Annotated in this window: 42 protein-coding genes and 2 tRNA genes; 23 read left to right on the top strand and 21 right to left on the bottom strand. The window is 72.6% G+C overall.

Annotated features, from left to right (window positions below):
- Positions 1-878 precede the first annotated feature (878 nt).
- The 6 genes from ACFVX9_RS13275 to ACFVX9_RS13250 all read left to right on the top strand — a co-directional run bounded on the left by ACFVX9_RS13275 (position 879) and on the right by ACFVX9_RS13250 (position 7,077).
- Complete coding sequence (locus ACFVX9_RS13275; protein WP_387981650.1) at positions 879-2,495, top strand: type I-E CRISPR-associated protein Cse1/CasA; 1,617 nt, start codon at positions 879-881, stop codon at positions 2,493-2,495.
- Positions 2,488-3,054, top strand: a complete 567-nt coding sequence (gene casB, locus ACFVX9_RS13270; RefSeq protein WP_387981649.1) for a type I-E CRISPR-associated protein Cse2/CasB — start codon at positions 2,488-2,490, stop codon at positions 3,052-3,054. Before ACFVX9_RS13275 ends, casB begins: the two co-directional genes overlap by 8 nt.
- 96 nt (positions 3,055-3,150) lie before the next feature.
- Positions 3,151-4,497, top strand: coding sequence for a type I-E CRISPR-associated protein Cas7/Cse4/CasC (locus ACFVX9_RS13265; RefSeq protein WP_063352463.1), 1,347 nt, complete (start codon positions 3,151-3,153; stop codon positions 4,495-4,497).
- A complete protein-coding gene (gene cas5e / locus ACFVX9_RS13260; RefSeq protein ID WP_387981647.1) occupies positions 4,494-5,420 on the top strand; it encodes a type I-E CRISPR-associated protein Cas5/CasD in 927 nt (308 codons plus the stop codon). The genes ACFVX9_RS13265 and cas5e overlap by 4 nt, the downstream gene beginning before the upstream one ends.
- Positions 5,402-6,169, top strand: a complete 768-nt coding sequence (locus ACFVX9_RS13255) for a type I-E CRISPR-associated protein Cas6/Cse3/CasE (RefSeq protein WP_387981645.1) — start codon at positions 5,402-5,404, stop codon at positions 6,167-6,169. Before cas5e ends, ACFVX9_RS13255 begins: the two co-directional genes overlap by 19 nt.
- A gap of 407 nt (positions 6,170-6,576) precedes the next feature.
- The gene (locus ACFVX9_RS13250) at positions 6,577-7,077 is read left to right on the top strand and encodes a carboxymuconolactone decarboxylase family protein (RefSeq protein ID WP_380374012.1); all 501 of its coding nucleotides are present in this window, start codon (positions 6,577-6,579) and stop codon (positions 7,075-7,077) included.
- Here ACFVX9_RS13250 and ACFVX9_RS13245 read toward each other — a convergent pair.
- From ACFVX9_RS13245 to ACFVX9_RS13235, 3 genes are all read right to left on the bottom strand, one after another.
- A complete protein-coding gene (locus tag ACFVX9_RS13245; RefSeq protein WP_380478976.1) occupies positions 7,022-7,996 on the bottom strand; it encodes an alpha/beta fold hydrolase in 975 nt (324 codons plus the stop codon). The two genes, ACFVX9_RS13250 and ACFVX9_RS13245, sit on opposite strands and share 56 nt — an antisense overlap.
- A 47-nt stretch (positions 7,997-8,043) precedes the next feature.
- Positions 8,044-9,234 (bottom strand): glycosyltransferase family 4 protein, encoded by a 1,191-nt coding sequence (locus tag ACFVX9_RS13240; RefSeq protein ID WP_387981692.1) that lies wholly within the window; start codon positions 9,232-9,234, stop codon positions 8,044-8,046.
- Between the two features lie 71 nt (positions 9,235-9,305).
- Complete coding sequence (locus ACFVX9_RS13235; RefSeq protein WP_387981642.1) at positions 9,306-10,463, bottom strand: acyl-CoA desaturase; 1,158 nt, start codon at positions 10,461-10,463, stop codon at positions 9,306-9,308.
- Positions 10,464-10,939: 476 nt separating this feature from the next.
- On the opposite strand from ACFVX9_RS13235, the gene ACFVX9_RS13230 reads away from it, so the two are divergent.
- A complete protein-coding gene (locus tag ACFVX9_RS13230; protein ID WP_387981641.1) occupies positions 10,940-12,160 on the top strand; it encodes a ricin-type beta-trefoil lectin domain protein in 1,221 nt (406 codons plus the stop codon).
- Here ACFVX9_RS13230 and ACFVX9_RS13225 read toward each other — a convergent pair.
- Positions 12,157-12,309 carry a hypothetical protein gene (locus ACFVX9_RS13225; RefSeq protein ID WP_380374022.1) on the bottom strand — a complete coding sequence of 51 codons (153 nt, stop codon included), beginning with the start codon at positions 12,307-12,309 and terminating at the stop codon, positions 12,157-12,159. The genes ACFVX9_RS13230 and ACFVX9_RS13225 overlap by 4 nt on opposite strands.
- A 212-nt stretch (positions 12,310-12,521) precedes the next feature.
- Between ACFVX9_RS13225 and ACFVX9_RS13220 the strand changes: the two genes are divergently transcribed.
- Complete coding sequence (locus tag ACFVX9_RS13220) at positions 12,522-13,214, top strand: alpha/beta fold hydrolase (RefSeq protein WP_380374024.1); 693 nt, start codon at positions 12,522-12,524, stop codon at positions 13,212-13,214.
- Between the two features lie 194 nt (positions 13,215-13,408).
- A complete protein-coding gene (locus tag ACFVX9_RS13215; RefSeq protein ID WP_387981639.1) occupies positions 13,409-14,206 on the top strand; it encodes a DUF2785 domain-containing protein in 798 nt (265 codons plus the stop codon).
- Positions 14,207-14,280: 74 nt separating this feature from the next.
- Here the strand turns inward: ACFVX9_RS13215 and ACFVX9_RS13210 are convergent, their stop codons facing one another.
- Positions 14,281-15,396, bottom strand: a complete 1,116-nt coding sequence (locus ACFVX9_RS13210; protein WP_387981637.1) for a hypothetical protein — start codon at positions 15,394-15,396, stop codon at positions 14,281-14,283.
- A 115-nt stretch (positions 15,397-15,511) separates the two neighbouring features.
- Here ACFVX9_RS13210 and ACFVX9_RS13205 point away from each other — a divergent pair, with 115 nt between their 5' ends.
- From ACFVX9_RS13205 to ACFVX9_RS13190, 4 genes are all read left to right on the top strand, one after another.
- Complete coding sequence (locus tag ACFVX9_RS13205; protein ID WP_387981636.1) at positions 15,512-15,796, top strand: hypothetical protein; 285 nt, start codon at positions 15,512-15,514, stop codon at positions 15,794-15,796.
- A 1-nt stretch (position 15,797) separates the two neighbouring features.
- Complete coding sequence (locus ACFVX9_RS13200) at positions 15,798-16,235, top strand: DoxX family protein (RefSeq protein ID WP_380374031.1); 438 nt, start codon at positions 15,798-15,800, stop codon at positions 16,233-16,235.
- Positions 16,236-16,428: 193 nt separating this feature from the next.
- On the top strand, positions 16,429-17,352 hold the full coding sequence (locus ACFVX9_RS13195) for a hypothetical protein (RefSeq protein WP_387981634.1): 924 nt from the start codon (positions 16,429-16,431) through the stop codon (positions 17,350-17,352).
- A 290-nt stretch (positions 17,353-17,642) separates the two neighbouring features.
- A complete protein-coding gene (locus ACFVX9_RS13190; RefSeq protein WP_208869253.1) occupies positions 17,643-18,302 on the top strand; it encodes a polysaccharide deacetylase family protein in 660 nt (219 codons plus the stop codon).
- A 129-nt stretch (positions 18,303-18,431) separates the two neighbouring features.
- Here ACFVX9_RS13190 and ACFVX9_RS13185 read toward each other — a convergent pair whose 3' ends face one another.
- Positions 18,432-19,244, bottom strand: coding sequence for a hypothetical protein (locus tag ACFVX9_RS13185; protein WP_387981632.1), 813 nt, complete (start codon positions 19,242-19,244; stop codon positions 18,432-18,434).
- Between the two features lie 194 nt (positions 19,245-19,438).
- On the opposite strand from ACFVX9_RS13185, the gene ACFVX9_RS13180 reads away from it, so the two are divergent.
- Positions 19,439-19,509, top strand: a tRNA-Cys gene (locus ACFVX9_RS13180).
- Between the two features lie 146 nt (positions 19,510-19,655).
- Here the strand turns inward: ACFVX9_RS13180 and ACFVX9_RS13175 are convergent.
- The 3 genes from ACFVX9_RS13175 to ACFVX9_RS13165 form a co-directional block, all read right to left on the bottom strand.
- On the bottom strand, positions 19,656-20,372 hold the full coding sequence (locus ACFVX9_RS13175) for a hypothetical protein (protein ID WP_387981631.1): 717 nt from the start codon (positions 20,370-20,372) through the stop codon (positions 19,656-19,658).
- A 45-nt stretch (positions 20,373-20,417) separates the two neighbouring features.
- The gene (locus ACFVX9_RS13170) at positions 20,418-22,796 is read right to left on the bottom strand and encodes a hypothetical protein (RefSeq protein ID WP_387981629.1); all 2,379 of its coding nucleotides are present in this window, start codon (positions 22,794-22,796) and stop codon (positions 20,418-20,420) included.
- A gap of 2 nt (positions 22,797-22,798) precedes the next feature.
- A tRNA-Gln gene (locus tag ACFVX9_RS13165) sits at positions 22,799-22,870 on the bottom strand.
- A 110-nt stretch (positions 22,871-22,980) separates the two neighbouring features.
- Here ACFVX9_RS13165 and ACFVX9_RS13160 point away from each other — a divergent pair.
- Genes ACFVX9_RS13160 through ACFVX9_RS13150 form a run of 3 tightly spaced genes read left to right on the top strand, consistent with a single transcriptional unit; the run spans position 22,981 to position 25,685 of the window.
- Complete coding sequence (locus ACFVX9_RS13160; protein WP_387981628.1) at positions 22,981-23,340, top strand: hypothetical protein; 360 nt, start codon at positions 22,981-22,983, stop codon at positions 23,338-23,340.
- Positions 23,341-23,388: 48 nt separating this feature from the next.
- Positions 23,389-24,249, top strand: a complete 861-nt coding sequence (locus ACFVX9_RS13155; protein WP_387981626.1) for a glycerophosphodiester phosphodiesterase — start codon at positions 23,389-23,391, stop codon at positions 24,247-24,249.
- Positions 24,246-25,685 (top strand): MFS transporter, encoded by a 1,440-nt coding sequence (locus ACFVX9_RS13150; RefSeq protein WP_380479000.1) that lies wholly within the window; start codon positions 24,246-24,248, stop codon positions 25,683-25,685. Before ACFVX9_RS13155 ends, ACFVX9_RS13150 begins: the two co-directional genes overlap by 4 nt.
- Before the next feature lie 54 nt (positions 25,686-25,739).
- Here the strand turns inward: ACFVX9_RS13150 and ACFVX9_RS13145 are convergent, their stop codons facing one another.
- Positions 25,740-26,393, bottom strand: coding sequence for a TetR/AcrR family transcriptional regulator (locus ACFVX9_RS13145; RefSeq protein ID WP_380479002.1), 654 nt, complete (start codon positions 26,391-26,393; stop codon positions 25,740-25,742).
- Positions 26,394-26,475: 82 nt separating this feature from the next.
- Here ACFVX9_RS13145 and ACFVX9_RS13140 point away from each other — a divergent pair, with 82 nt between their 5' ends.
- Complete coding sequence (locus ACFVX9_RS13140; RefSeq protein ID WP_063352449.1) at positions 26,476-27,393, top strand: alpha/beta fold hydrolase; 918 nt, start codon at positions 26,476-26,478, stop codon at positions 27,391-27,393.
- Between the two features lie 129 nt (positions 27,394-27,522).
- On the opposite strand, the gene ACFVX9_RS13135 is transcribed toward ACFVX9_RS13140, so the two are convergent.
- Positions 27,523-28,848, bottom strand: a complete 1,326-nt coding sequence (locus tag ACFVX9_RS13135) for a helix-turn-helix transcriptional regulator (RefSeq protein ID WP_380479005.1) — start codon at positions 28,846-28,848, stop codon at positions 27,523-27,525.
- A 155-nt stretch (positions 28,849-29,003) separates the two neighbouring features.
- Here ACFVX9_RS13135 and ACFVX9_RS13130 point away from each other — a divergent pair, with 155 nt between their 5' ends.
- The 4 genes from ACFVX9_RS13130 (at position 29,004) to ACFVX9_RS13115 (ending at position 32,554) form a co-directional block, all read left to right on the top strand.
- Positions 29,004-29,996: a Gfo/Idh/MocA family protein gene (locus ACFVX9_RS13130; protein ID WP_380374061.1), complete on the top strand. Its 993-nt coding sequence runs from the start codon at positions 29,004-29,006 to the stop codon at positions 29,994-29,996.
- Complete coding sequence (locus ACFVX9_RS13125; protein ID WP_380374063.1) at positions 29,993-31,246, top strand: DegT/DnrJ/EryC1/StrS family aminotransferase; 1,254 nt, start codon at positions 29,993-29,995, stop codon at positions 31,244-31,246. Before ACFVX9_RS13130 ends, ACFVX9_RS13125 begins: the two co-directional genes overlap by 4 nt.
- Positions 31,243-31,701 carry an NUDIX hydrolase gene (locus tag ACFVX9_RS13120; RefSeq protein ID WP_380479007.1) on the top strand — a complete coding sequence of 153 codons (459 nt, stop codon included), beginning with the start codon at positions 31,243-31,245 and terminating at the stop codon, positions 31,699-31,701. Before ACFVX9_RS13125 ends, ACFVX9_RS13120 begins: the two co-directional genes overlap by 4 nt.
- Positions 31,702-31,915: 214 nt before the next feature.
- Positions 31,916-32,554, top strand: coding sequence for a flavin reductase family protein (locus ACFVX9_RS13115; protein ID WP_380479009.1), 639 nt, complete (start codon positions 31,916-31,918; stop codon positions 32,552-32,554).
- Positions 32,555-32,575: 21 nt separating this feature from the next.
- Here the strand turns inward: ACFVX9_RS13115 and ACFVX9_RS13110 are convergent, their stop codons facing one another.
- Both ACFVX9_RS13110 and ACFVX9_RS13105 read right to left on the bottom strand, forming a co-directional pair.
- Complete coding sequence (locus ACFVX9_RS13110) at positions 32,576-32,992, bottom strand: hypothetical protein (protein WP_387981623.1); 417 nt, start codon at positions 32,990-32,992, stop codon at positions 32,576-32,578.
- Positions 32,993-33,106: 114 nt separating this feature from the next.
- A complete protein-coding gene (locus ACFVX9_RS13105; RefSeq protein WP_387981621.1) occupies positions 33,107-33,820 on the bottom strand; it encodes a DUF6193 family natural product biosynthesis protein in 714 nt (237 codons plus the stop codon).
- A gap of 341 nt (positions 33,821-34,161) precedes the next feature.
- Between ACFVX9_RS13105 and ACFVX9_RS13100 the strand changes: the two genes are divergently transcribed.
- Positions 34,162-34,584 (top strand): hypothetical protein, encoded by a 423-nt coding sequence (locus ACFVX9_RS13100; protein ID WP_387981620.1) that lies wholly within the window; start codon positions 34,162-34,164, stop codon positions 34,582-34,584.
- Positions 34,585-34,819: 235 nt separating this feature from the next.
- On the opposite strand, the gene ACFVX9_RS13095 is transcribed toward ACFVX9_RS13100, so the two are convergent.
- The 8 genes from ACFVX9_RS13095 to ACFVX9_RS13060 all read right to left on the bottom strand — a co-directional run bounded on the left by ACFVX9_RS13095 (position 34,820) and on the right by ACFVX9_RS13060 (position 52,854).
- A complete protein-coding gene (locus tag ACFVX9_RS13095; RefSeq protein ID WP_387981619.1) occupies positions 34,820-36,562 on the bottom strand; it encodes an alanine--tRNA ligase-related protein in 1,743 nt (580 codons plus the stop codon).
- Between the two features lie 115 nt (positions 36,563-36,677).
- Positions 36,678-37,088 carry a hypothetical protein gene (locus ACFVX9_RS13090; protein WP_380479019.1) on the bottom strand — a complete coding sequence of 137 codons (411 nt, stop codon included), beginning with the start codon at positions 37,086-37,088 and terminating at the stop codon, positions 36,678-36,680.
- Between the two features lie 5 nt (positions 37,089-37,093).
- Positions 37,094-39,631: a penicillin acylase family protein gene (locus tag ACFVX9_RS13085; RefSeq protein ID WP_380479021.1), complete on the bottom strand. Its 2,538-nt coding sequence runs from the start codon at positions 39,629-39,631 to the stop codon at positions 37,094-37,096.
- A gap of 118 nt (positions 39,632-39,749) precedes the next feature.
- On the bottom strand, positions 39,750-41,045 hold the full coding sequence (locus ACFVX9_RS13080; protein ID WP_380479023.1) for an acetyl-CoA carboxylase biotin carboxylase subunit family protein: 1,296 nt from the start codon (positions 41,043-41,045) through the stop codon (positions 39,750-39,752).
- A gap of 1 nt (position 41,046) precedes the next feature.
- Positions 41,047-42,249 (bottom strand): argininosuccinate synthase-related protein, encoded by a 1,203-nt coding sequence (locus ACFVX9_RS13075; protein WP_363375589.1) that lies wholly within the window; start codon positions 42,247-42,249, stop codon positions 41,047-41,049.
- Positions 42,246-44,066, bottom strand: coding sequence for a non-ribosomal peptide synthetase (locus ACFVX9_RS13070; RefSeq protein ID WP_387981616.1), 1,821 nt, complete (start codon positions 44,064-44,066; stop codon positions 42,246-42,248). The genes ACFVX9_RS13075 and ACFVX9_RS13070 overlap by 4 nt, the downstream gene beginning before the upstream one ends.
- Before the next feature lie 74 nt (positions 44,067-44,140).
- Positions 44,141-47,332, bottom strand: coding sequence for an amino acid adenylation domain-containing protein (locus ACFVX9_RS13065; RefSeq protein ID WP_387981614.1), 3,192 nt, complete (start codon positions 47,330-47,332; stop codon positions 44,141-44,143).
- Positions 47,329-52,854 (bottom strand): SDR family NAD(P)-dependent oxidoreductase, encoded by a 5,526-nt coding sequence (locus ACFVX9_RS13060; RefSeq protein ID WP_387981613.1) that lies wholly within the window; start codon positions 52,852-52,854, stop codon positions 47,329-47,331. Before ACFVX9_RS13060 ends, ACFVX9_RS13065 begins: the two co-directional genes overlap by 4 nt.
- Positions 52,855-52,982 lie beyond the last annotated feature (128 nt).

The following is a 52,982-nucleotide window of genomic DNA, read 5'->3' as shown; positions in this document are numbered from 1 at the left end:
GCGGGACCACCGCAGTAGTCCCCGTTCCACTCGGTCCATTCCCCCCCGTGCCCACAATTCCCGTGGAGCGTGCGCCCGTAGCGCGCGGCGGGCGCCCGCCGCGCGCTACGTCCCGGCGAGGTGCCGACTGCGGTGGGCGGGCAACTCGACAGCAGCGAGACGCAACTCGACAGCAGCGAGACGTCTGCCGTCGAAGCGACACGCAGAGTGACTCCGTATGCGCTCCGAAGCAGTCAATCTCTGAGAAAATCGCTGGCGTACCAGGCGTGGGGCCGCCATCGCGGTGATGTCGGCCCCAGTCGCTGGGGCCGACATCACCGAGATGAAAGGACCTGAGATGCCTGTGGGGAAACGTGGTTGGTTGAGTGAGCTGGTGCTGCTTTGGCTCGCATCGGTTGCAGCGGCACTGACGGTCCAGTTGGTGGACTTCCTCCGAGCCGTTCTCGGAGCAGCTTAGGCTCCGAGAACGGCCCTTCCAGCCGGCTGTAGGGTCCCGCCTCGTTCGCGCGGAGCGGGACCCGGAACGGAGTGCAGCGATCTCCGGTCGTCGAGCAGGCTGGGCAGCCGAGAGAATCGGCGGCGCCTCAGTCTATGGCGCGTCTTCTGCCCCTTTCTCGGGGGTGGTGATGTGATGGAGCCCTGTCAGCATCACGGAAGAGATACCCCCGCGTGCAGCGGGCATGGACCGTCGACGGCAGCGAGCGTTTGCCGGGTCGCTTTCCCCGCGCGTGCGGGGCTGTCCGGTGCCCCGTCGTCCCGGACTGGGATGGCGGGGCAATCCGGTCGATCGAGCTACACGATCCGATCCCGGGTGCTAGCGTCGGGCTCTGCCTGGGAGTCCCAACTCCCTTGCCAGAAAACAGCGATCATATGAAGTGATGGGCAGGGCCTTGCCGCGAACACAGCCTTCGGCCCCGGTCGAGCAGCGCCTCAGCTGGGATCCGCGGCGAGAGCCGTGCATTCCCGTCGTGACTCCCGAAGGCTCCAGCGTTCCGCTCTCCTTGTGCGAACTCCTCGACCAGTCCAACAGTTTGACGACGATCGACTGCCCGACCCCGGGTGAGACCGTTGCCGTCATCGAGTTCGTCATGGCCATCTGCTTCGCTTCCGGTACCTGTCCGAGCACGCCCGAGCAGTGGCGGGAGTGGATCCGTGACGAACGCAGCCTCCGCTCCGCAGCCGAGTGGCTGGCCGGTGAGCCGGACGAGCACTGGGACCTGTTCCACCCCGAGACGCCCCTCGGCCAGAACTCCCTTCTGGACCCCTCTTTCGACGAGAGCGGCACGGGGACCGCGCAGTTGGTCATCGAGCGGGCCGGTGACTACAACCAGTTCTTCGACCACCACCACCTCGAGGACGGCGAGCCGCTGCCGGCGGCTGACGCGTTCCGGGCCATGCTCGCCCAGCACGTGTACGGCACGTACGGCAGGGCGAGGATCACCGGCAGGATTCTCGGACCCACCGTCACCAACTTGTCCACCGGGCGGTTGCAGGGACGGATTCGGGTCGTTCCCCTCGGCCGTACGTTCGGCGAGACCTTGCGGCTCAACCTCTATCCGCCCGAGGGAGACCCGGGCCGGCTCAACACCTCCTGGACCAGTGGTTCGGTGAGCCGCCGGAACTTCGCTGTGCGGGCCCGCCCGCGGGTGCCGGAGAGCCCTGCCGACCTGCACAGCGCGCTCGGCCGCTCCGTCCTGTTGCGACCGAAGCGCGATGCGGACGGTGCGATCGTCGTCGACCGCGTGTTGATCGGAGCCGGCGAGGTCCTCGAACTCGACCCGGAAAAGCACATGCAGGACGCTGTGTTCAGCCGGACCGCGGGCGGAGAGGTCAAGCCCCTGTGGCCGTCGCCCACGCGCGCGCTCTGGCAGGAGGCGCACGCCCTGTACAGCGCGGTGAAGGACGCGCAGCCCGGTCTCTACGCGCGACTGCGCTCGCTGCCGCACAAGCGGGATTGCCGGGGCGCGCCCTACCACTTGTGGGCTGTCGGCCTCGTCTCCAACAAGACGCTGCCGGTCTCCTGGACAGACGGCTACTTCCCTTACGCCCCAGCGATGGAGGTACAGCTCTACCGTGCGTCCCGGCGGGGCTCGCGCATCGCCGAGTACCTGGCGTGGAGTCTCAAACGGGCGGCGATCCTCGCCTCGGAGAAGGTCCACTCGGTGGCGCGGCCGGCCGACGAGGCCCGCCAGATGTCCCGGTTCGACGCGCGGTGGATGTTCTGGCCCGAGGCTGCCAAGCCCTTCGACCAGTTGCTGGAGGCAGTGATCGATGAGGGGTACGACAACCCGGGAGATCCGGTCGCGCCCCTGCTCCTGGAGTACACGCAGACCCTCACCGGTCTGGCCCGTACCCACCTCGTCTACCGCCTCGACACCCTCCCGCCCAACGAGCGGGGCTTCCAGGCCAGGGCGGACGCCCTGAAGCGTTTCGAGGACGACATCAGCCATCCGAAGGCCCCGGCCGAACTCCGGGGGGAGACCGCCCATGACTGAGGACAGCTCCCGAGACGGGTACCCCGTCGAGGACGCCTTCCCGCACGACAGCGCCGCACTGGTTGCCTGGCTCACCACCCTGGTGCGCAACCGCGAGTACGGCACCCTGGCCAACCTGCGCCGGGCCAGGGGCCGGACGAACGCGCACATCCGGGCCGGCTGGTACGGCGGCGAGAGCCACCGCGACCTGTTCGAGCGGATGGCCTTCCTCTTCGCGCTCTACCACCAGGGCCGTTCGACGCCCGCCTACGGCTACGGGAGTCTCGGTTCGGCGGCGGCGCGCATCGGTGACAGCGTGGGACGGGGCCCGGGCGACCCGGGCGCGCAGCGGCTCGTGGACCGGGTGGTCGTCAGCCGGAGGGTGCCGTGGCGGCACCTTCAGCACACCATCGTCCGGCTCCGGTCCTGTGACCAGCTCCCGCCCTCCTGGACCCGGCTCACCGAGGACCTGATCCTCTGGAACGACCGTAAGGCCCGCATCGCCTACCAGTGGTCGGTCGACTTCCATGCCCCGGTCCACCGGAGCCGGCCGTCCGGCAGTTCGCCGCAGAGCCGGTAGGCCGACGCCGAGCAGGACCAATAGGCCCGGTATGTCAGACCAGTAGGCCAAGCACGACACGTACACGATCCCGACCGACCATAAGGACGCGACCGCGTGACCGCAGACGCTCGAAGCCCGTTCCTCTCGCTCCACCTCCTGGAGACGCTCGTCGCCGTGCTCCCGGTCAGGGACGAGAACGGTCAGCCCAAGTCCCTCGTGTACGGCGGGTTCGAACGGCACATGATCACCAGCCAGGCCCGGCGACGCGCCGAGCGCGTCTACGCCCGCAACCGGGCCAATGCCGGCATCGGCGCCCTCAAGGGCCGGAGCATGGGCACCCGGACAAGGGAGTGGGCACTCCTCGCGGCGGCCGAACTGTCGTCCGGGAACGGCTGGGAGAAGGAGGAGGCCCTGATCACGGCGCGCGCGGTGATCGAGGCGAGCGGCTTGAAGTTCGGCGACCCGGCCAAGAAGACGGTGGCCAATCTGACCAAGGTGCTGGTCTTCGCGCCCGCCGACGCAGGCACCAGGATCGCCCGGCACATCGCCGAGAACGCCGACGAGATCCGGCCGTGGCGCGACAGCTACCTCGCCGGCCAGCAGAAGGCCTCGAAGAAACCCCGCCGCGGTGCGGCGAAGAACGCTGAGGAGCAGGAGAACGACGACGCGCAGGCAGCCACGGAGTCCGGTACCACAGGCCTCCCCCCTCTCCCCAAGAGCACGCGCAACGCCGTTCTGCTCGCCATCGCGCCCCGTGACGCTGTGGACATCGCCCTCTACGGGCGCTTCCTCGCCGAAATCGCCGACTCGCCCAATGTCGACGGGGCGGTGCAGACCGGCCATGCCTTCACCGTGCACGCCGCAGAGCAGATCGAGGACTTCTACGCGGCGGCCGACGACGCGAAGCTCGACCGTAAGCGCAACGCCCTCAGCTTCCTCGACACGGCGGACGACGCGGGCGCGGGCATGACCGGGTACCAGTCGCTGATCTCCGGGACCTTCTACCGGCACGCCGTCCTGGACCGCCGACAGCTTCGCGCCAACCTCCAGCAGGCCGGAATGGAGACGGAGGAAGCGGAGGAAGCGGCGACCGCCGCCGAGGCGGAGTTCGTCAACGCCTTCGTCGAGGCCGTCCCGGAGGCGAAGAAGAACTCCACCGCCTCCACCGGCTCGCTGCCGGCACTCGTGCTCGCCTTCGAGGGCGAGCGCCCGTACAACTACGCTGCCGCCTTCCAGAACCCCGTGGACGAGAACCCCGAGAGCAGCGGCGGCGAGGGCCCGGCCGGCCAGGCGGCGGTCCGCCGTCTGATGCGGCACCACCTCTTCGTCAGCAAGCGCCGCGGCGACCTGCGGTCCGCGCGCGTCCTCACCTACGCACCGGAGATCGCGGACCTCCTGGAGACGGTCGACCCCACCGGGGCCGTGGACGTCGTGGACTCCATCGAGGACCTCACGCCGTGACCGACGCCCCTGCCACGACCGGTCCTACTGCCAGGACCGGCTCCACCGCGACGACCGATGCACCGCAGCACGTTCTGCTCATCAGGTTGGCCGGGCCGCTGCAGTCCTGGGGCATCAAAGGCCGGTTCGCCCAGCGCGACACCCACACCCGGCCCACCAAGTCCGGAGTGATCGGCCTCTGTGCGGCAGCCCTCGGCCTTGACCGGGAGGATCCGCTCGACGAACTCGGGTCCGTCCTCTTCGGCGTTCGCGCCGACCGCCCCGGAACGCCCATGCGGGACTACCACACCGTCGGGGGCGGAAGGTATCCCGTCCGCCCCCGCGACCTCGTGACGGACCACCGCCGGGCCTCGGCCCTGGAAGCGCTCGGGGAGCAGAGAGAGGGCACGACCGCATCCTTCGGCAGCCACGCGCTGGCATCCTGGTACGGCGCACCGAAGCGGATCGCGGCGGACCCCCGTTCCGGGGCGCTGGTCGCAGGTGAGGTGAGCCGCCACGCCATGATCACCGAGCGCTGGTACCTGTCCGACGCGGCCTTCCTCGTCGGCCTCCAGCACTCCGACCACGCACTCCTCGAACGGATCGCCCACGCACTGGAGCACCCGGAGCGCCTGCTCTGGCTGGGCCGCAAATCCTGCCCGCCCTCGGGTGACCTCTTCGTCGGCATCGCCCCGGGCATTCTGTCGGAGGTCTTCGAAACCCGGGCGTTGCTCCCGGCAGCCGACGACGGGCAGCCGCCGCCGAACGTCAGCCAGACCCGGTGGGCCTGGATCGAGAGCCCGCACCCGCTGCCGGGCGTCGGGCCGGTCCGCGACCAGCCCGAGAGGTTCCTCGCGAGCGGTCCCGTCCACCGGCAGCGCTGGGAGTCCCGGCACCGCATCACCATCTCCCCGCACGCCACCGAATGGGACATCATCCCGTGAACGCCCTGCGCACAACCGAGCCCGTTCCCGCCAACAAGGCGGCCAGATTCGTCGCCACACACACCCTGATCACGTTGGACGCCAGGCACCCATATACCGCCAAGTCACTGATCGATGCCCAAGACATGCACCGGACCGTCATGAGCGGCTTCCGCGGCTGGGTCGACGACGGAAGCCGGGACGCCCGCGCCCAGATGAAGGTGCTGTCCAGCTGGACCGTCGACCTGAGCACCGCCCGGCTCTCCCTGGTCGTACAGTCCGCCGTCCCCGGCGACTGGAGCGGCCTGCCCCGAGCGGCGCTGGTCGAACCGCCGCACAGTCTGGTGGTGGACCGCACCTTCCGCATCGGGGACCGACTCGACTTCCGCACGGTCGTCAATCCGGTCAGCAGCCGACCGGCCGGGCCGCCGGCCCCCGGAGGCGGCGGGGGTGGAAGGGGTGTACGGGTGCCGCACACCCGCCCGGAACACGTGAAGGCGTGGTTCGCCCGCCGCCTGCAGCCGGTCGGCGAACCGGCGGTGGCCCCGGACGGAGTGGTCCGGCTCGGCGTCGACTCCGACATAGAACGGCTGGCCCTCCGCATCCTGCCGAAGGTCTCCAGCCACGGCCCCCACCGGGGCCTGCTCATCAGCCGGGCCGAGATCCGCGGAACTCTGAGCGTCACGGACCCACAAGCACTCACGGCCGCCCTCACCCACGGCTTCGGCCATGCCCGCGCCTACAGTTGCGGCCTGATCCTGGTCCGATGACTGCCTGATGGTGCTGACCGGGCCGGTCGTGCCCGGTGTCGGAGCGGACAGTCGTCGTTCTGGCCGCCCCTGGAGGTCAGGTACCTCCGGGGCAGGCAGGGTTCCTGCTGGTCAGCCGGGAGGCAGGTCCGCTCATGGTGGCGGGCCCGCCCAGGAGGGCGTGAGCACTGGCTTCCGCGAGGGGTCGAGGGCGACTCGGTCTCGTGGGCGTCTCGGGGTGTGAGCTGCGGTACGTGGCGGTGGCAGTCGCACGCGGTGTGCCGATGCTGTTCAGGTGACGCCACTCGTGGTGGGGTGCCGCGCAGGACGGTAGCCTTCCAAAGTGGTTTCACTTTCAACTATGATGGTGTGGTGACATGCCGGCCGTGAGTGATCCGTTGATCTGCTGATCCGTCAGAGGAGTTCCCGTGAGTGATGTGACCACCGATGTGACCGCTGCCCCGGTGCGGCGGCGGGTGTTCATCGACAAGCAGAGCCCTCAGGCCTACCGGGCGTTGCGGGCGACTGCCGAGGCTGCCGGGGCGGGGGCGGCGGAGGCCGGGTTGGACCGCAGGGTGGTGGAGCTGGTCAATCTGCGGGTGTCCCAGATCAACGGGTGTGCCTACTGCCTCAATGTGCACACCAGGGCCGCTCTTCAGGCCGGCGACACCGCGCAGCGCCTGGGCACGCTGCCGGCGTGGCGCGACACCGAACTGTTCACGCCGCAGGAGCGGGCCGCGCTCGCCCTGGCGGAGGTGACCACCGATCCGTCGGACGCCGTCGCGCAGGAGGCCGCCTACGGTGTCGCCCGCGAGGTCCTGACGGACGACCAGATCTCGGCGGTCATCTGGGTGGCGATCGCCATCAACGCCTTCAACCGCGTGTCGATCCTGAGCAAGCACCCGGTGCGCCCGATCCCGGCGCAGTGACGGTGCCGCGCGGGCTCGCCTCGGTGATCAGGGCGCGGATCGCCGTGGCCACGGGGGCCGGCCGTTCCTGCATGGCGACGTGGCCGACGCCGGGCAGGGTGAGGAGGCGGGCGTCGCGGAAGGCCGCGTAGGCCCGGGGCGCCGTACGGAAGGGGACGAGGGCGTCGTCCCGCCCGTACACGAGCAGGGTGGGGGCGGTGACGCGGCGGGCCAGGTGCCAGGCCGAGGCCTCGCCCCGCCGAAGGGACGCGCGGACCACCGAGCGCACTCCCTCGGCCAGCATGTCCTGCGCGTACGGCAGTTCGGCGCGGCGTCGGCGCTCGCGTGCCTCCACCGACCGTTGCTCGGTGCCGACGAGGGCGGGGTTCGCGTAGATCAGGCGGTAGAGGTCGTCGAGTTGGCGGTCGGGGCTCTGGGCGGCCAGGAGGCGGGCGTGCAGTCGCGGCGCGCCCGGCAGGCCGAGCAGGGCCACCCGTAGGGCCGGGGCGGGCGGGAACGTCGGCAGCACGGGCGAGATGAGGGTCAAGGTGGCGACCAGGTCGGGCCGTTGGGCGGCGAGGCGCAGCGCGATCAGGCCGCCGAGCGAGTTGCCGACCAGGTGTACGCGGCGGTGCCCGTTCCGGTCGGGGTGATGGTCGGGGTGATGGCCGGGGTGACGGTCGCGGTCGCGGTCGAGGTGGCGGTCGAGGTGGCCGGCCACGGCTACGGCCTGGTGTTCGACGGTGACGTCGCCGTCGGGCGGGGGCGCCGACCTTCCGAAGCCCGGGAGGTCGAGGGCCAGGCAGTGCGCCGAGGTCCGCAGCAGGTCGATCAGGTGGGCCCAGTTGTGGGTCCAGCCGCCCAGTCCGTGCAGGAAGACGGCGGTGCCGGCGGCCGGAGCGGGGCTGCGGACGTACTCGGCGGCGAGGGGGTGGTGCATGGAGGTCCGTTTCTTCGGGGTGGGTCCGCACTCTCCTGCCGACCTGCTCAGCGGCGCAGGGGTGGCCCGGCCGTCTCGGTGCGGGCGAGCCGGTAGTGCTCGACGAGGAGGTCGCCGACCGTCTCCCAGCTGCGCTGCGTCGCCGCGGCACGCCCCGCCCGCCCGAACGCCGCCCGCAGTTCGTCGTTGCGGGCGAGACGTTCGACGGCCTCCCGGAACCCGTCCGCCGCGCCGGGCGGGACGAGGAATCCGGTGTGGCCCGGGCGGACGAGGTCGAGCGGCCCGCCGGCCGCCGGGGCGACGACGGGCAGCCCGCTCGCCATGGCCTCCTGGAGGGTCTGGCCGAAGGTCTCGAACGGCCCCGCGTGGACGAAGGCGTCGAACGAGGCGTAGAGCCGGGCGAGTTCGTGTCCGGACCGGAGCCCCAGGAAGACCGCGTCCGGGAGCACGGTTTCCAGCCGGGCGCGGCACGGGCCGTCTCCGACGACCACCAGCCGGACCCCCGGGATGCGGGACACCTCCGCCAGCCGGTCGACGTGCTTCTCCGGCGCCAGGCGTCCGACGTACCCGACCAGGACGTCTCCGGGGCGGCCGAGGCGCCGGCGCAGGGTCTCGTCACGGTGGTGGGGGTGGAACCGGGTGCAGTCGACGCCGCGCGGCCACAGGTGGACCCGGGGGATGCCGTGCGCCAGCAGGGCGCGCAGCGAAGCCTGCGACGGTGCCAGCGTCCGGGCTGCCAAGGAGTGCACCCGTCGCAGCCGCCACCAGGCCAGCCGGGGCCCGGCCGCGCCCAGCGCCGGCAGGTACGTCCTGGCGTAGGCGGCCAGATCGGTCTGGTAGACCGCCACGGACGGGACCCCTGCCCGGTCGGCCGCCGCGGCGCCGACCGCCCCGAGCGCGAACGGGCTGGCCAGGTGGACCACGTGCGGGCGGTGCCGCTCGATGGCGTCGGCCACCCCGCGCCCCGGGAGCGCGACCCGCACCTCCGGGTAGCCGGGCAGTGGCACCGACGGGACGCGGACCACCTCGTAGCCGTACGCCTGCTCTCGGCGCAGGTCGCGGTGCAGGTCGCGGTGCAGGTCGCCTGCGTGCCGTCGCGCGGCCCGCGCGGCTGGTGCCCGCACGGCGGGTGCCACCACCACCGGGGTGTGGCCCCGGGCGAGGAGGTGTTCGGCGGTCCGGAGGACGCTGTGGGCGACACCGTTGAGCTGCGGGGCGAAGGACTCGGTGACGATCAGGACGCGGAGCCGTTCGCCGCCGGGGGCCGGGCCGTCCGCGGTGCGCGCCGCCGGCCCGGACAGGACTCCGCTCACCGTGCCGCCGCCTCCGCTTCGGGCGCGGCCTGCGGCTCCGGGGCGGTTGGCCGGGTCGGCTCCGGGGCGGTCGGCCGGGTCAGCCCCGGGTCGGTCGGTCGGGTCGGCGGGGCCGACTGCGCCGGGTCGGCGGGGAGGGAGCGGCCGATGGCCCGCAGGTCCCGCAGGATCTCCCGGAAGCAGGCGATCAGGCCCGCCTCGCTGTACGGCACGCCGACCTGGGCGCAGTAGTCGCGCACGATGCGCGAGGCGGGGCGCAGCGCCGCGACCGGCATGGCCGGGAAGAGGTGGTGCTCGATCTGGTAGCCGAGGCCGCCGAAGAGGAAGTGGACGAACCGGCCGGCCCGCAGGTTGCGCGACGGCAGCACCTGCCGGCGGAGGAAGTCGGCACGCTCCGCGTCCGGGCCGGTCATCGGCATGCCCTTGTGGTTGGGGGCGAAGATGCACCCCAGGTACACGCCGAGGACCGCCCCGAACAGCACGGCGAAGGCCAGCGCCTGGAGCGGCGCGAGGACGACGGCCAGCAGGGCCGCCGCCAGGGCGTAGTGCAGCGCGGCGAGCGTGCGTTCCAGGGCCGGGTACCGGACGGTGCCGCGGGTCAGGGTCAGGCAGGTGGCGACGAGCAGCCCGAGTGCCTGGAGGGACAGCAGCGGGAAGAACAGCTCCGCCTGGTACCTGGCCGCGATCCGCCTCAATCCCCTTGTGTGGCCTGCCTGTTCGGTGGTCCGGGCGAAGAGGAGGGAGTCCGCGGCCGGGTCGTGGCCCTCACGGTTCGGGTGCGCGTGGTGCCGGTTGTGGTCGCTCACCCACCACCCGTAGCTCATGCCGACCACCAGGTTGCCCAGCACGATGCCCGCCAGGTCGGTCGCCCGCCGGCCGGCGAACACCGCGTGGTGGGCGACGTCGTGCCCGAGCAGCGCCAACTGGCCGATCACAAAAGCGAACAGGGGCGCGAGGCACAGCTGCCACCAGCTCGCGCCGAGCACGACGAACCAGGCCAGGAGCAGTGCCAGGGCGGCGAACAGCGCGGCGCTCCGGCCCGCGTAGTACAGGGGACGCCGGCGCAGCAGACCGGCGTCGGAGACGCGCCGGTGCAGTTCGGCGAAGTCGCCGCGCCGGGTGGTCCCGGTGGGCGGGGTGTCCTGAACGGTCATGCCACCATTCCGGTCTCGGGTCGCTCCGGTCGCTCCGGCCGGCCGTGGCAGCCGCACCGCGAGGCCCCGGGCAGGGTGGCGTCAGCCTTCCGCATCCGGACCGCCGTTGTCGCGGCGCTGCGCCGTGTCGCGGCCGGAGGCGGCCCGATCGGGTGGCGGCGGGCCCGGCTGCTCCGCTGTGCGTCCGATCGCCGATCGCCCGTTCGGTTTTCGCACGGTTCGGTGTGGTTGAGCAGAGCCGGGGGAGGGCGCCCCGGCGAGGAGGATGCGCGCTTGCCCCGGAACGATCATTTCGGGGAGGCGGCCTGCACCGATCAGTCGAATGGGTGATCGGTGCCTGTGGAATCTCCGGGGCCCCCGATCACTCCTGGCGACCTCATGTGTTGCGGACCGTGACCGGGTGGGTGAGGGTCGCGCTGGGGAATCCGTACGGCGCCGACGGCTTGCGGCCGCCGCTGACCTGTCAGGAGCAACGGATGTCGCACGTCTCCCGGCGCCGCGCCATGTGCGCGCTGCCGCTCGCCTGTCTCGCCCTCGCCGGCCTGCCCGCCGGAGAAGTCCCGGCCGTCGCGAAACCGGCGGCCTCGGCCCTCGCGGGGCCGGCGGTGCCAGCCGCAGCGGCCCAGCCCCGTTACGGCCAGACGCCCGGTTCGTACTCCTACTGGACAATCGCCGGCGACACCGTCCTCACCGAGGTCACCTTCCGCAACACGGTGGTGACCACCCCCGGCGACGGCGACGTCTTCTGGTCGAGCCAGTTCAACTTCGACGGGAACCTCTCCTACATCGGCTTCCAGGACAAGCAGCAGAACGACGGCCTGTTCAACTGGTCCACCTGGGCCGACACCGAGCTCCAGTTCGCCGACGGCACCCAGGGCTCGCACTGCTGGAACAGCACCGGCGAGGGCCAGCACCTCCAGTGCGCCAACAGCACCGTCAACCAGGGCCGCCCGGTCACCGGCCACACGTACGCCTTCCAGGTCCGGATCGACCCCGCCACCCACTGGGTGACGGCCACCGTCACCGACGAGACCGCCGGCACCTCCTTCGTCCTCGGCTCGGTCCTGCTCCCCAAGTCGCAGCAGATCAAGCACGACTGGAACAGCTGGGTGGAGTACTTCGACTGGAACAGGCCCGCCTACGCCTGCAACGACAACGCGTACTCCGAGAACCGCTGGGGCCCGATGACCGGCAACGGCGGCACCCTCACCGCCACCAACACCGGCACCTCGACCAGCGGCGCCTGCGACGACATGATCCGCCAGCGGAAGCAGCCCGACGGCACCCTGCTCACCGAACTCGGCCTCGGCCAGTCCGCCCGCTGGCCGCTCCGGTTCGCCAACGGCGCCTGCCTCGACCGCGGCGGCGCCAACGGCGCCATCAGCTACCGCTGCGCCACCACGCCCAACGCCAACCAGCTCTTCGTCTTCGCCCGCGACGGCAGCCTGCACACCGCCCAGGGCAACGAGTGCCTGGCCGCACCCGCGGCCGTCGGCGGCCAGGTGGTGCGCGCCGCCTGCGACGGTTCCGCGGCCCAGCGGTGGAGCTACGACGGTGCTCGCCAGGCCGTGGTCAACCCCGCCGGCTGGGCGCTCACCTCCAGCACCGCGGGGCGCAACAGCGACCCGGTGACCGCGCGGCCCGCCGACGGCAGCCCTGAGCAGACCCTCACGGCGGTCGTGCGGACGGATGCCTAGCTGTTCTGTCCCGTGAGGTCGGGGGTTACGCGCAGGTGGCGGCTCACGTCGCCGACCAGGGTGAGGCGGACCCGGCGCTCCGCGAACTGCCAACGGCCGCCCCGGAGTTCGAAGCGGTCGTGGTAGCGGCCGGCGGCGATGGGCTGCAAGGGGAAGTCGGCCCGGCCGACTTCCCACTCCGGTGCACCGGCCCGGTTCGGTGCCGTCCGGTGCGGTGGAGTCCCGTCCGGTGCGGTGCGGTGCGGTGCGGTGTGAGGCGCGGCTCGGCCCGAACTACGTCGGATGACGGACGCGGGCGCCCGGGGTCGCCACTAACCTGCTCTGACGCAACGTCATGCACCAGGCGGCGATGGGAGAACCGATGAGTGAGCAGGAAAACCGCAAGAACATCGTCCTCGTCCACGGCGGGTTCGTGGACGGCTCCGGATGGCAGGGGGTGTATCAGCGGCTGACCGGGGCCGGGTTCCGGGTGAGCATCGTGCAGAACCCGACGCTGTCGCTGGAGGGCGACGTCGCCGCCGTCCACCACGTCCTCGACGGCCTCGACGGGTCGGCCGTCCTGGTCGGCCACTCCTACGGCGGCGCCGTGATCACGGAGGCGGGCAACCACCCGAAGGTGACGGGCCTCGTCTACATCGCCGCGTTCGCCCCCGACAAGAGCGAGTCGGTGGGCAGCCTGATCGCCGACCCGGCGCCCGGCGCCCCGGTGCCGCCGATCCTGCCGCCCAGGGACGGCTTCCTCTTCCTCGACCGGGACGAGTTCGCCGCCTCGTTCGCCGCCGACGTCCCCGCCGAACTGGCCGCCTTCATGGCCGACTCCCAGGTCCCCTGGGGCGTCGACGCCCTCAACGGCGCCGTCTCCCAGCCCGCCTGGCGCACCAAGCCGAGCTGGTACCTGGTGGCGGCCGACGACCGGATGATCCCGCCGCCCGCCCAGCACGCCATGGCGGAGCGGGCCGGCGCCCGCACCTCCGCGGTGTCCGGCAGCCACGCCGTCTACGTCTCCCGCCCGGACGCGGTGGCCGACTTCATCCGGCAGGCCGCCGACAGCTGACGGCGCGGCCGCCCGATCCGGACCACCCGACGCGCGGGCGGCGAACAGGCCGTCGGCCGCCCGCGCCCGTCCCTGGTTCCGGCCGAGGCCCAGGCCCAGGCCGAGGCCGAGGCCGCTGCCGTTACGGTCGTCGCCGTGGGCGGATCCGGATAATCGCTGGTCACGCCGTCCGTGGCGGGCTAGCCTCGCTGCTCGTGACTGACTGGTACAAGATCTACTCCGACGCATGTGCGGTGCCCCCGGGCGGCGATCTGGACGAGCTCACCGCAGAACTGGCGGAGTGCCTGCGGGATCCGGACCCGGAGGTGCGCGACGGCTACCCGTACGTCGTGTTGCGGACCTGGATCGAGCGTGACGTCATCGACGGCGCCCGCCGGGTCCGCCTGGGCGATGACATGGCGGCCCGCTTCGCCGCCGGTTCGCCGATTCAGGCCCGCACGTTCGCGCCGCTGGTCCTGGACATGATCGTCAGCCGCGGGGACCTCCGCCAGGAATGGCTGGACGCGTTCACCCGCTGGTACCCCGCAGAGAGCGACCTGCGCGGACACGACGCGCAGCTGGGCTGGCTGCACGCCGTGGCGCACGGCGCCGACTTGCTCGGTGCCCTCGGCCGCCACCGCGATGTCGAGCCGGTCGAGATGCTGGACCTCGCGACCGCGCGGCTCCTCGCGCCCACCGACTACCTGTACGCCGAACGGGAGGACGACCGGCTCGCCCGCGCGATCGCGCTGACTCTCACCAACCCGAAGCTCACCGCGGACCAGTCCGTCGCCTGGCTCGACGACATCGGCGCCGACTTCCGGGCCGTGGCCCGGGGCACCACCCCGACATACGTGTCCAACGCGCTGCGCACCCTGCGGATGCTCTACCTCCTCACCGACCTCGGTGTCCCGCCGCAGCCGGGGCAGCCGCCTCGGCAGGTCCCGCATCGCGACGCGGTCAAGCGGCGACTCGTCGAAGTGCTGGCGGACGACGCGAAGTCCATCGGCTGACAGCCCGACGCCCCATGCCCCACGTGGCGAGCCGTCCGGGCCTCCTCGCCGTCGCCCGCGGTGCCCTCGTCCCGCTACCGGATCGTCTTCTCGACGATCGCGTGGTCGGGGAAGAGGCCGCTGCGGGCTCCGTTCCAGTTGATGTCGATGCTGAACTCGTTGACGGTGGCGTTGATCGCGGGGGTGTCCGTCGCCGGCGCCAGGGCGCCGGCGGGCTGGTGCCACCCGTCCCAGGTGTCACCGCCGGTGGAGGAGGTGTTGATCCAGACGTAGCCGTCGGCCCCGATGCAGGCGAGCATCTGTCGGCGCTGGTTGGCGTACTGGGGGTCGCCCGGGGCGACGGTGTAGTCCTGGTACCCCATCCGCGCGGCCGACACCCCGGAGATGCACACGGCCCCGCCCGGCACCTGGCTCGCGGCTCCGGTCGCCCCGGTGGCGGGGTTGCGCCAGATCTGCCAGACGTGGTTGTCGGTCCCGACCAGGTAGATGTGCTCCATCTCGCCGCCCGCCGCCTCGTTCCAGGCCATGATCGGGCTCGGTCGCCGGGTGCCCGTCGTGCCGCTTCCCTGCGGCCCCACGTGCCACTGGCTGTTGGGGAAGCTGATCGCGGTCTGCGAGCGGGTGCCGTCCGGGCGGGTGTGCACGCTGGTGATCCGGTAGAGGCCGTTGACGTCCGCCCAGTCGAAGAGCACGGTGCTGCCCAGGCTCTCCAGGGAGATGCCGCCCCAGGCGGCGGCGTCGCCCTCGATGCGGTGCCACGGTTCCCACTGGTTCGCGGACGGGTTCTGTACGGCGGTCCAGTAGATCTGGTTGTCCACCCCTTGGTGGGCGACCATGACACGGTCCTGCCACTGCACGATGGCGGGGGAGTAGTAGCTCTGGGTCTGGAAGCCGCCCAGCGGCTGCCAGGCACCGTTGTTGAACCGGAACCAGATGCCGTTGTCGAGGCCCCTGGTGACGTCGTAGGTGTTGCCGTTGACCGTCACCGTCTTCATGTAGGACAGGCTGCTGACTCCGACGCCCCGCCAGTCCAGTTCCACCGCCCCGGCGGGGGCCGGGGCGGCCAGGAGCAGGACGCCTCCGGTCAGCGCGGCCGCGATCACGGTCCTGACCCGGCCCGACCCGATCCCGACCCCGATCCGGCGCAACGCCGTCGTCCGTCGCAGCTGGTGCGCAGTTGTCCGGTGCACTTCGGGCTTCCTTTCGCTGAGGATCCCTCGGCCCCCTCCCCAGGCGAACGTGCCGGGGTGGCCACCGGGGATTCCGCGGACTCGACCTTCTGGCCGTGCAGGAACCGTAGTTGCCGTGCGGTTCCGCAGTGTGCTCTGCGCGCACTCGTCGTTGACGGTCAACGCCGCAGTGGCCGAACCGGCCGCCGACGCGGCGGCTCACCCTGAGTTCGGCGAAGCGGTCGAGGGCGATCGGGCGGGGCTGATCGGTGGACCGTCGGCAGGCCGTCGGCGGGCTGCTGGCGGGCTGCTGGCACTGGAGTTGGGGCTGCCGGAAAATTTTTCTTCCGGGACCGATGAGTTCGGGCGGTGGTGGCGGTCATACCTGGGAAAGCAACGACAGCCGACCGGGGAGACCTGAGATGTCCAGCACCGCTACCGCCACTACCACTTCCACCAGCACCACCACCACGGCCGCGAGTTCCAGCAAGGCCGTGATCCGGGTGGTCTGGACGCTGCGGATCCTGCTCGCGCTCTTCTTCGCCTTGGCCAGCGCGCTGCCCAAGCTGCTCGCGATCCCCGCCGCCACGACCGTCTTCGACGCCATGGGTGTGGGCCACTGGTTCATGTACCTGACCGGGCTGGTGGAACTGGCCGGAGCGGTCGGCCTGCTGGTCCGCCGGCTGGCCGGGCCGGCAGCCACGGCGCTGATCGTCTTCCTGGTGTTCGCGTTCGTCACCCAGCTCACCGCGATGCACGGTGAGAACGCCGGGACCCCGTTCATCTTCATGGTGCCGCTGGCCGTCATCGCCTGGAACCGGCGCGCCGAGACCGCCGAGCTGCTCGGCCGCCGGCGCTGACCGGGTGCTTGCGGGGTCTTGGCCGCACTTTGTGCCGGCCGTCGGCGGGAGGATTTGAATATGATCCGGCCGCTGGCGTCAACGCGCTTGGTGTGTCAGGTAGTTGTGGTACGTTCCGTGGCCTAACCACAAATAGGTGACCCCGGCAGCGCGGCAACGCTCCGGGGTCCGGCAACAGGAGACAGACCTCCCGATGCGTGTCCATCGTAGCGCCCACGTGCGCGATTTCACCGTGCTGCCCAACACCATGCTGCAGTACCGGCGGCTGTCCTACACCGCTCGCGGTCTGCTCGCGGACCTCCTCTCCCGCCCGGACGGCTGGCGCGAGGACGGCCGGCACATGGCCGACACCAGCCCCCAGGGGCGCGGCGCCATCCGCAAGGCGCTCAAGGAACTGACCGAGGCGGGCTTCTACCGGGTCGAGAAGATCCGCATGCCCGACGGCACGATCATCACCGAGACCCACGTCTACGACACCCCGCAGCTGATGCCGCCGGGTACCACCCGCCCGGCGCCCGGTGAAGCGACCACCGGCGGCGCTGACGCCCTGGTAAAGAACCCGGCGAAAGAACCCACCCACCCCTCCCAGCAGCCCGGAGAACGCGTTACCACCCCGGGGACGGAAGGGAGGGAGGGGGACTCCGAAGACGACGCGCCGGACGAACAACTCCGCGACGCGGTCTCCACCCTGTTCCGGGTCATCCGCCCCGAACCACGCCTGCACCTGGGCGAGGCCGAAGCACGTGAACTCGCACCCCTGGTCGCCCAATGGCTCGAACGCGGCAGCACACCCACCGACCTCACCCAGGCCCTGCTGCCGGGTCTGCCCACCCCGATGCACTCGGCAACCGCCGTACTCCGCTACCGCCTGCAGCACAAGATGCCACCCGACCGGGCCGCTGTACAGCCCGCAGCGGCCTGCTACGCCGAGTGCGCCCAGTGCCACGACCCCGTCCCTCAACCCGGCATCTGCCGCGCGTGTGCGGGCCTCGTCAGCCGTCCTGCGGGCGACAGCCGCACGACGGGAATCGCCTCCGCAGGAGCAGCGCGGGTCCGGGCCTCGCTCGCTGCCGCCAGAGCCGCCGCATGGGCACCGGCCGCCGTCGCGGCCAGGTGAAACGCCGGCCGGTTCCGGACGGGGTGGAACCGGTATTCGGGCCGTGCGGGCCGGGCACTCGTCGGGCGACTTCTGGGCTGGCATCCGGGTGAAATGGGGCGGAGTCGCCTGGCGCGAATGGAAGCCGGGTTCGACGCTGCCAGAATGCAATTTCCCTGAAGGCCACCTGCACAGGCGGTGCCGCCGGACAGCTGGAGCAGAACATGCGAATCATTCGACCACGCAACAGCCCGGAAGAAGCGGCCGGTGGAGGTGCGGCGCGTTTTCCGTGGACGCTGATGTACCACTCGGTGGCGTCAACGAGTGAGGATCCCTATCTGATTACCGTCGACCCTGCGCGATTTCGCCGCCAGCTGCGCTGGCTGTCCGCCCGCGGGCTGCGCGGGGTGTCGGTCGGCGCCCTGATGCGCTCGCACCGGGGCGGCAGCGCGGCGGGCATGGTCGGGCTGAGTTTCGACGACGGATACCGCGACTTCGTGGAGGAGGCCATGCCCGCGCTGGCGGAGTACGGGTTCACGGCGACGGTCTACGTGGTGGCCGACCGGCTGGGCGGATACAACGACTGGGACCGGCAGGGCCCGCGCAAGCCGCTGATGACGGCGTGCCAGGTCCACGAGGCCGCCGCCGCCGGGCTGGAGATCGGCTCGCACGGGCTGACGCACCGGCGGCTGGCGGGCCTGGGCGCGCGGGAGCTGGCGGCCCAGGTCGCCGACAGCCGCCGCGTGCTGGAGGACCTCACGGGGCAGGAGGTCGAGGGATTCTGCTACCCCTACGGTTCGCTCGACGCCGCCGCGGTGGAGGCGGTGGCACAAGCCGGCTACGGGTACGGGTGCGCGGTCAGCCCCGGGGTCCACAGCGGGGTGTACGCGCTTCCCCGCTGCTACGTCGGTGACCGGGACGGGCCGCTGCACCTGGCGGCGAAGCTGGTGCGCGACCGCTGGCGGCGCTGACGGCCGGCGGCGCCGACGGCCGGCGCTGACGGTCGACGAGGACCTGCCGGAGACGAAAACCTGCCGGGCACCGCGGAGCGCGGTGCCCGGCAGGTCGGCGGGCGGTGGGTGGTGGGTGGTGGCGGGAGGTCAGTGGGTGGTGGTGGCGGGTTCCAGATGCAGCCAGGACTCGTGCCACAGCAGGGCGCAGCGGCGGTCGCAGCCGGTGGCGAGCGGTTCGCCGCCGCAGCGCAGGCCGTTGAGGATGAACCAGCGGCCCTTGGTGGGGTGCTGCCACCAGGCGAGGGACCGGTGGCGCAGTTCGGTGGCGCTGTGGCGGGTGTCGGCGTGGAGCTCCATGCCCGGCTGGAAGGGGACGCCGTCCAGTCGCCCGTCGGGGTCGAGGGTGGCGCGGATCTCCGGGAGGCTGCGCACGGTCGCCCAGAGGACGGCGGGCCGGGCGGCGGGGACCGGCGCGGGGGCGGGCTCCAGCCATTCGTCGCGGAACAGCAGGGCGCAGTCCAGTCCGCAGCCCTGGGCCCCGTCGGCGCCGTGGCAGGTGGCGCCGGCCAGGGCGACGGTGCCGGACAGGCGCCGCACCCGGTAGTGGTCGTCGATCATGCGGCGCACGATGCGTTCGACCTGGTAGACGCCGCCGCAGAACGACCACTGGCTGCGGGTGAACCACAGGCCGCGATGGCGGTCCTTGGCGTCGAGGGTGGCGCGCACCGTGGCCTCGTCCTTCACCCGGACCCAGTCCCCCTCGGTGAAGCGGGAGGGCCGGCCGGGCGTCGGGACGGCGGCGCGGCGCTCACGCAGGCCTTCGCGGACGATCCGCGCGCGGCGCACGACACCGAGCGGGGGAAGGTCGCGCAGGGGGAGGCTCTTGTACTGGCACCGGTTCGCAGCGGTTCCACAACGCAGCTCCGTGGTACGGGTGAACCATGATTCCTCGACGGCCATCAGTGAAATCCCATCGGGTCGGAGATATCGGCACAGGCTAGCGCACCGTGACTTTTCCGCGCTGGCCCGCCGGACCCTGTCGACACCATGTCGAGAGAAATAGCACTAGACGCATTAAGAGCCTTCTGGAGTGAAAGATCCGCGTCGCCGGGGAATCCCCGTTCATGCTCGTGTAATGTTTCCCTCGTTGCCGCGGTGGAGTGGCTGAGTGGCGAGGCGACGGCTTGCAGGGCCGTTTAGATGGGTTCGATTCCTATCTCCACCTTTTCTTTTCGGCGATTTCGCCCGTATTCCTGGCCTGGGAATTGTCCGGGTTCGCGCCCTGATTCGTGCTGAGGGTGAAGACCGACCCGGACGGGCGTGACTCCGGGTCAGTTGGTCACGTCGGCGGCTTCCTGGTTCGGCGGCGGGTCAGTCCTCGGCCGGGACCTCGACGGCTGCGCGGATGTCCCGGGCGCGGTCGGCCAGTTCCTGTGGGGAGCTCTCGCCGGTGCTGTCGACGACGATGCCGACCGTGCTGCCGTCCGCCCACACGCAGGTGGTCTCGGACGTGGACGGGTAGGTGAGCACCGCACACTCGAACGCGCCGCCGAGGGGGCCTGTCGGGTAGTCCTGCCGTTCCGTCACCGTGTCGTTGAACACGTCCGAGGCCGCCAGCCGTCCGAAGTACTTGTTCAGTTCCCGCTGGGGCTCCGCGAAGCTCCCGGTCAGTCCGACCAGCAGCAGCGTGGTCTTGGACGATCCGGTCGTGCCGTAACCGCCCACCGTCAGCTCCCGGTACGGGCTCAGCGCCCTGATCCGCTGCTGGTAGCTGGAGCGTGCCGTCTGGACCGAACCGTCGTCCGGCAGATGAACCTGGTCCCCGATCCGGTCTTGCAGCGCGATCCGGTGCCGCGGCGGGGCGCCGGCGCCTGTCACGGCGGCCACCACCAGTGCGGCCAGGAGGCCCACGGCCAGCGTCGCCGCCACTACGGCCTTGAGGGACAGCCTGCGGTACCAGGGCAGCGGGGCCACCGGCTCCAGGGTGTTTGCCCAGATCGCCTGGAGGCCGTGGGGCTTCTCGGCGGGCCGGTCGGTCGTCTGGTCGGCCGTCTGGTCGGTGGTCTGGCCGGTTTTCTGGCCGGTCACGTCGTCTCGTTCGTGGAGTTCGTGGAGTTGGTGGAGCAGGGGTGGTCAGGTCCTGGGGGCCGGGTGGAGCCAGTGCGGTCCTGTGGTCCAGCCCAGGAGGCGGCGGCCGGCGTCCGCGTCCGCGGCGCCGCCGCGGGCGGCCTGGCGCAGGCCGGCCAGGGCGGGGGCGAGACGGGCCGCGACGTGGGCGGGGTGGCGGGCGGCCTCCCCGCGCAGTCCGGCGATGACCCGGGCCTGCGCGGCGGGTTCGCACAGGGAGAGGTGGAACACCAGGTGGCGCCACGCGTACGCCGCGTCCTTGATGGTGGACAGCGGCCGCGGGTTGTCGTGGATCCGGGCCGTCGCGTGGCACACGGTGGTGAAGCTGCGCCAGGCCAGGTCGTCCCAGCCCGGCTCGGGGCTGATGCCGACCCGGGTGACCAGGGTGGCCAGGTTGTGCGTGGTGAGGATCTGGGCCTGCTCGATGATCTTCCCGTTGGATGCGACCGACCATCCTCCGGACACCTCGGCGCGCTGCGCGCACAGCTCGGTGAACCCGGGGGAGGAACGGGGGCGTCGGCCGCGCGCCGGGGCCTTGCCTGCCTTGCCTGCCTTGTTCGCCTTGTTCGCCTTGTATGCCTCGCCCGCCTCGGCGGTCGCGAGGTCGTGGACGGCCGCGTAGTCGATGGCGTAGTAGCGCTCGTACAGCGTGCCGCTGAGCAGTTCCGCGGCGGCCCGGGCCGCCGCCAGGTACTTCGGGGTGAAGGTGCCCGTGAAGATGTCCGCCGCCAGTTCCTCCACGAACGGTGCGTCGAGCTTGGCCTGCCGGGCGAGCACGCCGAGTTCGCGCACCAGCGGGTTCGGCAGGAGCGTGCCGGGGAACGCCTGCACGGCCAGTTCGCCGAGCTGGTGCAGCGCGGTACGCGCGGGTGCACGGCCGTCCTCGCCGACGCGGTGTCCGGCCACCGCCCGTACCCAGGGCAGTTCGTCGACCCGCACCTGCCCGGTGAGGTCGCTCAGGAGCAGCGAGCGGCGGTTGCGGAACGCCCGGTAGTTCGCCGCCATCAGGGTGCGCAGTGTCTCGTCCGGGTAGGACTGGGAACTGGTCACGGCGACGAGCTGCGGGACCAGTTCGGCCAGGACCTCGGCCGAGGGCACCATGCCGCGTTCCACGAGCGTGTCGAGCGGGGCGCTGAGCGCGGCCTCGACCACCTGCCGGATCGCTGCGGGCACCGGGGTGCCTGCGGGGAGGCGGGTGTTGCCGGTGTGTGCTTCGTGCGCCGAGACGTCGGCGACCAGCGGGGCCACGTCGGCCACACCCGTCTCCTGGTGCAGCCCGGAGAGGCGGCGCAGCACCAGCTGGGCGAGGTCGTGGTGCGACGGCTGGGCCGCCTGGACGGCCTGGCGGGTGCGCAGTTCGGTGTGCCGGTCGGAGCCCGGCCGGCCGCGCCGGCGCACCATGGATGCCACCGCGTGCCGCAGCAGTCCGAGGCGGCGCGCGTCCAGCGGCCGGCCGGCGGCGGTCTCCGCCAGGGCGCCGCGCAGGATGCCGAGGTTCTCCTTCGGGTCGCGGTGCTTGGTGCAGCGGGTGTGGGTCGCGGCGAGTTCGTCGTAGCGGCGGAGCAGCATCGCGCTGCGCTCCAGCCAGGCGCTGTCGGGCGTACGCTCCAGCACCCGGCCGGCCTCGGCGGTCTCCAGCCAGTGGGCCAGCAGTTGGTCGCCGAACGGCTGCCAGACGGTGAGCGCCTCGCGCTGCGCTTCCACGGCGGCGTTCGGCCGCCGGCCCGTGAGGGTGGTGACGGCGTCGCCGACCGTGCGCCGGTGCACCGCCTCGGAGTCCGGCGCGGGCAGCGCGGACGGTCGGGGGGTGAAGCGCAGCCGGCCGGCGAACGGCTCCAGGACGTCGACGAGTTCCAGCGCACCGGCCGCGTCCCCGGCCCGCACGAGCCACGCCACCGTCAGCAGCGCCGCCTCCTCCGGCACGGCGGCCTCGTAGCGGCCGCTGTCGAGGAGGTCGTACAGCCGGGACAGGCCGGGCTCGGTGAGGCAGTACGCGAAGAGCGCCCCGCGCTCGGCCGCCACCCCGGCCAGGGCCGCAGCCTCGCGCTCGTACGGCTGGAGCGGGCCCTCGGCGCTCGCGGCGGAGGTGGCGAAGCCGCCCCGTACGACCTCGGGCGTCACCCAGGCGGGCAGTCCGGTCACCGGGGTACGCGAGCCGATGGTCAGCCGGCCGTCGGCGATGCCGGCGAGCACGGCGCGCCAGCGGGCGACCCGGGCCTCGGCGCTGCGCCGGGTCTCGGTGTCGGCGTCGTCATGGGAGTCGGTGTCACCGTCGGCGTGGGCCGGTGAGGCCAGGAACGCCTGGGCCAGGGCCAGTTGGCGCTGCGGGTAGTGCGCGGATGTCCCGGCCCCGGCGGGGCGCTGCTGGTCAGCGTTGTCGTCCATAGCCGACGTGGCAGGTTCCGCCCCTGCGCCCTCCGGGTCCAGAGCCCGGCGCTCTGCTGCTGAGCTACACGTCGATGGGCGCGAGACTATGCGTCCGGTCGGCGGCCGTGCAACGTACTTTCGCTGCCTCCGCCGGGCTCGCGGCGTAGCCTGGCACTTCGGGTGCCTGATGGGGGGAGCCGCCGTGTCGATCGAGTTCGTTCGCCGCCTGGACGGTCTGGTGTACCACTTCCGCGCGGACGGCGTGTTCAACGGCAGGCCGTCGTACAAGCGGGTGGACCTGGACGTGTGGTGCCGGTGGCTGCCGGAGCGGGGCTGGTGCACCGTCGGCGCCGACGGGGTCGCCAACTCCGGGCCGCTGGCGGGGCGGACGGACGACCGGGAGCTGCTCCCTCCGCACGGTCCTTGGCGCAGTTGGAAGGCCGGCAAGTCGTACCTCTACGATCTGCGCCGCGTCGACGATCCGGGCGGTAGCGGTACTGATGGCACTGCTGGCACTGATGGCACTGATGGGACTACTGGCGGTACCGGCGTTACTGCTTGACAGGGTGCGTAATACTGTAACGCGCATCCCAGCAGCTCGGAGCACCACATGCACCCCTTCCTCGACCACCCCGGGCCGCTCGCCTTCGCGCACCGGGGCGGTGACCTCGGCCACCCCGAGAACTCGCTCGCCGCCTTCGCGGCCGCCGTCGCCCTCGGGTACCGCTACCTCGAAACGGACGTGCACGCCACCCGCGACGGCGCGCTGGTGGCCTTTCACGACACCCGCCTCGACCGGGTCACCGACCGCACCGGGGCGGTGGCCGAACTGCCCTGGGACACCGTCAGGCAGGCCCGGATCGGCGGCACCGAGCCCGTGCCGCTGCTGGAGGACCTGCTCGACGCGTTCCCCGGGGCCCGCTTCAACGTCGACGTCAAGGCGGCGGCCGCCGTCGGGCCGCTGGTCGAGACGATCCGCCGGACCGGCGCCTGGGACCGGGTCTGCGTCGGCGGCTTCTCCGACAGCCGCCTCGCCGCCGTCCGCGCCGCCGCGGGCCCCCGGCTGGCCACCTCGCTCGGCCCGCGCGAGGTGGCCCGGCTGCGGCTGCGCTCGCTGGCCGGGCCGCTGCTGCGGGGGCGTGGGGAGCGGGCGCGGTCCGGGGCGCGGTTCGGGGCGCCGTTCGCCGGGGCGCGGTCCGGGGCGCCGTTCGCCGGGGTGTGCGCGCAGGTGCCCGAGCGGCACCGGGGCGTCCGGGTCGTCGACCGGGCCTTCGTACGCGCCGCCCACCGCCTCGGCCTCCAGGTTCACGTCTGGACTGTGGACGATCCCACACGGATCAGGGCTCTCCTCGGCCTCGGTGTGGATGGCATCATGGCCGATCGCATAGACGTCCTGCGGGACGTCCTCGGCGAGCGCGGCTGCTGGAGCGACGGCAGCACCGGCTCCAGCACGGTGATGGGAGCCCCATGACGAGCACCACGGACAACCTGCCGGACCGTCGGCCGGACGATCTTCCGGACGGCCCGCCGGAGCGCGCGGCGGCCGCCGCCGACGACAGCGCCCTGCGCCGGATACGGTTCGGCTGGTACATCAACGACTGGGCCAACGCCGCCTTCTCGGCCACCGTCCTGACGGTGTTCCTCGGGCCGTACCTGACCACCATCGCCAAGAACGCCGCCGACGCGGCCGGCGACGTGCACCCGCTCGGACTGTCGGTGCGCGCCGGGTCGTTCTTCCCGTACACGGTCTCCTTCTCCGTGCTGCTCTCGGTCGCGGCGATGCTGCTGACCGGCACGGTCGCGGACCGCACCGGGCGGCACAAGGAACTGATGTGCGGCTTCGCCTACGTCGGCGCGGTCGCCACGATGGGGATGTTCCTCCTCGACGGCGACCGCTACCTGCTCGGCGGCGCACTGCTGGTGGTCGCCAACATCGCGTACGCGGTGTCGGTCGCGCTCTCCTACGCCTACCTCCCCGGCCTGGCCACCCCCGACGAGCGCGACGCGGTCTCCTCCAAAGGCTGGGCCTACGGCTACGCGGGCGGCGGACTGCTGCTGATCGCCAACCTGGCGCTGTTCCAGGGCCACGACGCGCTCGGCCTGTCCTCCGGCACCGCCGTGCGGATCTGCCTGGCCTCGGCCGGCCTGTGGTGGGCGCTGTTCACGATCGTCCCGATGCTGCGGCTGCCCTCCCGGGCGGGCGCGGCCCCCGGCCGTACCGTCGCCGTGCCCGACCGACCCGCCTCTGCGCCGGACCGGCCCGCCGCCGGCAGCCTGCGCGAACTCGCCCGCACCCTGCGCGGGATGCGCCAATACCCGCTCACACTGCTCTACCTGGGCGCCTTCCTCTGCTACAACGACGGCATCCAGACCGTCGTCTCCCAGGCCTCGCTCTACGGCAGCGAGGAACTCGGCATGGACCAGACCACGTTGGTCGCCGCCGTGCTCCTGGTCCAGATCGTGGCGATCGGCGGCGCGCTGCTCCTCGGCCGGATCGCCCGCCGCTACGGCGCCAAGCGGACCGTCCTCGGATCCCTGGTCGGCTGGGTGGCCACCCTCGCCCTCGGGTACCTGATGCCCGCCCACCAGCCCGTCTGGTTCTTCGCCCTGGCCTGCATGATCGGACTGGTGCTCGGCGGCAGCCAGGCGCTCTCGCGCTCGCTGTTCTCCCACCTCATCCCGGCGGGCCGGGAAGCCGAGTACTTCAGCGTCTACAAGGTCAGTGACCGCGGCACCAGTTGGATGGGCCCGCTGGTCTTCGGCCTCGCCTACCAGATCACCGGCAGCTACCGTTCGGCGATCATCTCGCTGCTGGTCTTCTTCCTCATCGGCTTCGTCCTCCTGCTGAAGGTCCCCGTCCGCCGCGCCATCGAGGCGGTCGGCAACCCCGTCCCCGAACGGCTCTGACGCCCCGGCCGGGGGTGCCTACGGTCGGCTGCCGCTTTTGCCGCCGTCGGGGGTTTACGAGCCGGGGAAGAGTCGGCCGAGGTGGTAGTGCAGGACCGCCACCGCGTCGTCCGCCGTCCGCTGGCCGAGGAGGACGCTCAGGCCCAGGCCGGCGGAGACCGCCAGGAGGACGACGGCCTCCTGGCGGGCGTCCATGCGCGGATCGGTGTCCCCGGCCTGCCGGGCGGCGGTCAACTGGCCGACCAGGAAGTCCTCCATCTCGTTGGGCGCCGTGAGGAACGACTGGCCGGTGAGCGCGGGGTCGGTGATGGAGAGCACCGCGTACTCGGTGTAGACGAGGTGGAAGGTCCGGCTCTCCTCGTCCGTCGGCACGGACTCCAGCAGGACCGCCTCGACGATGTCGCGCGGTGACGCCGCGGGCCCGGCCGCCCTGGCGCGGTCGCGGATCCGTTCCTGGACTCGCTCCTGGACCCGTGCCTGGACCCGCCCTTGGATCCGTTCGCCCATTCGTGCGGCCAGGCGGGTGAGCGCCGCGAGCAGCAGCTGCTCCTTGGTGTCGAAGTAGTACTGCACGAGCCGCACCGAGACACCCGCCTCGATCGCGACGGACCGCATGGTGACGGCGTGCAGCCCGGTGTCCGCCGCCGTGCGCAGCAGGGCGTCGATGATGTGGGCCCGCCGCTCCTCGTGATCCACCAGCTTCGGCATCGGGTTCCCTCCAAACGTTTTTATGGTACAAACATACCATCAAGTGCTGCTGTTTCATGCATTCCGAGCACCGGGAGGGAACATGACCAGGACCAGCGTCGGACACTTCGTCAGCGAGAAAGCCCGAACGAAGTTCCTTGAGGCCTACGACCGTGCGATGGAGCTGTGGCCCGGCCCCCGTCGGGAACTCGATGTCGAAACCAGCTACGGCACCGTCCACGTCCACCACTACGGACCCGACGGACCCGACGGATCCGAAACCGGCGAACCGATCGTGCTGCTGCACGGCCATGCCGGACACCCGTCCAACTGGTACCCGCAGATCGCCGCCCTGGGCGAACACCACCCCGTCTACGCGATCGACACGCTCGACGACCCCGGCCGCAGCGTCCAACGCGCCGTCGCGGCCGGCTCCGAGGAGAACGCGGCCTGGCTCGGCGAGGTCTTCGCCGGCCTCGGACTCGACCGCATCCACCTGGTCGGCCTCTCCTACGGCGGCTGGCTGACCCTCAACCAGGCCATCCACGCACCCGAACGCCTCGCGTCGATCGCACCGATGGACCCCGGCGGCATCGAGAAGGTCCCCGCCCGGTTCTACGCCCACATGATCGGCGGCCTGTTCGGCATGCTCGCCCCGCGGCCGCTGCGCCCCGCGCTGGGACGCCTGCTCGCCAACCCCGCACTCAGCTCGCCGCCCGAGATGATCGCCCCCCTGATGCTCGGCATGCGCAGCTACAAGCCGAACACCCGCCCCGCCGCCAGGCCGTTCACCGACGAGGAACTGAGCTCCATCCGCCTGCCCACCCTCGTCCTGCTGGGCAAGCGCAGCGCCCTGCTCCGCCCGCGCCACGTCCTCCAGCGGGTCACCGCGCTGATCCCGGGAGTCCGGGCCGAGATCGTGCAACGAGCCGGCCACGGCCTCAACCTGGAACGCCCCGACCTGGTCAACGAACACCTGCTGCAGTTCATCACCTCAACCCGGCAGGAGACCCGGAGCTGACGGTCGGCCCCCGCCGCCGGGTGCGCGCACCCAGGGCTCGGCCGAGGCCCGAGAAGGGCCCGGCCGGCGACCCCGACCACCACAGCGTCGGACGCTCATGCCGGTGATGCCGGAGATGCCGTTGAGACGTCAGGCAGTCCTCAAACGATCCAGGAACTCAGGTACACCCGGCACCCGCCGGTAGGGCTTGAACGCGGGCGCGAGTTCACGTACCAGAGTGACGCACCGTTCGGCTCCGATCCGGGTGGCGAGGTCGAGGGACTGGTGGGTGACGGCGAGGGCCTGCTCGACCTCCCGGGCCCGTAGGAGACTGCGGGCCTCGTAGGTGAGGAAGATCCCGCGGGTCTTGTCGCGGGATCGTGGCAGCAGGCTCATGCCCTCGTCGATGCGGGCGTGGGCTTCGCCGGTGCGGCCGAGGTCGAGCATGCACTGGCCGGAGTCGACGGCCAGGTCCGCGGTGCTCATCCACCCGCACCATGCGGGAGCCCGGTCAGGGCTGTCGGTCAGCAGGGCGGTCTCGGCGGCGGCCAGGTCGCGGTGGCAGTCGGCGGCGGAGCCGAGGGCGGCGTGCGCGCGGGCCCGGCGAAGGTGGAGCAGGGACTGCGCGGTGGGGTGCCGAGTGTGGATGAGGGCCTGGCTGAGCGGTTCGATGGCGGCGCCGGGCTGGCTGAGCCAGATCGACTGGTAGGCGAAGTCGGAGAGGATTCCGGCGCCGAGGTCGCGGTCGCGGGAAGCGTGCGCGTTGGCGAGGGCCGCGTTCCAGAGCTTGCCCGCCGCGAAGTGCTGGCCCTGGTCGAACCGGTGCCAGCCGCAGGTGCTCGCCAGGGAGGCGGCCAGTAGGTGCAGTCGCCGGCCGATGGGTTCGGTGTACCGGCCCTGCTCCAGCAGGTCGGTGACCGTCTCCAGCTGGGCATCCATCAGTTTCGCGGTGTGCTGCCGCTGTTCGGTGGGCTGGGCGGTCAGCTTGGCGCTGGTGTCCTCCAGCCAGTCGACCAGTTCGGCGTCGAGCTGCTTGCCGTCCAGTGCGGTGGCGAGCCGGTCGGGTTCGAGCGTGGCCCACTGGGCTGAGAGCCCGGCCAGCGCGAGCGCGCTGAAGGTCATGAAGGTGCGGCGGCGATGGTCCATTGCGGCTCTCAGTGCATCTCGAAGTGCGTGGACGGTGAACGCCGATCCGAGCGGCACCGGCTGCTCCTGGCCGGGCAGCCAGTGCGGCCACTCGAAGGCGTCCAGGTCGCCGATCGAGACGTCGAAGGCTTCGGCGATCAGGAGCTGGGACTCGATGCTCGGCGTCTTGCGCCAGTTCTCCCACTTGCTGACGGCGGCCTTGTCGGTGCCGGAGCGGAGACCCTCGGGCCTGTTCCTGGCGGCGTGGTGGATGCGGGCCGCGAGGTCGGTCTGGGACCAGCCGCGAAGCGCGCGGGCGTACGCGAGGGGGTGCCGGATCTGGTCGTCCACGGGGCCAATCCCATCATCGACGGTGACCGTGAGCCTACTGCCGGCGACAGCGGGACCACCCCGGGACTACGGACAACGTCTGGTTGGTGACTGCGAGTTGAGCTCTACTCGTCATGCATCGACAAGTTCCTTCGCGAAGCGGAAGGAGTCCGCATATGAAACGACGTGCCGCGGTCATCGGCCTCGGACACCAGGCGCTCGAAGACCACCTGCCCGGCCTGCTCGGCTCCAGCAGGGCCGAACTCGTCGCCATCTGCGACAGCAACCCCACCACCCTGCGACAGCGGCAGGAAGCCCTCCAGGTCCCCGGATTCACCCGCACCGGTGAGCTTTTGGACGCCGCGTCCCCGGACTTCGTGGTCGTCGCCGTCCCGCACCACGTCGGCCGGGAGGTTGTCCAGGAGTGTGCCGCCCGCGGCGTCCACGTTCTCAAGGAGAAGCCGTTCGCCACCTCGGTGCGGGAGGCCCGAGAGCTCGCCCAGGTCTGCCGGGCCGGCCAGGTCGAGTTGATGGTCGCCCTCCAGCGGCGCTTCAACCCGATCTACACCAGCGTCGCCGGACTGCTGGACCAGATCGGCACCCCCTTCCTGATCGACGGCCAGTACACCTTCCACACCGACGACCCCGGTGCCGGATGGCGCGGGGACATCCGCCAGGCCGGCGGCGGCTGCATCATCGACATGGGCTACCACCTCATCGACCTGTTGCTGTGGTACTTCGGCCTGCCCAGCCGGATCATCGCCGATTTCTCCACCGCCGCCGTTCCCGGTGGCGGGTACGACGCGGAGGACACCGCCGTCATCCAGCTCGGTTACGACGCCGACCTGTACGGCTCCGTGCTGCTGTCCAGGTGGATGGCCCCGAAGACCGAGCGCCTGTACGTGGTCGGCACCCGCGGCTCGGTGCTGTTGACCAAGGGCCAGGTCCAGCGGTTCGACCTGCACGGCGCGATCGTCGAGGAGCTGACCCGCCCGCACGCGCCCGCTTCGGCCGCGACCGCGCAGATCGACTACTTCTGCCGGGTCCTGGACGGTGAGAGGCCCAACACTTCCGGCGCCGACCAGCACCTGGCGCACGCGGCGTTCATCGCCTCCTGCTACCAGTCCAAGGCAGCGGGGCGCTACATCGACCCGAAGGAGATGCTGTGACCAGCCCTCTCGCCCTGCTCGGCGGCAAGGCCGCCGTCACCGTCGACGGCCCGCACTTCTCCTGGCCGCCGATCGACGACACCACCCGTGCCAAGGTCGGCGCCCAGCTCGACGAGTCGATCTCCATCCCCGGCCGGTCCGGCATCGTCGCCGAGTTGGAGGACGGGCTGCAGGACTACTTCGGCGTCCGGCATGCGGTCACCACCAGCTCCGGCACCGCTGCCCTGCACGCCACCTACTGGGCCGCGAGGATCAAGCCCGGCGACGAGGTCATCGTCCCGGCGTGGACCTTCCACGCCACCGCCTCCCCGCTGTTCCACCTTCGTGCCGTGCCGGTGCTGTGCGAGACCGGTCCGGACGGCAACATCGACCCGAACCGCGTCGAGGAGCTGATCACTCCTCGCACCCGCGCGGTCATGGCCACCCACCTGTGGGGCAAGCCGGCCGACATGACCGAGCTCGTGGCCGTCGCGAACGTCCATGACCTGGCGGTGCTGGAGGACGGGTCCCACGCCCACGGCGCCGGCACCGCCGGGCAGAAGGTCGGCACGTTCGGTCTCGCCTCGGCCTTCTCCCTCAACGGACCCAAGCCGCTGTCCGGCGGTGAGGGCGGGTTCGTTCTCACGGACGACGACGACACCTACCACCGGGTCATCACGTTCGCGCACTACAACAAGCGGGCCAAGACCGAGATCCCGGACGGCCGTCCGCTCGCGCGGTACGCGGTCACCGGGACCGGCCTCAAGCTCCGCATCCACCCCCTCGCCGCCGCCATCGCCCACGACCAGCTCGCCCGCCTCGACGACTACCTCGCCGGCCGGGCGGAGATCGCCCGCCACCTCACCGACCAGCTCGGCCGGATACCCGGCCTGGAGGTCACCGCAATGCCCGACGGAGTGATTCCGTCCTGGTACGGGTTGACGCTCACCTACCGGCCCGAACAGCTCGGCGGCCTGCCGATCGAGCGGTTCCACCAAGCGCTGCTCGCCGAGGGCGCCACCGAGTTCGACCGGCCCGGCTCCACCTGCCCCCTCAACCAGTTGCCGCTGTACCAGCAGCCCAGCACGCTGTTCCCCGGCCACCCGCAGTCCCAGCGCCGGTACAAGGCCGGGGACTTTCCCGTCGCCGAGCGTGCCCACGCGCACATGATCAAGCTTCCGGTCTGGCATCGTGAGCAGGATCTCGAACTGGTCGAGCAGTACGTTCGCGCGGCCATCAAGATCGGCGACCATCACGAGGAGCTGTTGTGACCACCGCCTTCCCCTCTCCCTCTCCCTCCCCGTCTCCTGAGTTCGCGGCCCGGCTCGCGGCCGACGCTGAATCCGCAGGCATCACCGGCTTCGTCGCCGCCGCCGTGATCAACCACGGAGGTCGGGTCCTGCTCGTGCGTCGCAACCCCGGCGACTACCTGGGCGGCCTGTGGGAGGTTCCCTCCGGGACGGTCGAAGAGGGGGAGGGGATTCTGGGCGCCCTGCACCGCGAGACCAGCGAGGAGACTGGTCTGACGATCCATCAGATTATCGGCTACGTCGGCCACTTCGACTACCGGAACAGTCGAGGCGGCACCACTCGCCAGTTCAACTTCGCCGTCACCGTGGAGAAGGCCGAGCCCGTCGTCCTCACCGAGCACGACGCCTACCAGTGGGCCCTACCCGGCGAGTTGCCCGAGGTGAGTGACGCCGTGCGCGAGTTGCTCGCTCGCTGACACGCGCCGCGGAGGTCGCGGAAGGGCTGCCCTCGACTGGGTGGCCCTTCTGCTCGTTTCACGCGGTTGAACAGCGTGTTCGCCGACTCGCCACCCCCGAAATGCGGTGTCGCGTTTCCGCCAGCGCCGGTGTCCCGCTCGCGAGAGAGTCGGCGACGGTTCGTGTTCCTGATCGCGGACCTGCTCGTCTGGCACTTCGCGAAAGGCACAGCGCATGCACGTCGTCCCCGGGCTCAAGATCCTGTACTTCGGAACTCCGGTGGTGCTGATCAGCTCACTCAACGAGGACGGTACGGCGAACCTCGCGCCGATGTCCTCGGTGTGGTGGCTGGGCCAGTCCTGCATGCTCGGTCTCGGCAACAACGGCCAGACCACCGCGAACCTGCTGCGAGAAGGCGAGTGCGTGCTCAACCTGCCCTCGTCGGCGATGGTCGATGCCGTCGACCGGATCGCGCTCACCACCGGGAAGCCGACCGTGGCGGACTACAAGGTGAAGCAGGGCTACCGGTACGAGCCGGACAAGTTCTCGGTCGCACAGCTGACCGAACAGGCGTCGGACCTGGTCCGAGCCCCCAGGGTCGCGGAATGCCCGGTCCAGCTGGAGTGCAAGGTCGTCTCGGCCCACCCCTTCGGCGGTCCCGAGCCGCACGCCACCGCCTTCGAGGTCGAGGTCCTTCGCGCCCATGTCGAGGAGGACCTCGTCATCCCCGGGACGCACTACGTGGACCCGCTCGGCTGGGACCCGCTGATCATGAAGTTCTGCGAGTTCTTCGGCGGGGGAGACAACGTTCACCCGTCGAGGCTCGCCGAGGGCTGGAACATGCCGCACCAGCTCCAGTCGGCGACCGTCTGAACTGCTCTTTTGTTCGTCCTCCTACCAGAGGGTGGCCGGCCCCGAGAGGACCCAGCCGGCGTCGGTGGGCTTGACCCAGAAGCTCAATGACACCTCGATGATCCGCGCGCGGTAGGTGATCTCGACGTAGAAACCGGTGCCTTCGTGGCCCCAGTGGAAGTCCGCGAGATCGAGTTCGCGGAGCCAGGACAAGTCCTGGTCCCACCCGTCGGCAGCAGGGCTGCCGTTTGTCTCGTCCTTGTCCTTGTCCTCATCGGCGTCCTCGTCGGCGTTCGCCTCGACCGAGCCGGCCCATAGTGACTTGAGCACATGCCGGACCGAGGTGTGATCGACGAGTTCCACGGCCTCGGGGATCCGCTCGGTTCGGAGCAGACTGAAGTAGCGACAGACGACTGCTTCGACGTCGGCTTTGGCAGGGCGCTCCGTCCAGATCTTCACCGTGGGATCTTAAGGGAGCGTCGGACGGATCTCGCCCTCAGCACGGGAAGTCGGCCGGTCCGACTTCCCGTGCTGCGAAAGCCCCATGTGCTGCCTGCGCTCCTCCGCGTCGCTTCAGCGCGCCGGCCCGATCCCCTCCGGGAGGGCGGCCACCACGAGGGCGACGGCTTCCTCCGGCGTCTCGGTGCGCGCGAGCAGCTCGCCGTCGTTCCATACCCCGTACAGCCCCTCGTCGTACGGGCAGATGACGTACCCGATCCGGGCCTTCCTCCTCCAGAACTCCTCGACACTGGTGGAGAACCAGAGGTTGAAGTGGCTGTTGACCGGCATCAGCTGCCGGAGCACCGGCTGGGCGTACGCCGCCAGCAGCGCGTGGGCACGCGGGTGCCGGTCGTATGGCGGGTTGTGGACGCGGTCGAGCTTGACGAGCCACGTCAACTCGACGGCACCGAAAGGCTCCCGCTCGTGGGCGAGGGCCCAGGGCCTGAAGCGGATGAACGGGGCGCGCGCCCGGGTCTCCTCAAGCCCCGCGCCGCCCGTCCACGCCGCCGTCGCCGTGACTACCTTCGCCAGGTCCGAGGTCCACCCACAGGCCAGGGGCGCGCGGTAGCCCTGGAGTCTCACCCGGAAGGTCCGCTGCCCCTCGTCGGGCGGACACACCACCACGCGCCGGCCGCTCCCCGCGTCGACGTACTCCGCGAGTCGACCCCACCGCCCGTCCAACTCGGGCAGGGCGAGCCCGAGTTCCTCGGCGGTACGCCCCAGCGCAGCCTGGAGGGCCCCGTCATCGTCCCAGCCACCCTCGCCAAGCCCCGCCTCGAAGTTCATCACCCCAGTCTGCCCACATCACCGCCGCTCGGTGGCCGTTTCTTTCCGATCACCGGATCGTGGGTCCGGTCGTGCTGTCGACTGACGCGCAGTGGGCGCGGAGAGGGCTGTTGGGCCGGAGAAACCTCACCTCAGGGGCATGGGACGGCCTCGCCCGTTGTTGCCATTTGTTCCTGCCGGCCATGTGGGAAGCGTGACAGGCCCGTCAGGTACTCGCGGTAGCTTCCTTACTGATGTCGGCGCTTCAATGCCATGGCGGCAGGGGGTGCTACTGAGGGTGTGATCCAGGCGGTGAGGAATGCTGTGACCTGAATCAGTACAGATATATAGGGAGGTCACAGGTGACAACCCCGCCGTGGTGGGAAGAACTGATCGGCGTCAGCGACGCTCTGGCGGATGCCGACCGTGCCGACGTCGAGAGCTGGCGAGGCCTTTCAGCGGGCACCGTTGAGGAGGACGAGGACGATGTTCCGCCACTGACACTTCGGCTGGGAACTCTCGGGAGGGTCTTCGGTGAACAGTCGGCCGAGTTCACTCCGGAGCAGAGCCGACGGGTACTGCAACTCTTGGAGCGGATTCAGGCGCAGGGCAGTGATGAGGAGAAGGGGGCTGTTGCTACCGGGTTCTTCGAGGCACTGCTGAACACCTGGGACGAGGGGTTCGACCTCGGCTCTGTCTGGGCGGACGTGGGCCCGGAGTGCCGTGCCCACTGCCGTTCCTGGAATGACTTCACGGGCGTCGACACACCTGGCTGGATGCGCTGATTTGTCGCGTGGTCATGCTCGGAGCCAGAGCCGGAGCCGGGTGGCTGCGACGGTAACGGTGTGAAACCCAGCTGCTATCGATACGTCGGCCGAGGCCGTCGATTTGGTCGGTTGGTAGCGCAGACGAGGGTATGTGTGAGGCGGGACTCGGGGGCGGGGTGTGACCAAGGACGAGGGTGTGGGCTGTCGGCCCCCTGGTGAAGGGGGCCGACAGCCTGCGCCAGTTGGCCTGGCCCTACTGGCCGAGGAGTCGGGTCGCGTCCTGGGCGGCGAGGGTGAGGGCCTCGTCGAGGGCTTCGGTGTTACGTCCGCCGGCGTTGGCGATGGGGCCCTTTCCGCCGGCTCCGCCGCCGACGGCGCGGGCGGCGGCGGTGAGGAGTCGGCTGGCCCGGGTGCCGGTGTCGTGGAGGCTGCGGGTGATGGCGGCGGCGAGGAGGGCCTTGCCGTCGTGTTCGGTGCCGAGGATGACGATGGCGTGCTCGCTACCGAGGAGGTCGGCGGTGTTGGTGGCGAGGGTGCGGAGTTCGTCGGGGCCGAGGCCGGTCACCTTCTCGATGACGATCCGGCCGCCGGGGACGGTTCGGGCGGAGGCGGCGAGTTGCTGGGCGCGGGTGCGGAGCTCGGTTTCGCGGAGGCGGGCGAGTTCCTGTTGGGCGGTGGTGAGGGCGTCGAGGCGCTTGCGGAGGGCGTCGGGGGCGTCGTGTGGGCGGGTGCCGAGGAGGGTGGAGAGTTCTTCGAGGAGGCGGCGTTCGGTGTCGTGGTAGGTGAGGGCGTCGCGGCCGGTGAGGGCTTCGATGCGGCGCAGGTTGGAGCCGACGGAGGCTTCGCCGAGGATGCGGACGGGGCCGGCGTTCGAGCCGTGGGGGACGTGGGTGCTGCCGCAGAGTTCGCGGGAGAAGTCGCCGATGTCGACGATGCGGACGTGGTCGCCGTACTTCTCGCCGAACAGGGCGGTGGCTCCGGCGGCCTCGGCTTCGGAGCGGGTGGCGTGCCAGATGCGGACTTCGGGGTCGTCGAGGAGGTGGTCGTTGACGAGGGCCTGGATGGCGGCGAGCTGGGTGGGGTCGACGGCGGAGAAGTGGGCGAAGTCGAAGCGCAGGCGGCCGGCGTCGACGAGGGAGCCGTGCTGGCGGGCGTGGTCGCCGAGGGTGCGGCGGAGCATGGCGTGCAGGACGTGGGTGGCGGAGTGGGAGCGGGCGACGGCGTCCCGGCGCGGGCCGTCGACGAGGGCTTCGGCCTGCTCGCCGGTGCGGATCTCGCCTTCGCGGATGCGGACGGTGTGGACGTGGAAGCCTTCCAGGCCGAGCCTGGTGTCCAAGACGTCCAATAGCGCGCCGGAGGACGTGCGGATGGTGCCGGTGTCGCCGACCTGGCCGCCGGACTCGGCGTAGAACGGGCTGCGGTCCAGGACCAGTTCGAGCGTGCTGCCCTGGTCGGCGCCGGGCACGACGGTGCCGTCGGCGATGAGGCCGAGGACGGTGGCCTCGGTGGCGAGGCGGTCGTAGCCGGTGAAGTCGGTGCGGCCGTGGCGGGAGGACAGTTCGCGGTAGGCGTCCTGGCGGCGCAGGGCCTCGGCGGTCCTGGCCTTGCCACCGGCCTTGGCGCGCTTTTGCTGCTCGGCGAGCAGGGTGGTGAAGCGGTCCTCGTCGACGGTCAGTCCGGCGTCGCGGGCGGCCTCGATGGTGAGCTCGACGGGGAAGCCGTAGGTGTCGTGCAGTTCGAAGGCGGTTTCGCCGGTGAGGGTGGTGGACCGGCTGTCGCGGCTGTGGGTGACGGCGGCGTTGAGCAGCCGGGTGCCCTGGGTGAGGGTGCGGGTGAAGGACTCCTCCTCGGCGGTGACGACCTGCTCGATGAGGCTTGCCTGGTAGGTGAGTTCGGGCCAGACGTCGCCGAGGTTGGCGATGACGCTGGTGGTGGCGGGGGCGAGGACGGGGTGGTCGATGCCGAGCAGGCGGGCGTGGCGGATCGCGCGGCGCATGAGGCGGCGCGTTCGCTCGGAGTTGTCCTTCAGAGCAAAACCGAGAGCACGGAACGGCGATGGCCCGGGCCGCTGTGCGGGCCGGGCCGTCGTTTGCCTTGGTGGGGGGGTGGGGTCAGGGGGTGGGGCGGAGGGTGGCGGTGGTGGTGCGGGCTAGCCAGACGCCTAGGAGGGCTTGGAGGAGGCTGATCAGGAGGGTGGCGGTGATCATCAGGGAGGCCAGGGCCGGGAGGCCGGCGAGGGCGGCGAGGGTGCGGGCGGTGCCGGCTACGGCTTCGCCGGTGGCGGTGCGCCAGAGGAGGGGGGCGGCCCAGCCGGCGAGGGCGGCTGTGGTGGCGGTGAGGACGGCGGTGCGGGCTCGTTGGCCGCGCAGGGCGGTGGTGGTGCCGAGGGCGAGGCCGCAGAGGAAGGGGAGGTACCAGAGGGACCAGAGGGAGCCGAGGGCTATGACGGTGGTGGCAGTGAGGGTGAGGAGGAGGGGGAGGAGGGGGCGGAAGGTGGGGGAGTGGTGTTGGGGGGTCGTCATGGTGGTCAGGCTCCCGGTCGCAGGGTCCACACCTTGGTGGAGGCGGGTTGGTCGGCGGCCATCAGGAGCGGCGGGTTTCGGCCCTCCCACCAGTAGGGGATGAAGTTCCGGTACCAGGGTGAGGCCGGGTTCTCGCTCTGGCCGCCGGGGTAGACGGCCTGCGCGGTGGCGGTGTCCGGGCCCTTCCAGTCGACGACCATGCGCCAGCTCGGGCCGAAGGTGGAGTTCATGCCGCCGTCGGCCGCGTTGACCGTCCAGCGGTCGCCCTCGGCGGGTTTGGGGCCGTAGCCGAGGGCTTCGGCGCCGGTGAGGGAGGGGATCTGCCGGGTGTGGACGCGGTCCCAGGTCCAGGTGTCGGGGTCGTTGCCGAGGTCCTGGGACAGTTCGGAGACGGCCTGGGTGAACGCGGTCCGCATGGCGTCCGTCGCGGTGCGGGTCGGGCCGCCGGGGGAGGTGAAGGCCGGGTTGGTCGGGTCGTGCAGGGTCCAGGCTTCGAGGTTCTCGTCGAGGCTGGGCAGTGCGCTGGAGACCTTGAGGTACAGGCGGTCGCGTTCGACCGGCACCTTGGCGTGGTCCCACCAGGGCTGGAAGGTGGTCTCCAGGTAGTCGTTCCAGAAGGTCCACCAGATCGGCCCGCCGGCGACGCCGGGTTTCATGGTGTGGTCCCAGCGGTTGAGGACGTCGAGGGCGGCCTGTTGGCGGGGGTCGAGCTTCTGGTCGGCCAGGGCGGTCTTCAGGTGCGGCAGGATGACGGTGGCGAGGTAGTCCGTGACGTCGTTCTGCAGGGTGGCGAAGTCCGCGCTGGTCATCGCCTGGTGGCTCTCCAGGTACTGGTAGATCCGGTTGGCCCGGTAGCCGTTGTCGAAGGCGTTGAGCGTGGTGCCGATGTAGTACGGGTAGTCGGCGGTGACGGGGCGCTGGTTGGCCGTCGCGACCACGTGGTTCGGCGGGTTGTGGACCTGCGGGGTGGCGTCGAAGGGGATGGCGCCGACCACGTCGTACTCGCCGGTGCCGGGCATCGGGAACCAGGGGTTGCCGCCCTTGGTGAGGGGGAAGTACCCGGCGGCGACCACGCCGATGTTGCCGCCGCCGTCGGCGTAGGCGAAGTTGAGCGTGGGGGCGTGCCAGTCGGCGAGCGCGGTGCGGAACTCCTGGTAGTCGCGGGCCTTGTTGACGGAGAGCAGGACGGCCAGGTCGGGGGAGGGGATGTTGCCCATCCAGCTGACCGAGGTGGTCTGCCCGGCCCGGGTCAGGACCGGCCCGTGCACGGTGAGGTCCACGGCGAGGTGTTCGGTGTCGCCGCCCCGGACCGGGATGGTGTACTCCACCCGCTGCATCGGGTGCCACGCGTTGTTCCAGAAGTACTGGCCGGGGTGGTCGGGGCTGGTCTGCTCGCTGTAGAAGACCGTCGACTGGTTCTGCCCGTCCGTCAGGGACCAGGAGATGTTGGCGTTGCGGCCGATCAGCACGCCGGGCATGCCGGCCATGCTGGCGCCGGTGACGTCGGTCTCCGGCGAGGACAGCGCGATCTGGTACCAGTACGAGGGCAGGGTCATCGGCAGGTGCGGGTCGCCGGCGAGCATCGCGTTGCCGCCGGCGACGGCCGGGCCGTTCGCCGCCCAGGCGTTGCTGTCCGGGAAGGTGTGGACCTGGGTGGCCGGGAGCGCGCGGATGGTGTCCAGCAGGGCGTGGGCCGCGGTCGCCTCCCCGGCGGGGTCGGGCTTCCCGGTGGGGGCGACGGGCGCGGGGCGGGGCTCCGACCGGTTGGCGGCGGCTTGGCCGTCGGGCCCGGCGGTGTTGACGTTCGCGGGCAGCGGCGCGATGCCGAGGTCGCGGTACGGCCCGACGTCGTACGGCCGCTGGTCGTTGGGCGCGTGGACCGGGAACCAGTCCATGGTGCGCTCCTCGCCGAGGGACTCCCGGAAGATCGCGTAGTCCAGCGGGGTGCTGGTGAAGTCCATGCTCTGGGTGAGGAGTTCCTGGATGACCAGGCTGTCGACCGGGGTCCAGTCGGCCGGGTAGACCCCGGTGAGGGAGAAGATCGCCGGCCACTGCCCGTTGTGGCGCAGCTCGGAGATCCAGGCGTTGATTCCCCGGGTGTAGCTGGTGAGGGCGCGGCCGGCCGGGCTGTCGGGTGGGGTGGCGGCCCAGGTGGCCTCGGCGGTGCGCAGGAGTCCCATCTGGAGTTCGAAGCGGTCGGACTCGACGCTCCCGGGCCCGTTGAGTTCCGCCAGGCGTCCGCGCCCGGCGCGCCGCTCCAGGTCGAGCTGGGCGAGCCGGAAGCGGGCGTGCAGGTAGCCCTGGGCCTGGAACAGGTCGGTGTCGGAGGCGGCCTTGACGGCGGGGACGCCGTTGTCGTCGAAGGCGACCGTGACCGGCGCGTTCAGGCCCGCCAGGGTGAGGGTCTCGGTGTGCGGGAGTTCGGCGCCGGCGGCGGAGTCCCACGCCCCGGCCCCGGGGACGAGGGCGGTTCCGAGGGCCGGGATGGGCCCGATGCCCAGCGCGAGCAGCGCGAGGACCAGGGCGGAGACTACGGCTGCCACCGCCGCGTGGGTGGCTGTGCGTATGCGCCGCGGCAAGTTGACTCCAGGGGTGCGAGGTTGGGCGGGTGCGGTGGGGTGGGACGAGGAGGGTAGATACCGGGGCCGGGGCTCAGGACCGTCAGGACCAGAAGTCGGCCATCGTGCGGTGGATGCCCTCGACGGTGGCCCGGAGCTCGGGGTGTCCGGGGGCGGAGCCGTAGACCGTGCCGATCAGCCACTCGGTGCCGGCCCGCCAGTCGGCCCGCCAGGACGGGTCGATCCGGGCGTCCACCAGGTCCACCCCGGGGAGGTGCTGGAGGCCGTCGAGCACCTCGGCGGGGCCGGGGACGAGGCCGTCGGCGGGCGGGGAGATGAAGTACTGGAACGCCACCTTCGGGCAGCCTGCGCCCAGGGCGAGCACCGGCTCGGGCGGGTCGAACGCGCCGAGTGCCAGCCGGAGGGCGAGGACGAGCAGGTCCGTCCCGGCGGAGCGCTTGAGGACGTCCGAGACGTGCCCGCCCAGGCGGCCGTTGACCTCGATCAGCCGCGGCCCGTCGGGGGTGAACTTGATCTCGGTGTGGGTGACGCCCTCGCGGATGCCGAGCGCCCGCAGCGCGCGCTGCTCCAGGGCCACGACCTCGTCGGCCAGGCCGGCGGGGAGCAGGGCCGGGGTGAAGTAGCCGGTCTCCCGGAACGGGGGAGCCAGTGGCAGCTTGCCGGTGACCGCGACGGTGCGGATCTCGCCGTCGCGGATCGCGGACTCGACCGAGACGTAGTCGCCCCAGAACTCCCCCACCACGGTGGGGTCGCTGACCAGGTACTCCTCCAGCACGAACACCGCCGGGCTCGCCGCGCCCTCGGTGAACTCGGCGTACCGGTCGGCCAGTTCGGCGGCGCTGCGGACCAGGCAGGTGTCCACGCTGCCGGCCCCCGAGCGGGGCTTGAGGACGGCGGGCAGCCCGGTCGCGGCGAGGGCCGGGCCGAGGTCGGCGGCGGAGTGGACCGTCCGGCAGGCGGTGGCCTGTACGCCCGCCGCCGCCAGGGCCTCGCGCTGGCGGAACTTGTCGACCAGGACCTCGACGGTGGCCCGGTCGTGGAACGGCAGGCCGCACCGCGCGGCCACGGCGGCCGCCGTCCGGAGCAGGTGGTCACTGAAGGTGATCACTCCGGCGGCGCCGAACTCGGCGGCCCGGTCGCACAGTTGCTCCTCGGTCAGGCCGGCCGTGTCCACCACGGTGGCCGACTTCGGCAGCTGGGCCAGGTCGGCGGCCACCTTCGGGTCGCCGAGGTCGCCGAGGAAGACCGCCGTGCACAGCCGCCGCCCGGCGGTCAGGACCCCGCGCGCGGTGGCCGAGCCCCGGCCGTAGACGACCAGCAGTACCGGGGGAGAAAGGGACGCCGGGGACGAAGGGGGCGCCGGGTTCGAGCCGCCCATGTCAGCGCTCCTGCGGCTGGTTCGGGCTGAACGCCGCGCGCTCGGCGGCGACGGAGCGGTGCTCCCAGGCCTCCCGGTCGCGCAGGTAGAGCGGCCGGTCGGCGACGATGGCCCGGGTCTCGGCCGAGCCCGCCGAGAGCCGCCACCGCACCGAGCCGGTGACGGGCGCCGAGCAGACCTCGATGAACGCCTGGCTGGCCCGGCGCAGTTCGCCGAACCAGCGGCCCTCCAGCGCCTCGCGGACCCACAGCTGCTCCTGGTTCAGCTTCTCCCGCAGCAGTTCGGCGGAGAGGGTGGCCGTCTCCAGGTGGCGGCGCGAGCGCAGCAGCAGCCAGGCGGCGGGCATCTCGCGGATCTCCAGCACCTTCGGGCCGTGGCCCAGGTGTTCGAGCCCGCTGTACCGGCCGAGGCCGTGCGCGCCGACCAGGTGGTTGAGGGTGTCGATCAGCTCGGTCAGTGGCAGCCGCCGGCCGTCCACCGCGACCGGACGGCCGGCCTCGAACGCGACCTCGACGGCCTCCGGGGCCTCGGCGGGGCGCAGCGCGCTCCACTGGTAGAGCCGCTCGGGCACGGCGTGGTCCTCGGGGTCGTCGAGGATCCCGGACTCGAACTCCCGGCACCACAGGTTGGAGTCGCCGCTGACCAGCCGCTCGCTCAGCTGCTCCAGGCCGGCTTCCTTGAGCTCGCGCATCTTCTGGTCCCGGTCCACCGGGTCCAGGTCGTACGGGCTGCCGTAGCGCCCGGCGAAGCCGAGCAGTTCGAGGGCGCCGTTGAGCCGGCGCAGGGTGTTCTGGGAGCGGTTGGCGGTGTGCAGCACGGTGGTGGCGCCGAGTTCGCGGGCGGTGTCGACGGCGACCTTGGCGATCAGCGGGCGGCTGAGCGAGGAGCTGACCGGGTGGGTGTCGAGGTAGACGGCGTGTGCGGCGATGGCCGGGCGGACGTAGTCCTCGGCGAACTCCTGTCGGCCGTCGACCAGGTGCAGCCGGATGCCGAGCCGGTCGGCGATCCGCTGCTTGTGCTCGCTGCTCTCGTCCTCGCCGAGGTCGACGCTGACGGCGTGGACGTTGCGGGCGCCGGCCCGGGCCAGGCGGTGCAGCAGGTAGCTGCTGTCCAGCCCGCCGCTGAACAGGGTGACGACGGGGGCCGACGGATCGCGGGCGATCGCGTCGAGCTCGCCGAAGGAACGGACGACCTGGGGAGTCACCGCGATCCCTCCGTTCCCTGCTCGGCCAGGGCGGCGGTGAAGGCCGTCACCGTGGGCTCGTCGTACATCAGGTGCATCGGGACCTCGACGCCGAGCAGCGTCTCCAGCCTGCGGGTGGCGCGGACCACCTTGAAGGAGTCCCCGCCGATCTCGAAGAAGTCGTCGTCCGGGCCGATGGCGGGCAGCCCGAGGACCTCGCACCAGACCGTGGAGACGGTGGCGGCCACGCTGTCGCCGGGCGGTGCTTGCGGTTCGTCGGTGACGGTGGGCAGGACGGCCCCGGCCCGTTCGGTCAGCAGGGCGCGGTCCAGCTTGCCGTTGGCGGTCAGCGGCATCGAGTCGACGGCGGCCAGCGACGCCGGGACCATGTACGAGGGCAGGGCGCCGCGCAGCGTCTCGCGCACGGCGGCGGTGACGCTCGCGGGCTCGGCGCCGGGTGCGAGCACCAGGAAGCCGACCAGCCGGGCGTCGCTGCCGCGGCCGTGGGCCACCACGGCCGCCTGCCGGACCTCGGGCACCCGCAGGGCCGCGGACTCGATCTCGCCCAGTTCGATCCGGTAGCCGCGGATCTTCACCTGGAGGTCGACCCGGCCCAGGAACTCCAGGCCGCCCACCGGGTGGGTACGGACCAGGTCGCCCGAGCGGTAGAGCGGGCCGGGGCCGTCGCCGAGGTGGTCCGGGACGAAGCGCTCCGCGGTGAGCTCGGGCCGGTTGAGGTAGCCGAGGGCGAGGCCCTCGCCGCCGATGTAGAGCTCGCCGGGCTCGCCGTCCGGCACGGGCTTGCCGTCCTCGTCGAGGATCCACAGGGTGGTGTCCTCGATGGCCGGGCCGATGTAGACGGTGTCCAGGCCGGGGTCGCGCGGGGGCACCCAGGCGGTGCAGTAGATGGTGCACTCGCTCGGCCCGTAGAGGTTGGTGAGCGGCGCGGTGGACTGGGCGTGGAAGCGGCGGACCAGCTCGGGCGCGAGCGGCTCGCCGCCGGTGAGGACGCGCCGCAGGCCGTCGAAGCGCTCCTCGGGCCCGCGGGCCAGCAGGAACAGCTCCAGCAGCGAGACCACGCAGTAGAAGATGGTGATGTCGGCTGCGCGGATGGTCTCGGCGAGGTAGTCGGCGTCGCGCTGGCGGCCGGGGGCGGCGATGACGATGGTGGTGCCGGTGATCAGCGGCCAGTACACCTCGATCAGGAACATGTCGAAGCTGCACGCGGTGTGGTGCAGCATCCGGTCGTCCGGGCCGAGTCCGTGGCTGCGCTGGAGCGCCCGCAGGCGGGTGGTCACCGCGCGGTGCGGGATCAGCGAGGCCTTGGGCCGGCCGGTGGAGCCGGAGGTGTAGATGACGACCGCGGGCTGCTCGGCGAGGTCGGCCGCCGGCTCGAACGGGACGGCCGGGCGGGCCGCCGCGCACTCGTCGACGGTGACGATCTCGGTGCCCGGCAACCCGGGGAAGCGGGAGCGCAGTTCGGGGGTGGTGATCAGCAGCCGGGGCGTGCAGTCGGCCAGCATGTCGAGGGTGCGGGCGACCGGGTCGTTGACGTCGAAGGCGACCTGGGCGGCGCCGGCCAGGATCACCCCGGCCACGGCGACCACGAAGTCGGCCGAGCGCTCCAGGTAGACCGCGACCCGCTCGCCCGGGCGCACCCCCCGCTCGCGCAGCAGCGAGGCGACCCGCACGGTGCGGTCCCTGAGCTCGCCCGCGAGCAGGACCCGGTCGCCGTCGACCACGGCGGGCTGCGCCGGATCGGCCTCCCAGCGGGAGAGCAGCAGGGTGTCGAGCCGTCGTTCGCCGTCGTCGAGAATCGTGGCCGTAGAGCTAGCCATGGAGGTTGTGTCCAATCGGTGTGGTCGGTGCAGGGGCGTCCCGGCGGCCGGGGCCGGCCGGGACGCCGGTTGGTTCACTGGTCGGCGTCGGCCAAGGCGTCGGAGCCCGGGGTGTCGGAGCCCGAAGCGTCGGCGTCGGCGTCGGCGTCGGCGGCCAGGGCCGGGCCGATGGCCGCGGTGAGGTCGCGGACCGTGGAGGAGTCGAAGAGCAGCTCGATGTCGAGCGAGCAGCCGAGTTCCGCCTCCAGCCGGGAGACCAGTCGCAGGGCGCGCAGCGAGTCGCCGCCCAGCTCGAAGAAGTCGTCGTCCAAGCCGACCTCGGGCAGGGCCAGGACCTCGCGGAACAGCCGGGCCACCAGCGCCTCGTGGTCCGCCGTGCCGCTCGGCCCGCCGCTCGGCGCGGCCTCGTCGGCGAACCCGGCCGGGGTGGGCAGGGCGAGCAGGTCGGTCTTGCCGGCCGGGGTGAGCGGCAGTTCGGCGAGGACGGTGACCGCCTCGGGGACCATGTACGAGGGCAGCGAGCGCCGCAGCCCGGCCTGGACGCCGGGGGCGTCGAGCGGGGCGCCCCGGTCGGCGGGCACCACCCAGGCGACCAGGCGGCCCTCCCGGACGGCGACCGCGGCGGCCGCCACCTCGGGCAGGGCCAGCAGGACCTGCTCGATCTCGCCGGGCTCGATCCGGTAGCCGCGCAGCTTGAGCTGGCGGTCCATCCGGCCGAGCAGTTCGATCCGCCCGTCGGGCAGGCGGCGGGCGTGGTCGCCGGTGCGGTACATCCGGCCGCCCGTGAACGGGTCGGTGACGAACCGCTCGGCCGTCAGCTCGGGCCGCTGCCAGTAGCCCTGGGCGACGCCGTCGCCGCCGATGCACAGCTCGCCGACGCAGCCGACCGGCAGCAGTTCGCCGTCCACGGTGTCCAGCACGTGCAGCACGGTGTTGGCGATCGGGCGGCCGACGGTGACCCGGGTGGTGTCGGCGGTGATCCGCTCGACGCTGGAGTACACGGTGGTCTCGGTCGGCCCGTACATGTTCCACACCGACTCGCCGCGCTCGGCCAGCGGCGCCGCCAGGTCCGCGGGGAAGGCCTCGCCGCAGCTGTAGAGCCGGGGCCGGCCGGCGCCCTGCCAGTCGGAGTCCAGCAGCGCCCGGTAGCGGGACGGGGTCGCCTGGAGCGCGGTGATGCCGTGCTCGACGCTGTAGCGGTCGAGTTCGCGGCCGCTCAGCCCGAGCGCCTGGCCGCCCACGTGCACCGTCGCGCCGACGGCGAGCGGCACCAGCAGCTCGGCCAGCGAGGTGTCGAAGCTGAGCGTGGTGAGGGCGAGGAAGCGGGTGTCGCCGTCGAGGCCGGGGTGGCGGCGGGCCAGGCTGTCCACCAGGTTCGCCAGCGCCCGGTGGCCGACGGCGACGCCCTTGGGGCGGCCGGTGGAGCCGGAGGTGAACATCAGGTAGGCGAGGCTGTCCGGGGCGGCGCCCGGCAGGTCGGCGGTCTCCTGGAGCGTCAGGTCGGCGGCGGCCAGGTCCAGGGAGGCCAGGTCGACGGCGGCGCCGTCCCAGCCGGCCAGCGCGGGCGCGCCGGTCGCGTCGGTGAGCACCACGGCCGGGGCCGCGTCCGCCAGGACGAGGCCGATCCGCTCCACCGGGTGGGCCGGGTCGAGCGGGACGAACGCGGCGCCGGCCCGGGCGACGGCCAGCATCGCGGTCACCAGGTCGGCGCTGCGGCCCAGGCAGACGCCCACCCGGTCGCCGGGGCGCACGCCGCGCGCGGCCAGCTGCCGGGCCAGGGCGTCGGCCCGCCGGTCGAGCTCGCGGTAGCTGTACCGGGTCTGCTGGTCGACCACCGCCGGGTGGTCCGGGCGGCTGCGGACCGCGTCGTCGATCAGCCCGGACAGCAGGGCCGACGGCTCGCCGCGGTCGATCTCGCTGCCGTTCCAGGTGTCGAGCTGGCGGGCGCGGGCCGCCTCGGGGACGGCCAGCAGCTCCCGGACCGGGCGGCCGGGCTGCGCGGCGATGCGGGTCAGCACCGCGACGACGTGGTCGAGCAGCGCGGCGGTCTCCTCCGGGGTGATCCGCCCGGCGTCCACCACCGCCTGGAGCTGCATCTCGGCGGCGGCCCGCACGACCAGGGTGACCGGGTAGTTGGTCCGGGTCTCGTAGCGGACGTCGCTGACCGTGACCGCGCCGTGGGAGAGTACCGCCTCGGTGCGGTCCGGGTAGTTCTCGACCACCACGACGGTGTCGAACAGCGGCACGCCGGGCGCGGTCTCGGTCCAGCGCTGGATGTCGGTCAGCGGGGTGTGCTGGTGGTCCAGTAGCGGGTGGCGGGTCGTGGCGTGGCGGGCGAGCCAGTCGTCGCCGGGCAGCTCCCGGTCGATCCGCACCCGCACCGGGACGGTGTTGATGAACATCCCGAGCATCTGGTCCGCCCGGTCCAGGTCGACGGGGCGGCCCGAGACGGTCACGCCGACCACCACGTCGTCGCGGCCGGAGTGGCGCGCGACCGTCCCCGCCCAGGCGGCCTCGACCAGGCTGCTGAGCGTGGTGGCCTTGCCGGCGGCCAGCCGCCGCAGCGCGGTGACGGTCTCGGCGGGCAGCTCGGCGCGCACCGTGCGGAAGTCGCCGGACGGCTTGGCGCCCGGGCGCACGCCCGGCAGGCTCAGCGTCGCCGGCTCGCGGTAGCCCGCCAGGTAGCCGGTCCAGAACGCGCGGTCGCGCTCGGCCTCCTGACGGCCCAGCCAGGCGATGTACTCGCGGAAGGCGGGCGGCGCGGGCGCCTCGGCGGTGTCACCGGACAGTCCGGCGGTGACCTCGGCCAGCAGCAGCGCGGCGGACCAGCCGTCCAGCAGCAGGTGGTGGTACGTCCACACCACCAGGTGCTCGTCGGGCAGGCGCAGCACCAGCAGCCGCATCAGCGGCGGCCGGGCCAGGTCGAAGCGCTCGCGGGCGCGCTGCTCCAGCTCCTCGGCGACGGCGCGCTCCCGGGCCGGCTCGTCCAGCCCGGACAGGTCGCGGAACTCGATCGGCAGGTCCGCCTTGGGCAGCACCACCTGGTGCGGGGTGCGGATCCGCTCGCGGACGAAGGCTGTGCGCAGCACCGGGTGCCGGGCGATCGCGCGCTGCCAGGCGGCGCCCAGCTCGGCCAGGTCCAGTTCGCCGCGCACCCGGAAGGTGGTCAGCTCGACGTACAGGCCGTGCTCGGGGGAGGTGGTGCTGTGGAAGAGCATCCCCTCCTGGGTCGGCGAGAGCGGGTAGATGTCCTCGATGTCGTTCACTTGGTGTCCTCTCCTGACCGGAACAGGGCGAATACCCGGGCCAGGTCGTCTGCGCTGAGGTCCGCGTCCGAGAACGCCTCGCCCGACCCCTTCGCGGGGGCCGGATCGGGCTCGGTGGGAGCGGTGGGCGGGGCGGGGGTGTCGGACGCCGGCTCGGCGGCGGGCGCGCGGTCCGCGCGCAGCCGGGCGGCGAGCTGTCCGACGGTGGGGTGGGCGAAGAGGTCGCCGGGGGAGACGGTCAGGCCCTGCCGCTGGAGTTCGGCGGTGATCTGGACGATCAGCAGGGAGTCGCCGCCGAGTTCGAAGATGCTGTCCTCGGGGCCGATCCGGGGGACGCCGAGCAGCCGGGACCAGACCGCGGAGATCTGCTCCTCCAGCCCCTCGGGGCCGGTCGCCGGGGCGGCCTGCGGCGCGGAGGGTGCGGCCTGCGATGCGGACGGGACGGGCGCGGCCGGCCCGGTCGCGCGGGGGCTGACCAGCACGTGCGGGAGGTGACGGTTGGCCAGGATCCGGTCGAAGGCCAGCAGGCCCTCCCGGGTCGGGATGCCGTCTTCCGCGTCTGGGCCGGGAACGTCCGGGCCAGGAGAGCCCGGGCCGGGGGCGGCCGGGGCCGGGCGCAGCACGAAGCCCTCGACGAGCACGGCCGCAGTGCCGTCCGGCCCGGCGACGACCACGTCGACGACCAGCGTGTCGCCCGCCCCGGCGTCACCGGAGCGGCGGTCGACCCGAACCACGGCTTCGGGGCCGAGCGGGCCGAGCACCACCAGGCGGCGGTAGGCGACCGGCAGGTGGCTGCCGGTGCGGGCGGTGACGGCGCCGGTGGCGGTGTCCAGCAGCGCGGGGTGCAGCGGGTGCGCGGCCAGGTCGCCGTGGAACGCCTCGGGCAGGCGCAGCCGCAGCATCGCCTCGCCGCGCCCGTCCTCGCGGACCTCGGTGACGCTCTCCCAGCGCGGCCCGGTGCGCAGGCCGCTGGCGCCGCCGGGCTGCTCCCCGGCGGCGGAGGGCACCGCGACCTGCGGCACCGGGGCGCAGCGGGCCGCGAGGCCGTCGAGGTCCAGGCGCTCGGGGGAGCCGCCCCCGTACGGTGCGATCCGGCCCTGGGCGTGCGGCCTGGACGGCACGGCGGTGGAGCGGACCTCCCACAGGTGCCCGCCGTCGGGCGCCGGACGCAGCCGCAGGGTGACCTCGGGCGGGGCGTCGGCGGGCATCCGCAGCGGGTGGGTGAAGACCGCGTCCAGCTCGACCGGCCCGTCCCCGACCGCCAACCGGTGCCCGGCGACGGCGAGTTCGAGCAGCGCGGTGCCGGGCAGGACCGGGACGTCGCCGATCCGGTGCTCCTCGGCCGGCCAGACGCTCTGGTCGGTGCGGCGCAGCCGCAGCTCCACCGTCCCGTCCGGCTCCGCCCGGCGGGCGTCGAACAGGGCGTGGTCGAGCACCTCGCCGCCGTCGAGCCAGTCGTGCAGGCCGGACCGCACTGCCATGCCGGTCTGCGACCAGCGGTCCCAGCCGATCGACACGGCGGCCCGGGTGCCGGCGGCGAAGCTGTCCAGGAAGGCGTTGGCGCCGGTGTAGTCGGCCTGGCCGACCGCACCGGTGACCGCCAGCACCGAGGAGCAGAGCACCAGCACCGGCCGGTCCACGGCCGTCAGCCGCTCCAGCAGGACGGTGCCGAGCACCTTGGGGGCGAGCACCCGCGCCATCTCCCCGGCGCTGCGCAGCGCGGTGACACCGCCGCCGGGCACCCCGGCGGCGTGCACCACCCCGGCGATCGGGCCGTACGCGGCCCGGACCCGGTCGAGCGCGGCGCCGAGCGCGGCCTCGTCGGTGACGTCCGCCTGGACGAGGCAGAGCCGGGCGCCGTGCGCCGTCAGCCCGGCGAGGGCCTCGGCCAGCTCCGGCGGGCAGCTCGCGGCGGGCGCCGCGCCCTCGGGGCGCAGGCTCCGCCAGCCGGCGCCGTCGGGGACGGCACGGCGGGTGAGCAGGACGAGCGTCCGGCCGGCGTCCTCGGCGAGGTGGCCGGCCACGGCCAGACCGATCCCGCCCAGGCCGCCGGTGACCAGCCACACGCCGGACGGCGCGGCGGGCTGCGGCCCGGCCGGGTCGGTGAGGACGGGACGCTCCGGGGCCGGCACCAGGTGCGCCCGGCCGCGGACGGCGGTCAGCGGCGCCGCAGCGCGCCCGGCGCGCAGCTGCGCCACCACGGTCTGCGCCGCCAGGGCCAGTTCCTCGGGCTCCCGGGTCGGGCAGTCCAGGTCGAGGGCCTGGACGGTGACGCCGGGCAGCTCCTGCGGCAGCACCCGCACCGCGCCCAGCCCGGCGGCGGCCTGCGGGGTGCGGGCGGGCTGCCCGTGCACCCCGTGGGCGGCGTCGGTGACCAGCAGCATCCGCAGCGGCCGGCCGGGGAACGCCTCGCCCAGGGCCCGGGCCAGCTGGACCGGGACGGTGAGGGCGCGCAGCGCGCCGTCGGCCGCCTCGCCCGGGGTGGCCCGGTGCAGCGGCGGGGTGTCCAGGGCCCAGCAGGAGAGGACGGCGTCCGGTGCGGTGCCGCGCGCGGCCAGGGCGGCGGCCAGCGCGGGGAAGGCGGCGGGGTCGTCGGCGTCGAGCGTGAAGGGGGCGTCGAGCGTGAGCCCGGTGGGCGCCCCGGCGCGGGCGCGGACCAGGCTGACCTGGGCGCCGGCGGCGGCGAGCTCTCCGGCGACGGCCTCGGCGAGGCCGGACTCGTCGGCGAGCAGGAGCACCGACGACGGGAGCGGGCCGGTGCCGGACGGCGGCAGCGCCTGCGTCCAGGACACGACGTGCAGCCAGTCGTCCACGCCGCTCGCACCGTCGGAAACCTGCGCGGAGGCGGCGGGGCTTTGGAGGGTGGTGGCGGTGGGCTCGGCGGCGGCGGGCTCGAACCAGTGCCGGGTGGGCTCGAACGGGTAGCCCGGCAGCGAGACGTGCCGGCGCCCGGCCCGCTCGCCGAGGGCGGACCAGTCGACCTCGGCGCCCCGCTCCCACAGTCGGGCCAGCGCGGTGAGCCGGGCCGGCGGCTGGTCCGGGGCGGGCGCGGCGCCGCCGAGGGCGGGCAGCGCGGGGCGCCCGGCGCCCAGGGTCCGTACGGCGAAGCCGCTCAGGCCCCGGCCGGGGCCGAGCTCCAGCAGCGGGCCGTCGCCCGGCAGCGCGGCGAGCGCGTCGGCGAAGCGGACGGTGTGCCGCAGCTGGCGCGCCCAGTACTGCGGCGACGCGGCCTCCTCGGCGGTGAGCTCACGCCCGGTCAGGCCGGAGACGAGCGGCACGGCGGGCGCCTGGACGGGCACGGTGGCGACCAGCCGGGCGAACTCCTCCAGCAGCGGTTCGGCGTCCCGGGAGTGGAAGGCGTGCCGCACGGCCAGCTGCCGGGCGGCCACGCCGCGCGCGGCCAGCCGTTCGGCGAGCCGCGCGACCGCCTCGGGGGCGCCGGCCACCACGCAGCGGTCGGGCGCGTTGACGGCGGCCAGCTCCGGCCCGGCCGGGTCGTCCAGCAGGGCGCGCAGCTCCGGCTCGGGCAGCGGGACGCTGAGCATCGCGCCGGGCGCCATGGTGCCCATCAGCCGGCCGCGTTCGGCCACCAGCCGGGCGGCGCCGGGCAGGTCGAAGACGCCGGCGGCGCAGGCGGCCGCGAACTCGCCGACGCTGTGCCCGGCGAGTGCGACCGGTCGGATGCCGAGCCCCGTCCACCACGCGGTGAGCGCGTACTCCACCGCGAACAGGGCCGGTTGGGCGGTCTCGGTCCGGTCGAACAGGTCCGGGTGGGCCGGGTCGAGCAGCAGCTCGCGCAGCGGCGCCGTGGTCCACGGCCGCAGGGCGTCCAGGCAGCGGTCGAGCGCGGCGCGGAAGAGCGGCTCGGCGTGGTACGGCTCGGCCGCCATGCCGGGGTGGCCGGCCCCCTGCCCGGGGTAGAGGAAGGCCACCTTCGGACCGGTCGCGACGGCCTGGACGGCCTGGGCGGCGGGGGACGCCTCGCCCGAACGACCGGTCAGGACGGCGCGCCGCCACGGGTGCTGGCGCCGCCTGGTCTGGAGGGTGAACGCGGCATCGCCCGCGTCGGGCGCACCGGGGCCGGCCAGCGCCGCGCCGATCCGCTCGGCGGCCCGGTCGAGCGCCCGCTCGCTGCGGGCGGACAGCGGCAGCAGCTCCCACTGCGCCGGCTCGGCGGCGGGCGCGGCGGGCAGCGGCGGCGCGTCCTGGAGGATCAGGTGGGCGTTGGTGCCGCCGATGCCGAAGGAGCTGACGCCCGCGATCCGGGCGCCGTCGCGGCCGGACCACGGCTCGGCCTCGGTCAGCACCCGGAACAGGCCCGGGGCCAGCTCGGGGCTGGGGCTCTCGAAGTGCACGGTCGGCAGCAGCGTGCGGTGCTGGAGCGCGAGCACCGTCTTGATCAGCCCGGCCATCCCAGCGCAGGTGTCCAGGTGGCCGACGTTCGACTTGACCGCGCCGAGCACCCGTCGGGAGTCCGGGGCGTCCGCGAACACCCGGCCCAGTGCGGCGAGTTCGATCCGGTCGCCGAGCGCGGTGCCGGTGCCGTGCGCCTCGATGCAGGAGACCTCGCCGGGCGTGACCCCGGCCACGGACTGGGCCGCCGAGACGACCCGGACCTGTCCGTCCAGGCTCGGCGCGGTGAAGCCGACCTTGCGGTTCCCGTCGTTGTTGACCGCCGAGCCGAGCAGCACGGCCCGCACGGTGTCGCCGTCGGCGACCGCGTCGGCCAGCCGCTTCAGCACCACCACGCCGACGCCGCTGCCGAAGACCGTGCCGGTCGCGTCGGCGTCGAAGGGGCGGCAGTGCCCGTCGGCGGAGAGGATCCCGCCCTCGGCGTGCAGGTAGCCGAGTCCCTGGCCGATCCCGGCGGAGACGGCGCCGGCCAGCGCCACGTCGCACTCGCCGCTGAGCAGCGCCTCGGCGGCCAGGTGGACCGCGAGCAGGGCGGAGGAGCAGGCGCTCTGCACGCTCAGGCTCGGGCCGGTCAGGCCCAGCCGGTAGGAGGTCTGGGTGGCGAGGTAGTCCTTGTCCCCGGCGGCCAGCCACTGGACGTCGGCCCGGTCGGCCAGGTGGGCCGCGTTGGGCAGCAGGTGGTGCGTCAGGTAGGAGTTGAAGCCGGCCGAGGCGTAGACGCCCACGCCGCCCTCGACGCCGTCGGTCAGCTGCCCGGCGTCCTCCAGCGCGGTGACCGCGCACTGCAGGAACAGCCGGTGCTGGGGGTCCATCAGCTCGGCGTCGCGGGGCGGGATGCCGAAGTACTCGGCGTCGAACTCCGCGAGGCCCTCCAGCACGCCGCCCGCCCCGACGAACCGGGGGTCGGCCAGCCGCTCGGCGGGGACGCCCAGGGCCGCCAGCTCCTCGGGGCTCCGGAAGGTGACGCTCTCGCGGCCCGCGACCAGGTTGGCCCAGAAGGCCCCGGCGTCGGGAGCTCCGGGGAACCGGCAGGCGAGGCCGGTCACGGCGATCGCGTCCGGCAGGTCCGGCGGTGCGGCGGCCGGGCCCCCGGGGGCGTGGGTGGTCATCGGGCTTTCTCCTCATGGGTGGTGATGCGACGCGGCTCGCGGGGGTCCGGGGGGCCGCCACCCCCACAGGGGGTAGGGGGGTGGAAGCCAGACAGCAGGGGAGAACCGGCCGAGCAGCGCCCAGAACT

Origin of the sequence: Kitasatospora sp. NPDC058243, from assembly GCF_042882025.1 — a bacterium.
In the GTDB taxonomy this organism is placed as follows: domain Bacteria; phylum Actinomycetota; class Actinomycetes; order Streptomycetales; family Streptomycetaceae; genus Kitasatospora.
This window is presented reverse-complemented; position numbering and strand designations above follow the sequence as displayed.

Coding starts and splice junctions, on each gene's coding strand:
- ACFVX9_RS13275 (WP_387981650.1), top strand. CDS start 879: ATGGGCAGGGCCTTGCCGCGAACACAGCCTTCGGCCCCGGTCGAGCAG.
- casB (WP_387981649.1), top strand. CDS start 2,488: ATGACTGAGGACAGCTCCCGAGACGGGTACCCCGTCGAGGACGCCTTC.
- ACFVX9_RS13255 (WP_387981645.1), top strand. CDS start 5,402: ATGGGACATCATCCCGTGAACGCCCTGCGCACAACCGAGCCCGTTCCC.
- ACFVX9_RS13245 (WP_380478976.1), bottom strand. CDS start 7,996: ATGCACCACCCCCTCGCCGCCGAGTACGTCCGCAGCCCCGCTCCGGCC.
- ACFVX9_RS13235 (WP_387981642.1), bottom strand. CDS start 10,463: ATGACCGTTCAGGACACCCCGCCCACCGGGACCACCCGGCGCGGCGAC.
- ACFVX9_RS13230 (WP_387981641.1), top strand. CDS start 10,940: ATGTCGCACGTCTCCCGGCGCCGCGCCATGTGCGCGCTGCCGCTCGCC.
- ACFVX9_RS13220 (WP_380374024.1), top strand. CDS start 12,522: ATGAGTGAGCAGGAAAACCGCAAGAACATCGTCCTCGTCCACGGCGGG.
- ACFVX9_RS13200 (WP_380374031.1), top strand. CDS start 15,798: ATGTCCAGCACCGCTACCGCCACTACCACTTCCACCAGCACCACCACC.
- ACFVX9_RS13195 (WP_387981634.1), top strand. CDS start 16,429: ATGCGTGTCCATCGTAGCGCCCACGTGCGCGATTTCACCGTGCTGCCC.
- ACFVX9_RS13185 (WP_387981632.1), bottom strand. CDS start 19,244: ATGGCCGTCGAGGAATCATGGTTCACCCGTACCACGGAGCTGCGTTGT.
- ACFVX9_RS13170 (WP_387981629.1), bottom strand. CDS start 22,796: ATGGACGACAACGCTGACCAGCAGCGCCCCGCCGGGGCCGGGACATCC.
- ACFVX9_RS13155 (WP_387981626.1), top strand. CDS start 23,389: ATGCACCCCTTCCTCGACCACCCCGGGCCGCTCGCCTTCGCGCACCGG.
- ACFVX9_RS13150 (WP_380479000.1), top strand. CDS start 24,246: ATGACGAGCACCACGGACAACCTGCCGGACCGTCGGCCGGACGATCTT.
- ACFVX9_RS13145 (WP_380479002.1), bottom strand. CDS start 26,393: ATGCCGAAGCTGGTGGATCACGAGGAGCGGCGGGCCCACATCATCGAC.
- ACFVX9_RS13140 (WP_063352449.1), top strand. CDS start 26,476: ATGACCAGGACCAGCGTCGGACACTTCGTCAGCGAGAAAGCCCGAACG.
- ACFVX9_RS13130 (WP_380374061.1), top strand. CDS start 29,004: ATGAAACGACGTGCCGCGGTCATCGGCCTCGGACACCAGGCGCTCGAA.
- ACFVX9_RS13115 (WP_380479009.1), top strand. CDS start 31,916: ATGCACGTCGTCCCCGGGCTCAAGATCCTGTACTTCGGAACTCCGGTG.
- ACFVX9_RS13105 (WP_387981621.1), bottom strand. CDS start 33,820: ATGAACTTCGAGGCGGGGCTTGGCGAGGGTGGCTGGGACGATGACGGG.
- ACFVX9_RS13095 (WP_387981619.1), bottom strand. CDS start 36,562: ATGCGCCGCGCGATCCGCCACGCCCGCCTGCTCGGCATCGACCACCCC.
- ACFVX9_RS13090 (WP_380479019.1), bottom strand. CDS start 37,088: ATGACGACCCCCCAACACCACTCCCCCACCTTCCGCCCCCTCCTCCCC.
- ACFVX9_RS13080 (WP_380479023.1), bottom strand. CDS start 41,045: ATGGGCGGCTCGAACCCGGCGCCCCCTTCGTCCCCGGCGTCCCTTTCT.
- ACFVX9_RS13070 (WP_387981616.1), bottom strand. CDS start 44,066: ATGGCTAGCTCTACGGCCACGATTCTCGACGACGGCGAACGACGGCTC.
- ACFVX9_RS13060 (WP_387981613.1), bottom strand. CDS start 52,854: ATGACCACCCACGCCCCCGGGGGCCCGGCCGCCGCACCGCCGGACCTG.